Raw genomic sequence first — 57,671 nt, forward strand, 5'->3', positions numbered from 1 at the left:
ATCCACGTTCACGGGACCGCCACCACCGCCGGCGAACACGTCCCCGGCCTGGTTGATGTCACTGCCACCACCGGCACCGCCGTTGTGCTGATCGGTGATCCGACCGTCCACGTTCACGGGACCGCCACCACCACCGGCGAACACGTCCCCGGCCTGGTTGATGTCGCTACCGCCACCGGCACCGCCGAGGCCGCCGTTGTGCTGGTCGACGATCCGACCATCCACGTTCACGGGACCGCCACCACCACTGGCGAACACATCGCCGGCCTGGTTGATGTCGCTACCGCCACCGGTACCGCCGTTGTGCTGGTCGACGATCCGACCATCCACGTTGACGGGTCCGCGACCGCCGCCGGCGAACACGTCCCCGGCCTGGTTGATGTCGCTGCCGCCGCCGGTACCGCCGTTGTGCTGGTCGGTGATGCGGCCGTCCACGTTGACCCCACGGCCACCTTCACCGGCGAACACGTCGCCGGCCTGGTTGATGTCGCTGCCGCCGCCGGTACCGCCGTTGTGCTGATCGGTGATGCGGCCGTCAACGTTCACGGGTCCGCCACCGCCGCCGGCGAACACATCGCCGGCCTGGTTGATGTCGCTACCGCCGCCGGTACCGCCGTTGTGCTGGTCGACGATCCGACCATCCACGTTCACCGGTCCGCGACCGCCGCCGGCGAACACGTCCCCGGCCTGGTTGATGTCGCTACCCCCGCCGTCGCCACCGTTGTGCTGGTCGACGATCCGACCGTCCACGTTGACCCCACGGCCACCTTCACCGGCGAACACGTCGCCGGCCTGGTTGATGTCGCTACCGCCACCGGCACCGCCGTTGTGCTGATCGACGATGCGCCCGTCGACGTTCACGGGCCCGTCCTGCTCGGTCATGTTCACTCCTTCGTCCCGGATCGGGCCGGGGCATCGCCCGCTGGTGCGCGGTGCGCTCAACCGACCGGAGCTCCTCCGGGCGGCGGGCCGATCTGTTCGTCCCGAGGAGAAGTGTTGGCGCTACGCCGCGGCGAGTCCTGAGTAGCGGACTACTCGGCTTCGGGCCCGCGTACGTCGCGCACTACTCGGAGAGGTCCTTCATTCCCCCGGTGACCACGGTTCCCAGGTCACGACGCCCACTCAGACCGAGCTTGCTGTAGACGACATGCAGCACGTTGTCCACGGTGCGCACCGAGACGACGAGCTGCTCCGCGATCGCGCGGCTGGTCATGCCGGAGGCGGCGAGGGCGGCGATCTCGTGCTCGCGGCGTGTCAGTTCGGACGGGGAGTCGAGGTCGGCGATCGCGGGCGTCCGCGCGCCCTCGCACTTCTGGGCCCACTGCCGGGCGCGCAGGGCGCTCGCGTTCCCGGCGCCGCGTCCCCCGTGGGCGCGGTGGAAGGTGCTCGCCTGCGCAGCGGCCTCCGCGGCGAAGAGGTGTGCTCCGAGGCCGGCGAAGCGATCGGCCACGTCGTCCAGCGCGGCGGCGTCGCCGGCGGCGTAGGCCCGGGCGTGGTCGACGAAGGTGCCGGAGATCAGGCCGTCCGCCTCGGCCGCGGCCGACTCGAGACGAGCCGAGACGGGCACCGTCGTCCCCAGGCGCACCGCCGTGTGCAGCGCCACGAGATGGACCGGCAGCAGGCCGTCGCGCTCGGCGTGGTCGGCGGCGGCGAGACAGGCACGCTCGGCCTCCGCGATCCGGCCGCCCGCGACCGCCGTCCAGACCGGCGCGAGCCCGGCCCACGGCGCGTAGGCGTTGCCGCCCTCGCTGAGCACCCGTTGCAGCTGGCGCGAGGCGTTGGGAACGACCTCGAGATCATTGGTGACCACCGCAGATTGGATGATCTCGGACCACAGCACCGCGAGCAGCGGGAGCTCGTCGGGGCGCGTTCCCGCCGTGGCGTCGCGCAGCCAGCGCAGGGAGGTACGCATCGTGCCCCGCAGCCCCGCCGTGACACCGAGCCAGCCGGCGTAGAGGGCCTTCGCGGTCGACTGCCCGTCCGCGACGGCACGCCGGTACCCCTGCTGGGCGAGGCGCTCGGCCTCGTCGAGTCGACCGGTGAAGACGTGTGCCTCGCAGCGGCCCGCGTCCAGCTGCAGGTGCGCCCACTCGGCCGTGAGCACGAGCGGGGACGGCGAGGCCTCGATCGCCTCGTCGGCCCGGTCCGCGACGCGCGCGGTCACGTCGTAGCGGCCGGTCCGCCGCAGGGCGGCCGTCGCGACGGCGAGCGCCTGGAGCCTGGTGGCGTCGACGACGCCGTCGGGTCGGCGCACGGTCTCAGCGAGCTCCAGCGTCTGCTTCGCGCCGTCGTACGGGGCGGACAGGGCCGCCTCGAGCGTCGCGAGCTCCGGCGTGCTCGACGCGAGCTCGGGCCCGAGGTCCCGCAGCACGGTGGTGGCCCGCGCCGGTCGTCCCAGACCCCAGTACAGATTCGTCACGCGCGTGACGGCCAGCTGGGTGCGATGGTCCGGTTCGTCCTCGCGGAACCATAGGCCGGCGAACAGCTCCTCCGCCTCGGCCGAGCGCCCCAGACCGATCAGCACCTGCCCGAGCACCACCGAGGCCGCGTAACCGCCGCCCTGCTCGACCGCGGCGCGCGCCAACCGTTCGGCCGCGCCGTAGTCGACCTTCATCGTGCTCTCGGCGGCCACCCGCAGCATCTCGGCGTCGGTGGGCAGGCCGGCGGCGAGACGCCAGGTCACGGCGCGGAGCCGATCACCGGACCGACGGACGCCCGCGGCCTCGAGGGACTCGGCGAGCTGTCGGTAGATGGTCTTCTCACGACGGGGCGAGGTGCGCTGGCGCAGCACCTCGCCGTAGAGCGGGTGGGCCAGCCGGAGCTCGACCCGCCGATCCAGACGCTCCGAGACGATGAGCCCCTTCCGCTCCACGGCGGCCAGGGCGTCGGCGTCCACGATCCGCTCAGGGGTGTCCACCCCGAGGGGCTCGCCGAACGCCAGCAGCTCGAGGACGGCTTGCTCGTCCACCTCGAGGGACCCCATGCGGGCGTCGATGAGCTCGGTCAACCGGGGCGAGGGCACCAGCGGTCCGTTCCACCGCCAGACGTCGTCGTCGACGGCGAGGGCGCCGCTGGCGAACCCACCCTCGACCAGCTCGCGCAGGAACAGCATGTTCCCCAGGCTGAGCTCCCAGAGGTGGTGGAGGGTGGCACCGTCGACCTGCCCGCCGAGCACCTGACGAACGAGGTCGTCCGACTGTCCGCGCGCGAGACCGTGGATGTCGATGCGCTCGGCGAGACCTTCCTTCCACAGCGCGAAGATCGGATCGGGGACCGTCACCCCGGTTCGCGCGGTCACCACGACGGTCGCCGCACCCGTGACGGCCAGCTGATGGACGAGCGCCGCCGACGTCGCGTCGAGCAGGTGGGCGTCGTCGACCCCGAGGAGGAGGCGTCGGCCGCCGGCCTGCTCGACGAGGTGGCGTGCCGCCTTCGGCAGGAGATGGCCGGCGTGCGAGCCGGGCCCGTCCCAGTTGGCGAGCAGCTGGCCCATCGCGCCGAGCGGGATGCCGGACGCGGAGCGGGTCGCCATGACCCACCGCACCGCCGCACCCCCGGCCTCGGCCCGGTCGGCGACGGCACGAGCGAGCCTCGTCTTGCCGACGCCGGCCGGCCCGACGAGGACGACACCGGTCAGGTGCGCGTCGTCGAGCGCCTTGCGGACCGCCGCCAGTTCGCGCTCGCGCCCGACGAACGGCCAATGACGAGCCATCCTGCTCCCCTCACGTGCCGTGGCCGGGAGCGCGACACGCCGGCCTGCGGTGCCGAGCCGGAAGCCGGTACGACCGGTTCCGAACAACCTGCGGGACTCACCGTGGCCCTCCGGGAAGTGGGAGTCGACAGTAGTCGACTACGCAAAAATGCTCATGGCGCCCGGAAAAGGGTCCAGCGCTGGGGCAATTGATACGATTAGTCCGAATTATCGCTTTTCCGCACCGGGCGCGAGGGCCGAGTAGTGCCGCGTCCCGAACCGAGTAGCGATTACTCAGGTGGTGCGCGGAGCACGCTCCGACAATGGACGGGCAGCCGCCTGCGGCCTCGGGAGGACCCATGCTCCGCTCGCCCATCGTCACACTGGTCGCTGTCGTCGTCCTCGGAATCGTGCTGATCGGCGTGGACATGGCCGTGCAGCGCCCGGCCCCCGCCCCCGCGGCAGCGGCCCCGCTGCCGGCCGCCGCGGCGGCCACCGCCCCGGCTCCGCCTCCCGCCACGTTCCCGGCCCGAGCGCGCTACGTCGGCGACGTGACCTCGGAAGGCGACACCATCCCCATCGCGGTCACGGTGGCCGATGGTCACGCCAAGGCCTACGTCTGCGACGGGCAGCACGTGGAGGCCTGGCTGCAGGGCACCGCGAGCGCCGACTCGCTCGACGCCTCCGGCCGGAAGGGCAACCACCTCACCGGCCACCTCGAGGGCGACCGGCTCACCGGCACCGTCCATCTCGTCGGGCGCCCGGACGCACCGTTCACGGCTTCCCCCTCGAGCGGCTCCCGGGCAGGGATCTACTGGCAGAGCAGCTCGGGTCGCACCACCGGCTGGATCGTGCGCGGCGACGGCGGCCAGGTCGGGCTGAGCCACGACGGGAGCGGAGCCGTCGCCCCGCCGCCTCCGCTGCCGGCCGAGGGTCCGCTCCCGGCCGGCGTGGCCCCGGTCGAGGGCACGACCGACGTGCTCTCGGCGTCGTGAGCACCCAGGACCGGGGAGCGCCCGCATGAGCAGCACGGAACGCGGCCGGGCGGAGACCCCCATCGACGACGGCGACGCCGACACCGGTCCGATCGGCCCGTTCCCCGTCGCGCGCGCCACCGGACGATCCCCGATCCCGGCGCTCGCTGTCCCCGTCCTCGGCGGGTTCGCCCTCGCGGTGCTTCTCGGCGTGTACGGCCGGCTGCATGAGCCGGGTGCGGTGGCGGTCGACATCGCCGGCTTCTCCGGACCCGCCTACGTCAAAGCGTGGCTGACGACGGTCGCGACCCTCCTCGCCGTCGTCCAACTGGTGTCGGCGCTGAACATGTACGGCCGGATCGGGCACGCGTCCCCGTCGTGGGTGCCCGCCGTGCACCGCTGGACGGGGCGGCTGGCCGTCCTGGTGACGGTGCCGGTGGTCGTCCACTGCCTCTACGCCTTCGGGTTCGAGTACGACAGCCCCCGGGTGCTCGTGCACTCGCTCGCCGGCTGCCTGTTCTACGGCGCCTTCGCCACGAAGATGCTCAGCCTGCCTCGACGCGACCTGCCGGGGTGGACGCTCCCGGTCGTCGGTGGGGTCGTCTTCTCGGCCCTGGTGGCCCTGTGGCTGACGGCCGCTCTCTGGCTGTTCACGACCCGGGGGCTGCACCTGTGACGGGCACCCCGGAGCTCGGCAGACGGACGGTCCTCCTCGTCGGCTGTGTCGGGCTGGCCACGTGCGGCCTGGCGGCCTGCGCCGAGTACAGCTCCGGCGGACCCACGAGCACCGCACCGCCCCCGGCCGGGCCGACCGGCGTCACCGTGGCCTCGGTCCCGGTCGGAGGCGGCGTGGTCCTGGACGACCGTGGCGTCGTCGTCACCCAGCCCGTCGCCGGGACGTTCGCCGCCTTCGGCACGACGTGCCCCCACCAGGGCTGCTCGGTGAACGCCGTCGCGGACGGCACGATCAACTGCCCCTGCCACGGCAGCCGGTTCCACATCGCCGACGGCAGCGTCGCGCAGGGACCCGCCGAGCGGGGTCTCACGCCGCGGGAGGTCCGGGTGGCCGACGGCCGGGTGGACGTGCCCTGACCTCGACGGGACGCTAGCGGGAGACGGCCCCCGACCGCGATCCGGTCGCCGACGCCGCGGCGAGATCCTGGTAGTCCTCCCGGCGCGACAGCGTCGCCGGCACCCGCGGTGGGCGCACCAGCGCGACCACGACGAACGCGAGCAGTGAGGCCCCCAGCCCGAGGAAGGTCGGGTAGCCGTCGAAGTCCTTGGTGATCAGCGAGTTGGGGATGTAGAGCAGCGTGTTGTCCGAGCCGAAGATCGTCGGCGTCAGCACGAACAACGTCAGCCGCACCGCCAGCCCGACGACGATGGCCGCCACCGCGGCCGCCCGGGTCGCCCGCGTCGGCCACCAGTGGCCCATCACGAACGGCACGAGGAGGCAGGCCAGCAGCAGGTCGAAGGCCAGGGTCAGCAGGATCCCGGTCTGCGGCACCCGCAGGGCGATGAGGATCGAGATCAGGACCATCGGCAGCATCGTCCACCGGACGGCGCGCAGCAGCGGGTCGGTCCCGCTCGGGCCCGTGCCGATGCTCGGGTCCCGCATGCCCCGGATGTTGCGCACCGCCACCGACGCCGTCCCGAGGATGACCCCGTTCGCCGTCGAGCACGAGGCGGCGACGATCGCGGAGAGCACCAGGATCGCGAGCCAGGCGGGCGCGAACTGCCCGAGCAGCGTGAACAGGATCGGCGTCTGGGCGTCCGGCCCGAGCACCGATCCCACCGCGACCGCGACGAGCGCGTAGCAGACCCCGACGGCGGCGGTGAGGACGGCGCCGGTGAGGCAGGCGTTGCGGGCCGTCGCGGGCGAGCGCGCGGAGAAGATCCGTTGCATGAAGTCGATGGCCACGATGTCGCCGATGCCCAGCGAGATCAGGGTCGCCCAGTTGATCGGGGCACCCCCGGCGGCGGTGGTGAGCTGCTCGAAGTCGAACGGCCCGGTGCCGGGGGCCGCAGAGAGACCGAAGTGCAGCCCGGTCCAGATCAGCAGCGAGACCGACCCGATCGCGGTGATCACCATCTGGACCAGCGCGGTGTAGGCGTCGGAGAACATGCCGCCGGTGATCGTGTACGCGAGGACGACCGCGACGATGATCAGCACTCCGACCGTGTAGCTCGTGCCGAGGAAGCGCTCGAACAGGTAGCCGCCCGCCACGAGGTTGCCGGCCAGCAGGATGGCGAACCCCGCGATCATGAGGATCGACGCGGTGACCTCGACGCCCCGTCCGTAGATCTGCCGGTAGAAGTCGGGCAGCGTGAACAGGCCCATCCGGTTCATCCGGGCGGCGAACAGCAGGCCGGTCAGCAGCAGGCACAGCGAGAGGCCCAGCGGCAGGCTCGCCCCGGCCCAGAACCCGAGCGAGAAGCTCAGGTCCATGTTGCCGAGCGTGGCGTTCGAGTCCACGGCCTGACCCATGAGCCCGGCCGCGGAGAGCGGCAGGATGAGCGACCGCCCGGCGACGAGGAAGTTGGTCGAGTCGCCGTCGACGCGGCGCGCGAAGAAGAGTCCGACGGCGACGACGAGGATCACGCCGACCGCGACACCGATGATGATCATGAGGTGGCCTTCCTCGGCAGATGACCCGAGCGCACCAGGCACCCGAGGGCGTCGACGATCACGCGGGTCGCCATGAGTGAGGTGATCTCGGCGTTGTCGTAGGGCGGCGAGCACTCCACGATCTCGATGCCGGCCAGCGGCGCCGCGTCGCAGAGCAACTGGATGAACTTCAGGACCTCGCGGGGCAGGAACCCGCCGGGTTCCGGCCAGCCGGTGCCGGGGACGAACGCCGCGTCGAGACAGTCGATGTCGAACGAGAGCCAGACGGCGTCGGCGCCGTCCCACGCCACCTCGAGAGCGCGCTGGGCGGCCGCCTCGATCCCCATCTCGACGCAGTCCGTGACCGTCATGATCGTCGTTCCGCGGTCGCGCCCGACCTCGACGCCGGGGCGGGGGGCCTGCCAGCCGCCGATGCCGATTTGGACGAGGTTCTCGGGCGGCACGTTCGGCAGGTCCGTGGCGTGGAACCACGGGGTGGTGTGCATCCGCTCGTCGAGGTCGGTCTCCTGGGTGTCGACGTGGCGGTCGAAATGGATGATCCCGAGCTTGCCGTCGCCCAGGTTCTCGGCGACGCCGCGGCTGGTCGGGTAGCCGATGGAGTGGTCGCCGCCGAGCACCACGGGGAAGGCACCGGACGCGTAGACGTGGCTGACGGCCTTCGTGATCTGGTCGAAGGTCTTCTCGATGTTGGCCGGGATCGTGAAGATGTCCCCGAGGTCGCACATGGTGATCGACTCGCGGAGGTCGACACCCAGCTCGAACGAGTACGTCCCGTAGAGCAGCGAGATGTCCCGGATGCCCTTCGGCCCGAACCTCGTGCCGGGCCGGTAGGTGGTGCCGCCGTCGAACGGGGCGCCGAGGATCGCGACGTCGTACTCGCCGCAGCGGCGGACGTCCTCGACGTACGGGGACTTCATGAACGTCGGGATGCCGGCGAAGTGCGGCAGCTCGCCGCGGGAGAACGTCGGGATGGTGCGGTCGACGATCGAGTCGGCCGCCGGGAGGCCCAGCTCCAGGCCGCGGGCGATCTCGGCCTCGTGGGCGGCGTGGGGCAGGGTGCGCTCGATCTCCACGGCCCGGGCGGCCTCGGGGCCGTGGCGGGGCGCCTTGCGCGGTGGGCCGGCGTGCGGCACGGGCAGGTCGGGGCGAATGCGCATGGGCGGTCTCCGGGGACGATCCGACTGGTCGTCTCCCGGGCTTTTGTCCCGCCGTGGAGCGCGGACTCCGTCCGCGCCTGCCCCTCTCGGTCGCGGACCGCCTCGATCTCGAGGCGCGGAACCCTAGGGGCGCCCCACGGCGTCGTGGGTCGCGTACAAGTGCACGCCGGTCCGATGACCGGCGTGACACCTCGGGGTCACGGCCTCGTTGCGGCCCATGACGTCCGTGTTTCGGCGCTAGACCTCGGTCTTGAGGATGCAGATCGCCAGGTGGGCGGCCTCCACGGCCTCCCGGGTCTCGGCGGCGGCCGCGGCATCGGCGCCCACGGCGACCCGGGCGCTGTCGGCGGCCTGCTCGACCTCGAGCACACCGTCGCGCTCGGCGCCGTCGGTCGCGGCGCAGGCCTTGGCGGCCTTGGTGTCGAACTCGCGCACGACGGCGACGGTGACGGCGGAGGCGCGGCGGTCGCCCTGCGCCGCCGCGAGGGCCTCGGCACTGCGGGCGCGGACCTCGTCGAGGCGCGCGCGGATGTCGACGGTGGTGAGCACGAGATCTCCTCGGGTGGTGGTCCGCAACCGTGTCCGTCGAGTACAGGACACCCGGGACGCCCCGGACAGATCGGGAACTACGTACATCCCGACGGCGTCCGCGTCACCACCGGGTTCCGCGGGCTCGCCGCGACCTCGCCGGGCTCGGTACCGGGGACGAAGAGCCGCCAGTCCCCGCTGACCATCGTCGGCCGGTCGATCACGCGGGCGCCGTCGGCGTAGTAGGTCGCGCCGAGCACCATCCGCGCCCGCGTGGTGGCGTTGGCGCCCGCGGTGTGGAAGCACAGGGTCGAGTGGAAGCTGACGTCGCCGAGCGCGAAGGGCTCGTCGTGCACCTTCACCCCGGCGACGCGGAGGGCCTCGGAGACGCGACGGTCGTAGGACGTGCCGACCTTGTCGAACGGCAGATCGGCGACGAGTCGCCAGGTGTCCATGCCGCGGGCGAACGACAGCGGGCCCATCGCGGCGGGCACCGGTTGCAGCGGCATCCACGTCGAGATCACGTCGTGGGAGTCCAGGGGGAAGTGGTGGGCGTCGTGGTGCCAGGGCGTGCGTCCCGCGCCGGGCTCCTTGCACAGCGCGCTGTCGTGATAGAGCCGGAGGATCTCGACCTCGAGCAGCGCCGCGGCGATACCGGCGACGCGCGGAGACAGCACCGCGGCCCGCACCAGCGGGTCGTCGAGCCAGAGCATCTCCCGGGCCCGCAGGCCCGCGGCGGCTCCGGGCCCACCGAGCAGGTCGGCCAGACGTCGGCGCAGCGCCTCCGCCGCGCCCGGGGAGACGACGCGGGGCAGCACGACGAAGCCGTCGGCCGCGAACGCCTCGACCGCGCCCGACGGGAGCTCGTAGGGGACCCCGAGCTCCGCCACGACGGCGTCGTCGTCGGGCAGCGGGCCCGGATCGGGGACCGGGACCTCCATGAGGCCGACCGCCTCGTCGGGGTTCTCGGCGAGGGACATGTACCAGTCCCACCACTGCTCGTTGTCGCCGTCCCAGGCGGGGGCCACGTCGTCGGCCCCACCGACGGCCGTGGCGGCGCTGAGGTGGCGGTTCACGCGGCGACCTCCCACGTGATCACGTCGACGACCTGCGAGAACCGGTACCCGTCGCCGTCGAGGCAGCCCGCCAGGTACGCCCCGACCGCCCCCTCGGACTCCATCCGCTCCAGGGACACCGAGTCGTCGAAGACGCAGCGCTGCAGGAAGCCCTCGACCACGGCGCGGTCGGCGTGCCCGACCTCGTAGCGCAGCGTCGCGACCGCCGGGACGACGCTGGCCGACGCGAGGGCCTCCCGGACCTGCCCCGCGCCGGTGAAGGGCACCGCGGCGGGGGCGAACGTCGTCCGGAAGGCCCCGGCGAAGCGCAGGTAGTGCGACGCGGCCGTCGCGTGGACGATCGCGCCGAAACCGCCCGGGCGCAGCGCGGCGACCATCCGGGCGGTTGCGGCGCCGATCTCGTCGGGCGGGATCGCGTAGAGGGCGTGCGTGGCCCAGGCGACGTCGAAGCCACCGACCCCGGTGGGCAGATCCTGGATGCGGGCCTCGTGCTCCGCGCGCACGCCGAAGGGCGCGTCCAGCACGGAGCGGGCCTCGGCGATCGAGAACGGCGAGGGGTCGAGCAGGTCGATCTCGACCCGGGTCCCGCCCACGGCGTCGGCGAGTCCCCGCCGGGTGAGCTCGGCCGGGAACTTGCCGCTGCCGCAGGCGACGTCGAGGACCCGCACGCGACCCTCGGCGGCGTGGCCACGCAGGTCCGCCGCCCAGTCGCGGGCGGCCACCATCTGCCGGTAGTCCTCGATCGCGAGGGCGTAGAACGCCTCCATGCCCGCCCGGCCGTCCTCCGCCCAGTGGGCGAGGCTGCGCTGCTCGGTCGTGCCCTGCTGGGACATGGTGCGGTCCTCCGTGCCCGGCCGCGACGGCCGGCGTGCTGGCGAGGGCACCGGGGTCCGGGGTGCGCACCCGCCGGTCGGACCTGGGGACGGGGCCGGCTCGGACGGGACTCGCCACGACACAACCACGCGCCGTCCCGCCCGGCAGGATGGGAAGCCGGGCGTCGATCAGGCCGATGCGTCCCGGCGGGCCACGCGATCTCCCCGGAGGCGACGGATCAGGGGCTCGATCACTGCGTCGGCGAGCAGGATGAAGAACGCCCACGGCCCGACCGACGGGATGGCCAGCACCACCACCAGGGCGATGACGATCGTCGTCGTGGAGGCCAGCGAGCCGACGACGAAGCTCTCGGGCACGCCGTCGTCGTTCCCGTCCGCCACCGCGGTGCGCCGCATCATGACCGTCATCGTGGTGAGCGAGGCACTGCACACCAGGAGCACGGCGAGGTAGAAGGGCACGACGAACATGCGGGTGTTGAACGACGCGATCATCTCGGTGGGGAACGGCAGCACGGCGATCGTGAGCACCCACAGCAGGTTCAGCTGCACCAGCGCACGCGTGAGGCGGTGCTCGAAGCCGAAGAGCCGGTGGTGCGCGGTCCAGAACCGGGCGATCACCGCGAAGCTCAGCAGGAAGCTGCCGATCGGCGCGAGGTTGTTCGTGATCACCGCCTTGGCGGGTTCCCCGGCCCGGGCCGCCTCTGGGACGATGTCGACCAACGGCAGCACCAGCAGCGTGAGCGCGATCGCGACGGCGGCGTCGGTGAAGGCGATCATGCGGTCGGAGGAGGGCAGCCGGTCGTCGTCCCGCCGCAGGATCGACGTCACAGAGCGCCCGCCACGTGGCCGGTCTCGTTGACCGAGCGCACCCGCACCCGGCCGCCCCGGGAGACGAGCACGCGGGAGAGCCCGGCGTGGTCGAGCGGGAACGTCAGCGGGCGGTCGAGCCCGAGCTGGAGCGCCAGGTAGGTGTTGATCACCCCGGCGTGGCAGACGACGAGGACCGACTCGCGCCCGGCGTCGCGGTGACGCCCGACGATCCGCCCGAACGCCCCCCGCACCCGCGCGGTGAAGGCCTCGGCGTCGACGAAGTCCGGGAGGTACCCCTCGGTGATCCGCTGCCAGTCGGGGTCGTCGGAGCCCAGCCGCGCGTGGACCGGCTGGTAGGAGGGCCTGCCCACGTCGAACTCGGCGAGGTCGGGGTCGACGACGGGGTCGAGCCCGAGGGCCCCGGCCGCGGGCGCCGCGGTCTGCTGCGCGCGGCGCATGCCCGAGACGACCACCTCGACGACCTTCTCGCCGGTGAGGTCCGCCGCCCAGGCGCCGAGCGCCTCGGCCTGGGTGTGGCCCTGCGGGGAGAGCTCGGGATCGGCCCCGCCCGCCTGGGCGGACACCGCCAGGGGCTCGCCGTGCCGGACGAGGAGGAGCTGCATCGTCGGCGCGCTCAGCTCGCCGGGACCGACGCGCCGTGCCCGGCCGCGGTGAGGCCCTCACGGATGCGGCGTGCGGCGTCGTCCATCTCCGCCGGGTCGGGGTCGGTGGCGGCCTTCGAGAAGTCGAACGCCTCCAGGCCCCACGCGGGGTGGACGTGGACGTGCAGGTGCGGCACCTCGAAGCCCGCGATCATGAGCGCGACCCGCGGCGGTGCCCAGAGATCGCGGACCACGGTCCCGATCGTGCGGGCCGTCGCCATTGCGTGCTCGAAGAGCCCGGTTGGCGCATCGATCCACTGGTCAACCTCCTCGCGGGGCACCACGAGGGTGTGCCCCGGACCGAGTGGGTTGATCGAGAGGAACCCCACCACCTGGTCGTCGGACCAGACGAAACGCCCGGGGATCTCGCCGTTGATGATCTTGGTGAACACCGTCGCCACGCGCGCAGCCTAACGACCCGGGGCGGTCGGTGCGGACACGGAGCGCAGCGGACCGGACCGTCGACGGGGGCCGGTAGCGTGTGCGTCCGCTGGACCGCAGTGCAGACAGGAGAATCGATGCAGCCCTGGCCGGGCACGTCCTACCCCCTCGGCGCCACGTACGACGGCGCCGGGACGAACTTTGCCCTGTTCAGCGAGGTGGCGTCCGCGGTCACGCTCTGCCTCTTCGACGCGGACGGTAGCGAGCACCCTGTCGCCCTCCCCGAGCGCGACGGCTTCGTCTGGCACGGCTACCTGCCCGGCGTGGTGCCCGGTCAGCGCTACGGCTACCGGGTCGACGGCCCCCTCGAGCCCGAGCAGGGCCTGCGCTGCAACCCGCACAAGCTGCTCATCGACCCCTACGCCAAGGCGGTCGACGGCTCGCTGGGCACCGGCTACGCGTGGGACGAGGCGCTGTTCGGCTACCACTTCGCCGACGCCGACGAGGTCAACCACGACGACTCGGCGCAGCACCTGCCCAAGGCCGTCGTCGTGAACCCGTACTTCGACTGGCACGACGACCGCCCGCCCCGCACGCCGTACCACGAGACCGTGATCTACGAGGCCCACGTCAAGGGCCTGACCTATCGCCACCCCGACATCCCCGAGGAGATGCGCGGCACCTACTCGGCGGTGGCGCACCCGGCGACGGTCTCGCACCTGCAGCGGCTCGGGGTCACCGCGATCGAGCTCATGCCGGTGCACCAGTTCGTGCACGACGACGCCCTGATCGAGCGCGGTCTGCGCAACTACTGGGGCTACAACACGATCGCGTTCCTCTCCCCGCACTTCGGATACGCGAGCCCCGGCCCGACCGGCGCCCCGGCGCCAGGCGCGCAGGTGCAGGAGTTCAAGGCGATGGTGCGGGACCTGCACGCCGCGGGCATCGAGGTGATCCTCGACGTCGTCTACAACCACACGGCCGAGGGCAATCACCAGGGCCCCACGCTGTCCATGCGCGGCATCGACAACCAGGCCTACTACCGCCTCGTCGAGGATGACCAGCGGTACTACATGGACTACACCGGCACCGGGAACTCGCTCAACGTCCGGCAGCCCCACACGCTGCAGCTGATCATGGACTCGCTGCGGTACTGGGTCACCGAGATGCACGTCGACGGCTTCCGCTTCGACCTCGCCTCCACGCTGGCGCGGGAGTTCTACGACGTCGACCGGCTGTCCACCTTCTTCGACCTCGTCCAGCAGGACCCGGTGATCTCGCAGGTCAAGCTCATCGCGGAGCCGTGGGACGTCGGCCCCGGCGGGTACCAGGTCGGGAACTTCCCACCCGGGTGGACCGAGTGGAACGGCAAGTACCGCGACACCGTCCGCGACTTCTGGCGCGGCACCCCCGGGACGCTGGGCGAGTTCGGCTCGCGCCTCACCGGATCGAGCGACCTCTACCAGGACGACGGGCGCCGGCCGTACGCATCGATCAACTTCGTCACCGCGCACGACGGGTTCACCCTCGCCGACCTCGTCTCGTACAACGAGAAGCACAACGAGGCCAACGGCGAGGGCGGCCAGGACGGCGCCGACGACAACAACTCCTGGAACTGCGGCGTCGAGGGCCCCACCGACGACGAGGCCGTGGCGGCCCTGCGCCTGCGGCAGCGCCGGAACTTCCTCGCGACGCTGTTCCTCTCCCAGGGCGTGCCGATGCTGTTGCACGGCGACGAGCTGGGCCGCACCCAGGGCGGCAACAACAACGGGTACTGCCAGGACTCCGAGATCTCCTGGATGGAGTGGACCCCGGAGAAGGCCGACTCGGAGCTGATGAGCTACACCTGCGCGGTGGCGGCGCTGCGCGCGGCCCATCCCGTCTTCCGCCGACGCCGCTTCTTCAACGGCCGCACGATCCGGCCTGCGGCCCCGGCCCAGCTCGGCGCCGACGACGACTACCAGCGCGACATCGCCTGGTTCACGTCCTCCGGTGAGGAGATGGGCGACGAGGACTGGGAGGGCAGTGCGGCCTCGGTCGTGACCGTCTTCCTCAACGGCGAGGGCATCGCCGAGTCCGACCAGCGCGGCCAGCGGGTGGTGGACGACTCGTTCCTCCTGATCTTCAACGCCCACTACGAGGACGTCCAGGTGACGCTGCCCGGCGCAGGCCTGCCCGACCGCTGGGGGACGGTGATCGACACGGTCACCGGCACCGTCGTCGTCGGGACCGCCCGGACCTCCGCCGTCACCACGGTGGACGAGCTCCCGGAGAGCCTCGAGACCGTCGGCGGAGGCGACACGCTGTCCGTCACGGCCCGTTCGATGCGCCTCCTGCAGCGCACGGACGCGGCGTCGTGATCCCCGCCTCCACCTACCGGCTGCAGCTCTCCCCCGCCCAGGACCTCGGGGCGGCCGCGGAGCTGGTGCCGTACCTGTCCGACCTCGGGGTCGGCGCGCTCTACTGCTCGCCGCTGCTCCAGCCGGCGCCGGGGTCGACGCACGGGTACGACGTCGTCGACCCGACGCACGTCAACGACGAGCTCGGCGGGGAGCCCGCGCGGGCCGCGCTCGTCGCGGCGCTGCGCGAGGCCGGGATGCGCGCCCTGCTCGACCTGGTTCCCAACCACATGGGCGTCGCCGTGCCCGCGGCCAACCCGTCGTGGTGGTCGCTGCTGCGGGACGGGCGCGGATCGCCGTACGCGTCCTGGTACGACGTCGACCTCTCGGTGCCCGTCCTGATCCCGGTGCTCGGCTCGCCCGAGGACGTCTCCGAGCTGTCGCTGTCCGACGACCGCAGCGAGCTGCGCTACTACGAGCACCGCTTCCCGGTGGCGCCCGGGACCGCCGCGACCGGATCGGCCGCCGAGGTGCACGAGCGGCAGCACTACCGCCTCGTCGGATGGCGGCGCGGCAACGCCGAGCTCACCTACCGGCGGTTCTTCGACGTGTCCGACCTCGCCGCCGTGCGGGTCGACGATCCCGAGGTCTTCGACGCCACCCACGCCGAGGTGCTCCGCTGGGTCGCGGCCGACCCCGACGTGATCAGCGGGCTGCGCATCGACCACCCGGACGGGCTGACCGCACCCGGTGCCTATCTGCGGCGGCTGCGCGCCCGGCTGGCCGAGGCCGGCCTGGGCGAGGAGGCGTGGCTGCTCGTCGAGAAGATCTTCTCGCAGCGCGACGACGGGACGGCGGAGGCCCTGCCCGCGTCCTGGCCCGCGGACGGCACCACCGGCTACGACGCCCTGCGCGAGGTGTGCGGGCTCTTCGTGGATCGGCGCGGGGAGTCGCTCATCGAGCAGGTGGCGGCCGAGCACACCGGGGTCCGCGAACGGCTCTCGGTGGCCGAGCACACCGCGAAGCGGCTGGTCACCGACGAGATCCTGGTGGCCGAGGTGCGGCGGATCGCGGCCCTCGTCCCCGGTGGGGATCCGGCGCAGGAGAGCTCGACCATCGATGCCGTCTCCGAACTGCTGGGCGCCTACCCGGTGTACCGCTCCTATCTGCCCGAGGGCCGGTCCGACCTCGAGCGGGCGGTCGACACCGCGTGCGCGGCACGGCCCGACCTCGCGGACGCGGTGCGGCGGATCCGGGCGGCGATGCTGGCCGAGCCGGACGGCGAGCTCGCGCTCCGGGTCGAGCAGACCAGCGGCATGGTCACCGCCAAGGGCGTCGAGGACACCACGTTCTACCGCTGGAACCGGTTCGTCGCGCTCAACGAGGTCGGCGGGGCACCGGACCGCTTCGGGGTGACGCCCGCGGAGTTCCACGCCGCGTGCGCCCGGCGCGACGCGTCGTCGCCCGGAGCGATGACCACGCTGTCCACGCACGACACCAAGCGCTCCGAGGACGTGCGGGCCCGTCTCGCGGTGCTCTCGGAGCTCACCGCGGAGTGGGGCGCCTTCCTGCGCAAGCTCTCCGCCCGCCATCCGCTGCCGTCGCCGTCGCTGGAGCTGCTGGCCTGGCAGTCCGTGGTGGGCGCGTGGCCGCTCTCGGCGGAGCGGCTCGGCGACTACCTCACGAAGGCGGCCAAGGAGGCCAAGCTCGTCACCTCGCACGTCGACCCCGTCACGGAGGTCGACGAGGCGATCGCCGCGTGGCCGGCGGCGGTGCTCGGCTCCGCGGAGACGGTGGCGGACGTCGAGGCGTTCGTCCGGCTGATCGACCGCTTCGGCCGCTCCAACGCCCTGGGTCAGAAGCTGTTGCAGCTCGCCGGGCCCGGGATCCCGGACGTCTACCAGGGCACCGAGCTCTTCGAGTACTCGCTGGTCGACCCGGACAACCGTCGTCCCGTCGACTTCGCCCGCCGTCGCGACCTGCTGGCCCGGGTCGACGGGGGCTGGCTTCCCGGTCCGGTCGCGGCGACCGACGATCCCGGGTCCGACGACGTCCGCGCGACGAAGCTGCTCGTCACCGCGGCCGCACTGCGCCTGCGGCGGTTCCGGCCCGAGCTGTTCTGGGGCTACGTGCCGGTGCCCGTGTCCGGCCCGGCCGCCGAGCATGCCGTGGCGTTCGCGCGCGGGGGCCCCGCCGGCCGGGAGCGGATGGTGGCCGTGGCGACGCGGCTGCCGGTGGGGCTCGAGGCCGACGGGGGCTGGCGGGACACGGTGCTCCCGCTGCCCGGTGCGGCCTCCGACTGGACCGACATGATCACGGGTACGCCGGTCGAGGGGTCGGCGCCGCGGTTGTCCGAGCTGCTCGCCCGCTACCCGGTGGCGCTGCTCGTGCGTCCGGCCTGATCCGGGTCAGCGGCGCGAGGACCGGGGTTCCAACGGCACGACGCCTCGCTGGGAGCGCCCGGCAGGCGGCATGACCTCGGTGGCTGCCTCGAGGGAATCCTCGCCCGGAGCCCGGTGCCGCCCGCCCGGGCCCGGGCCCGCCGGAGCGGCGACCGGCGCCGGCGCCATGACCTCGGTCGCCGCATCGGGACCGTCCGGTCGGGCGGACGGCCGCGCGATGGGCAGCTCTCCCGTCACCTGGCGGATGGCCTCCTCGGTGACCTTCCCCCGCTCGGCGACCGGCATCGAGCCGCGACGCCGGTCGCGGAGGCGGTACACCAGCGCCACGATGATCGCGATCATCGAGACCAGCGGGATCACCAGCGTCCACCAGGTGGTGCCCCGGGGGATCACGTTGAGCACCGCGTGGACCACGGCCACCGGCCAGCACAGGTACGACGTCCAGTGCACCCAGATCCACACCCGTCGTGAGATCCGCTGCCGGAGCATCGACGTCACGGTGATCGCGATCAGCAGGTCGGTGGCGACGGTGCCGAGCGCGGCGGCGATCGGGTTGAACGGCGCGATCCCGGGCACGAAGACATCGATCACCCGGAGGTGGACGTAGTCGGTGACGATCACCGTGATCACGTGCAGCGCGATGAAGACGAGGCTGATCAGCGACAGGTTGCGGTGCAGCGCCACGAGGACGAAGCGGGGCAGCCCGAGCTCGGCGTTCTTGACCACCGAGGTGTTGTGCAGGATGCCGAGCACCATGACGAGGCTGAACAGCAGCAGGGCCATCGCCCCGAGGGCGCGGGAGAGGAACCAGAGCTGGAGCACGGCGTCAGCGGGTGAACGGCTGGTAGAACAGCGGTCCCTGCTGCGGGCGGACGTACTGGTACTCGAGCGGGGTCACGCGCGGGACGTCGGGAGCGGACGCCGTCGCGGAGATCGCGGCCTGCAGCCCCACCGTGAGGGCCGCGGCGATGGCGGTGATCCACGCGGTCGTCTCGACGATGAGCCGCTTGTTGGTCTCGTGCGCCGCCCGCTTCTTCGCCCCCCGCGCGGACGGGGCAGCCACCGAACCCTCGACCACCACGTCACCTCCCGGCACACCGGTTCCACTCGTCGTCCAGTCTGACGGATGAAGCCGGCGTGACGTTGCCGGGGCGCAGCGCACCTACCCCAGGAGCGTCCGATCCGCGGCCGACAACCGGTCGGCCGCGGTCTTGCGCTGGTGCCAGTAGGGGTAGAGCAGCGGCTGCGCGGACACCTCGTCGAGCCGCGCGACCTCGTCGTCGGAGAGCGTCAGATCCGCGGCGGCGAGGTTGTCGACCAGCTGGTTCTCATTGCGCGCGCCGACCACGAGCGACGACACGCCGGGCTTGGCGAGCAACCAGGCCAGCGACACCTGGGCCGCCGAGACGCCGTGGGCCTCGCCGATCCCGACGGCGGTCTCGACGATGTCGTAGAGCTTCTCCTGGTCGCGCACCGGCGGCTCGTCCCACTCGGTGAGGTGGCGCGAGGTCTGCGGGGCGTCCTGGCCGCGGCGGAACTTGCCCGAGAGCAGCCCACCCGCCAGCGGCGACCAGACGAGCACCCCGAGACCCTGGTCGATCGTCGCCGGGATCAGCTCGTACTCGGCCTCGCGGGCCTGCAGCGTGTAGTGGATCTGTTGGGAGACGAACCGCTGCGTCTCGGTCAGCGCCGAGACCCCGAGCGCCTTCATCAGGTGCCAGGCCGAGTAGTTGGAGCAGCCGATGTAGCGGATCTTGCCCTTGCGGACGAGGGTGTCCAGCGCCTCGAGGGTTTCCTCGAGCGGCGTGACGCCGTCCCAGGCGTGCACCTGGTAGAGGTCGATGTGGTCCACGCCGAGGCGACGCAACGAGTCCTCGCACCCGCGCACGATGTGCTCGCGGGAGAGCCCGGCGTCGTTCGGGCCGTTCCCCATCGGCATCCGGACCTTGGTCGCGAGCAGGACGTCGTCGCGGCGGCCCTTCACGGCCTCGCCGACGATCTGCTCCGACGCGCCCTGCGAGTAGACGTCGGCGGTGTCGATCAGGTTGACCCCGCGCTCCAGGCAGACGTCGATGAGGCCTCGCGCTTCGTCGATGTCGGTGGTGCCGACGTTCGCGAAGCCTCCCTGGCCGCCGAAGGTCATCGTCCCCATGGTCATCGTCGAGACCTTCAGTCCCGACCGGCCGAGCTGGCGGTACTCCATGCACAGCGGGTGCCCACTGCACCGGCGCCCGGAACGGCGACCCTCAGGCCTGGCCGGACACCCGGGGCGTGCTCGTCATCCCGCTGAGGGCCAGCACCCGAGCCGCGGGACCGGTCTCGGGCAGCACCAGCTCGGCGCCGCGCTCGGCCGACTCGAGCAACAGGCCGACCCCGGCGCTCGCGAGGTACCCGACCCCGGTCACGTCGAGCGTCCACCGCCCACCCGGAGCGTGGCTCTCGAGAAGACGCCGCGCCTCCTCGGCGCCTGCGAGGTCGAGGTCGCCCGAGAGTCGGACGACCTGGGCGTCCGGACCGGTGTCGATCTCCACGTGCACCGGGTGCTCGACCGACACCTCCTGCTGTCCCCCCACCGACTCCGCGGAACCGGGCCGCCCCGGGGGGATCGTGAACGTGACCGCCGTGCCCGTGGAGCCGCCCTCGACGACGACGTCCGTGGCGAGCGCGCGGATGAGCATCAGGCCGCGCCCCCGGTGGCCCGGGTCCGGGGCGGCGCGACGCCACACGCCGCGGTCGCACACCCCGACCGCCACGCCGCCGTCGGCGCGGAACGCGAGCCGCACCACGACCTCGGACCCCTCCGGCGGGACCGCACCGTAGGCGTGCTCGACGGCGTTGGTGGCGGCCTCCCCGACGGCGAGCTGCAGGTCCGCGAGGACGTCCTCGTCGACACCCGCCTCGCCCGCCCACGCCCCCACCTTCCGCCGCAGCGGTCCGAGCCGGGCCGGGTCGGCGGCCAGGCGGACCTGCATCGGAGCCGGGGCCAGCCGGACGACCACGACCGCGACGTCGTCGATCGCCTCGGCGGGGGCGAGCCCGTCGAGCAGCGCGGACGCCATCGCCTCGGGACTCCGGTCCTCGCACGCCGCGGCGACGTCGACCAGCCGGTCCAGGCCCTCGTCGAGGGACTCGCGGCGCCGCTCCACGAGGCCGTCCGTGTAGAGCACGAGGGAGGTCCCGGGCGTGATCGTGGTGGTGCCCTCGGTGCGCGACTGCGGATGGGTGTGGGCGAGGCCGAGCAGCGGACCGTGCCCCGCGCGGTCGGTGAGCAGGGACGGCCTCCTCCCGTCCGCGGGGGCGAGCAGCGCGGGCAGGTGCCCCGCCCGGGACCAGCGCACGTCGCCGGTCACGGTGTCCACGAGCAGGCACACCGCCGTCGACGCCCGTGCCCCCGGGACCCGGGCGACCAGCCCGTCGAGCAGGTCGAGGGCGGGCCCCGGCCCGTGCCCGGCGAGCAGGTAGCCGGACAGCGCCGTGCGCAGCTGCCCCATGATCGCGGCCGCGGCGGTGCCCTGACCGACGACGTCGCCGACGACGACGGCGACATGGGTGTCGTCGACCTCGACCACGTCGTACCAGTCACCGCCCGCCGACGTGCCGACCGCGCCGGGCACGTAGCGGACCGCGATCGGTAGACGCTCGACCTCGGGAAGCGCCTGGGGCAGCAGGGACCGCTGCAGGGTCTGGGCGATCTCGTGCTCGGCGCGGTAGAGCCGGGCGCGGTCGAGGGCCACTCCGCAGGGTTCCGTCAGCGCCTGCAGCGTCGTCCGCTCGCCGTCGTCGAGGCGCCCGCGGCCGGAGAAGCCCACGCCCAGCGCCCCGATGACGCGGCCCGCGGCGATCAGGGGGAGCGAGACCACCTTGGTCAGCCCCCGCGCCCGCAGCAGCGCCACGAGTGACGCGTCCTGCTCGTCGGGCGATTCCCCGGGCTCGGGCTCGTGGACCCAAACCGCGTGCCCGACCTGGACGGCCCGGGTCAGGATGGAATCCACGTCGACCCGCCGGTCCTCCCCGTCGGTCCTCGGGTCGGTCTCCGGTGGGCGGCGTACGAGGGCCGACAACCGGCGCGTGGCCTCGTCGTACTCGAAGACGCCGCACTGCAGCGCCGGCCCCAGTAGCGCCACCACGTGGGTCACGGCCACCTCGGCCACCTCGGACGGGGTCGCCGCCGCCGAGAAGCCGGCCGTGGCGTGGTGCACGAGGGCGAGACGCTGGCCCGCGACGCGCTCCTCGGTCCGCAGCAGAGCGTTGTCGAGCGCGGGTAGCGTCCGGATGACGACCTCGTCGGCCAACGTCCGGTCGTCGGACGACCACGGCTCCGACGACGGGTCGCGCACGAGCTCCAGCACCGCGACCGTCCGCCCCCGGACCACCAGGGGACGTCGGATCCGGTGGGTGCCGTCCTCCCGGCCGGCGCCGGGCCCGGGCTCGGTGACGCTCACGTGGTCGCCCAGCCGGGCGGCGCGCAGGACCCGGACCAGCTCGGCCAACCGGTCCGGGACGGTGTCGGAGGCCTCCATCGCCTCGCCGACCTCGGCGAGCAGTTTCGCCCGGTCCGCGTCCCGCAGCCGGACGTGCACGTCGACGCAGCTCCCGATCCAGCCGGTGGCGGGCCCACCGCCGTCCGGGGCGTCGGTCGCGGCGGACGGCACCGGGACGGCCTGCTCGACGACGCGGTGATAGGTGCCGTCGGCGTGCCGCAGGCGGTAGTCGACCTCCCATCCGACGCCCTTCGCACGCCCCCGTTCGGCGGCGTCGCGGTAGGCCGCGCGGTCCTCGGGGTGGATGCCGTCGAGCCAGCCGTGGCCCAGCTCGGCGGCGGGATCGAGCCCGGTGAATCGCGTCCATCCGGCGTTGAGGAACAGCCGGGACTCGTCCGGCCCGGCCACCCAGATCATCACCGGCGCCAGGTCGGCCACCGCGCTGAAGCGGGCCTCCGCCTCGCGGCGGGCGCGGCCGAGCTGCAGGTGGGCGGCGACCCTCGCCTTGAGCTCCGCGCCGGAGAACGGCTTGACCAGGTAGTCGTCGGCCTGCGCGGCCAGCCCCTCGACGGCGGCCTCCTCGTCTGCGCGCGCGGAGAGCAGCAGCACCGGGATCCGCGCGGTGCGGGGGTCCGCCCGCAGCGCGGCGAGCAGTTCGAGCCCGCCGCGGCGCGGCATGACGACGTCGGTGACGACCATGTCCGGCGGGTCGGCCAGGGCCGACGTCAGCGCCGCCTCGCCGTCGGCGACCGGGGTGACGGTGCACCGCGGCGCGAGCAGCCGGGTGACGTAGGCGCGCATGTCGGCGTTGTCGTCGGCGACGAGCACCCGGCCGACCGTCTCGCCGTCGTGGGGCGCCTCGGGCCCGGGTGCCGCCCCGACGGCGTACGCGACATCGTCGGGGATCCATCGCGACGCTTCGTCCATCAGTGCCCGCGTCCGCGCCCCGGGTTCGGCGGGCGGGGCGGACGGTTCCGGGGCGTCCACCGCCACCGGCAGGACGACCGTGAACGTGGTGCCCACGCCGGGCTCGCTCGTCACGGTGGCCTCGCCGCCGTGGCGGACCGCGATCTCGTGGACGAGGGCGAGCCCGATGCCGCTGCCCTCCGCCGAGCGGGCCCAGACGCCGTCGACCCGGTGGAAGCGGTCGAACAGGCGGGGCAGCTCCTGCGCCGCGATCCCGACGCCGGTGTCGGACACCGTGAGCACGGCCCGGTCCCCGTCCCGGCGCAGGCGCACCTCGACCCGGCCCTCGCGGGTGTACTTCAGGGCGTTGACGACGAGGTTGAGCACGATGCGCTCCCAGCCGTCACGGTCGATACCGACCGGCACGCCGTCCGGCGGGGCGTCGACGGTGTACTCCAGGCCGGCCCGCTCCATCGCCGACGCCACCATGCCGGCGACCTCGCCGGTCATCCGCCCGAGCTCGACCACGTCGACGTGCTGGTCCACCCCGCCCGCCTGCAGCCGGGAGACCTCGAGCAGGTCGTTGACGACGCGCCCCAGCCGGCGGGTGTTGCGGGCGACGACCTCGAGCTCGGCCCGCCAGCGCACCGGATCGACGTCGTCGTCGGCGAGCAGGTCGTCGACCGGCCCCGCCACCAGCGTCAACGGGGTGCGGAGCTCGTGGCTGACGTCGGCGAAGAACCGCCGACGCTCCCGGTCGAGCTCGGCGAGACCATCCGCGCGCCGCTGATCGGCCTCGGCCGCCCGCGCGTCGATGACCCCGGCGGTGACCTGACCCGCGACGAGGTCGACGAAGTCCCGGTAGTGCTCGTCGAAGGCCAGGTGGCGCGACAGACCCACCACCAGCAGCCCGACCGGCCCGCCGTCGTGGCCGGAGGTCGTCGCCGGGGAGAGCGGGACGACGGCGACGCGGTCGCACCCCTCGGGCACGGCGGGCACCGCGTCCGGCGCGAGAGGCAGCACGGTCGTCGTGAGGACGGCCCCCGGCGAGGGCCAGGCGGCTGCGGTCACGCCGAGCTCGACGGTCGGGGGTGCGGCGGGCCGGTCCGGGCGCACCCCGACCGCCGCGGCGAGGCGCGCGGTCGGCGGACCCGTGGCGGAGTCGAGCAGGTACACCAGACCGAAGGGCAGGTCCCTGCCGTTGCCGCCGAGCACGTCGCGGGCGGCGCCGGCCACCTCCTCGATCGACCGTGCGGAGTTCATGGCCGTGGCGAGGTCGCGCAGGAAGGCCATGCGGCGCTGGGCCAGGACCCGCTCGGTGGTCTCCGCGACGACGCAGAGCAGGCCCTGGACCCTGCCGTCCTCGTCGTGGAGCGGGCTGTAGGAGAACGTGTGGTAAGTCTCCTCGGGCCAGCCGTCGCGCTCGAGGAACAGCAGCAGGTCCTCGTCCCAGGTGGACTCGCCGACCTCGAGCACCGCGCGGATCTGAGGGGTGACCGCCTCCCGGACCTCGGCCCAGACCTCGTCGAACGGCCGCCCCAGCGCCCACGGGTGCTTCCGCCGCAGGGTGACCTGCCGGTAGGCGTCGTTGTAGAACATCGTCAGCTCGGGGCCCCACGCCATCCACATGGCGAAGCGCGAGGTCAGCAGCACGCGCACCACGTCGCGCAGCGCCGCCGGCCACCCCGACGGCGGGCCCAGGGGGGTCGCCGCCCAGTCCACGGCCGCCATGTCCCGGGCGACACCGTCCCGGCCCGCGAGCACGGGGTCCACGCCCTCCGGGGGCGGCGGATCTCCCGTCTGCGACATCGAGCTTCCGTTCGGCCGTCGGCTGCTCGCTCCACGAGCGAGGCAGACGCTACCCGGCCCCGTCCCGCCCCCGCCCGGCCACGTCCCGCCGTCGCGCGTTCGCGGGCGCGGGTCGCCGCCGGGATGATCCGGGGCATGACGGTGGCGGGCTCGGGCGGGCTGGGCACGGACGGGACGTTCGCGGTGTGGGCGCCCGCGGCGGGCGCGGTGGCGGTGGTCGTCGACGGGACGGCGCACCCGATGGCGCACGGCGATCAGGGGTGGTGGGAGGCCCGCGTCGACGGCGCCGGTCACGGCACCGACTACGCCTACGCCCTCGACGGCGCCGACCCGCTGCCCGATCCGCGCTCGCGGTGGCAGCCCGACGGGGTGCACGCGGCCTCGCGGGTGTGGGATCCGGCGACGGCGCCCGCACCCGACGACACCGGCTGGACCGGCCGGGGGCTGCCGGGCGCGGTGATCTACGAACTGCACGTGGGGACGTTCACCCCCGGCGGCACCTTCGACTCCGCCGTCGAGCGCCTCGACCACCTCGTGGAGCTGGGCATCACCCACGTCGAGGTGCTCCCGGTGAACGCGTTCGACGGCACGCGCGGCTGGGGCTACGACGGCGTGCTCTGGTTCGCGGTCACCGAGAACTATGGCGGCCCGGACGGGTTCCGGCGCTTCGTCGCGGCCTGCCACGACCGGGGTCTCGCGGTCGTCCTCGACGCCGTCTACAACCACCTCGGCCCGTCCGGGGCCTACCTCGACCGGTTCGGGCCCTACTTCCTCGGCACGAACGTCTGGGGGCCCTCGCTCAACCTCGACGGCGCCGGGTCGGACACCGTGCGCGCCTACATCCTCGAGAACCTCGCGATGTGGTTCGGCGACTTCGGCGTGGACGCGCTGCGCCTCGACGCCGTCCACGCGCTGCGGGACTCCCGCGCGACGCACCTGCTCGAGGACATGGCGATGACCGCCGACGGACTGGCGGCGACGCTCGGACGGCCGTGCACGCTCATCGCCGAGTCCGACCTCAACGACCCGCGACTGGTGAGCCCGCGAGCGGCGGGCGGTTATGGGCTCGACGCGCAGTGGTGCGACGACGTCCATCACGCCCTGCACGCGAACCTGACCGGCGAGACCCAGGGCTACTACGTCGACTTCGGAGAGCTCGACGCCCTCGCGCGGGTGCTGCGGGAGGCCTTCGTGCACGCCGGGACCTGGTCGACCTTCCGCGGCCGCACGCACGGGCGGCCGGTCGACCTCGCCCGGACACCCGGGTACCGCTTCCTCGCCTACCTGCAGGACCACGACCAGGTCGGCAACCGCGCCGCGGGCGACCGGCTCTCCGCGTCCCTGTCCCCCGGCCTGCTCGCGTGCGGCGCCGCGCTGGTCCTCTGCTCCCCGTTCACGCCGATGCTGTTCATGGGTGAGGAGTGGGGCGCGTCGACGCCGTGGGCGTTCTTCGTGGGGTTCGACGACCCCGCGCTCGCGGAGGCGGTGCGGACCGGGCGGGCCCAGGAGTTCGCCGAGCACGGGTGGGGGGCGGCCGAGGTGCCCGACCCGACCGACGTGCGGACCTTCGAGCGGTCCCGGCTCGACTGGTCCGAGCCCGAGGAGGGGCAGCATGCGTGGCTGCTGGAGGTGTACCGGTCGCTCATCGCGCTGCGCCGCACCGAGCCGGAGCTCGCCGATCCGCGGCTCGACCGGGTGCACTGCGACGCCGATCCGAGTTCACGGACGCTGGTCCTGCACCGGGGTAACCTCCGCCTGGTGGTCAACCTCGCCGCCGCGGAGCGCACGGTCGTGGTGGACGGCGCCCACGAATGCCTCGCCGCGCCGCTCGGGGCCGGCGTCTCGGAGGGTGCGGTGACCCTGGCGCCGGAGTCGTTCGCCCTCGTCCGCGTCGGGTGAGGGGCGTCGTGGTCGACGTGCTGCGCCGGGTCGCGCCCCGGCTGCGCGGCCGCCGGGTGCTCGTCCCGTTGGCGATCGGGGTCGCCGCGGCGGTCGCCGTCACCCTGCTCGTCGTCGGGACCGCGACGTCGGCGCCGGTGGCCGGGCCTCCGACCTTCGCCCCGACCATCGGTCCCCCGCCCACCGACCACCCGATCGTCGTGCTCGGCGCGTCGATCTCGGCCGGGACCGGCAGCTCCCCGGAGCAGGCGTGGCCCGCGCTGGTCGGACGGTGCCTCGGGCAGCGGGTGCTCGTCGGCGCCGTCCCCGGCGCCGGTTACCTCACCCCCGGGCGCGGCGAGCGCGGACCGGTCGCCCGGCTGCTCCGCGGGGCCGACCTCGCCCGCCTGCACCCGTCGCTGGTGGTGCTGCAGGCCGGTCACAACGACATCGGCGCGCCGGCGCCGAAGCTCCGGGCGGCGGTGACGACAGCCGTCGAGGCCGTCGGCCGGGAGGTTCCCGGGACGCCCCTGGCCCTGATCACGGTTTTCGCCCACGTGGGGGTCCCGACCGCCGAGGCCCGCGCCACCGACGCCACCATCGTCGACGCGGCACGGCGCGCGGACCCGCGGGTCGTCGTGCTCGACCCGCTCGCCGAGGGCTGGTCGTTCCCCCGGGTCGGGGACGGGCTGCACCCCACCGCGGTCGGTCAGCGGCTCCTCGCCGGCCACGTGCTGGGCGGCCTCGCCCGGGCAGGCGTCGCGGGGCCGGGGACGTGCGCCGAGGCGGCACCCGCCCACCCACCCGCGCGCCTGACCCCGTCCTGACACCCCGCACAGTTCCCTCCCAGGGTCGGGGAGCACCCTGATCGGGATGGGACCCACGGTGGGGACGACGGCCGGGCCCGCCCCCGCCTCCGACCGCCGCCACCTGCACGAGGTCGATCTCTTCCGGCTGCTGACCTTCGCGTCCGTCATCGGCGTGCACGTGCTCTCGGCCGCGACGACCCCCGACGACGTCCCTTCCGGCGGCGGGCAGCTGCTCCTGCACTTCACCCGCGAGGCCTTCTTCACCCTCACCGGGTTCGTGCTGATGTTCCAGGCGCTGCGCCGGCCGCAGCACCCGCTGCCGTTCTGGCGCAAGCGGATCCCGCTGGTGCTCACGCCCTACCTCACGTGGACCGTCCTCTACTCGCTGCTCGCGATCTGGACGTCGGCCCCGGGCACCCCGGAGCCGACGGTCTCGCGGGAGCTGCTGACGATGGCGACGAACGCCGTCGAGGGCACCGCCTGGTACCACCTGTACTTCCTGCTCGTCACGCTGCAGCTCTACCTGGTCTTCCCCGCGCTGGTGGCCGGACTGCGCCGCCTGGGCCGGACCGGGCACCTCGTCGTGCTCGGGGTCGCGCTGGTCCTCCAGATCGCGGTGTGCGTCCTGCTCACCGCTCCACCCGCGAACGGGTTCGGGACGTTCCTGATCGCGCACGGCTACGTCCTGCTGCCCTCCTACCTGCTCTACCCCGTCGTCGGCGCGCTCGCGGCGCTGCACCTCGACCAGGTGCAGGCCCTCGTGCTGCGGTTCCGGTGGGCGATCGCGGGGCTCGTCGTCGTGGCGATCGCCACCGCCGAGGTCTGGTACCTGGTGACGGTCGGGCACGGGACGGCGCCGTCGGTGGCCTCGGCGGTGTTCCAGCCGACGACGATCGCCTGGTTCCTCGTCGCCGTCCTGGGGCTGTACACGCTCAGCCTGGTCGTGACCGCGGGCTGGCGGCCCGGGGGTCCCGCCCGCCGCGCCCTGGCCTACGCCTCGGACCGGTCGTTCGGGATCTTCCTGGCGCACCCGCTCGTCCTCGCCGGCCTGCTCTCGATCGCGGGCGGGTGGGTGGACGCCGTAGGATCCGGGCTGACCCTGGCCGCGCTCTACCTGGGCACCGTCCTCGGGTCGGTCCTGCTGGCGGACGTGCTGCGGCGGGTGCCCGCGAGCGCGGCCCTCACCGGCCGCCCCCGGCTACGTCGCGGGGACTAGCGGGTGAGCGCCGCGCGGGCCTGGTCCAGGGCGGCGGGGTCGACCAGACTCGTTGTGTCCCCGGGCTCGCGGCCGGAGGCGAGGTCGAGCAGCAGCCGTCGCATGATCTTGCCCGAGCGCGTCTTGGGCAGCACCGAGACGACGTGCACCGCGCTCGGGCGCGCGACCGGCCCGAGGACGCGGCCCACGTGGGCGCGCAGGTCGGCGGTGAGGTCGTCGGGACCGTCGTCCTCCCCGCGCAGCACGACGAACGCGACGATCGCCTGACCCGTCGTCGGGTCCGGGGAGCCGATGACGCCCGCCTCGCCGACCCGGGGGTGGCTGATCAGCGCCGACTCGAGCTCGATGCTCGACAGGCGGTGACCGGAGACGTTCATGACGTCGTCCACCCGGCCCTGCAGCCAGACGTACCCGTCGGCGTCGACGCGGGCGCCGTCGCCCGCCGTGTACCACCGCTGGGCGCGGAACTTCTCGAAGTAGGACTCCACGTAGCGGTCCGGTTCGCCCCACACGGTGCGGGCCTGCGCGGGCCACGGCCGGTCGACGACGAGCAGGCCGCCCTCGTCGGGTTCGCACGTCCGCCCTGATTCGTCGACGACGGTCACGCTGATCCCGGGCAGGGCATGCGTCGCCGAGCCGGGCTTCAGCGGAGTCACGCCGGGGAGCGGCGCCACCATCGCCGCGCCGGTCTCGGACTGCCACCAGGTGTCGACGATCGGGCAACGCCCGCCGCCGACGTGGGTGTGCAGCCAGCGCCACGCCTCCGGGTTGATCGCCTCGCCGACGGACCCGAGCAGCCGGAGCCGGGACAGGTCGTGCCCGGAGAGGATCTCCTCGCCCCACGTCATGAAGGTGCGGACGAGCGTCGGCGCCGTGTAGTAGACGGTGACCCCGTACTTGGCGAGGATCTCGAAGTGGCGCCCCCGGTGCGGGGTGTCCGGGGTGCCCTCGTAGAGCACCTGGGTCACGCCGTTGGCCAGTGGCCCGTAGACCTCGTAGGTGTGCGCGGTGACCCAGGCGAGGTCGGCCTGGCACCAGTAGACGTCGTCGAGCCGGTGGTCGAAGCACGCCCATGCGGTCCAGGCGGTCTGGGTGAGGTAGCCGCCCATGGTGTGGACGAGGCCCTTGGGCTTCCCGGTGGTGCCCGAGGTGTAGATGAGGAACAGCGGCGTCTCGGCGTCGAAGGCCCGGGCCTCGTGGTGGGTGGGCTGGGCCCCGACGACCTCGTGCCACCAGACGTCGCGGCCCTCGGTCCACGGGACGTCCTGACCGGTGCGGCGTACCACGAGCACGTGCTCGACGTGGTCGAGGCCCTCGACCGCGACGTCGGCGTTCTCCTTCACCGCGACGGCCTTGCCGCGGCGGTACTGCCCGTCCGTGGTGACGACGAGCCTGGCGCGTCCGTCGGTGACCCGGTAGCGCAGTGCCTCGGCCGAGAACCCGCCGAAGACCATGCTGTGCAGGGCCCCGATGCGGGCACAGGCGAGCATCACGACGACGGTCTCGACCAGCACCGGCAGGTACACGACGACGACGTCGCCCTGCCCGACGCCCAGAGCGGTCAGGGCGTGGGCCGTCTGCGCCACCTGCTGCGCCAGGTCGGCGTAGGTGAGTCGGCGCTCGTCGCCGGGCTCGCCCTCCCAGAGCAGCGCCGGCTTGTCGGCGAGCCCGTTCGCGACGTGGCGGTCGACGCAGTTGTGCGCGACGTCGAGCCTGCCGTCGGCGAACCAGGTGACGAACGGGTGCTCGCGGCCGTCGTAGCCCTGCGTGGGCTCGCGCTCCCAGTCCAGATCGCGGGCCCGGGCGAGCCAGAACGCGTCGAGGTCGGCGTCCGCCTCGGCGCGCAGCCGCTCGGCGTAGGCGGCCGTGACGTTGGCGTGCGCCGCGAGGTCGGCGGGCGGGGCGAAGAGGTCGTCGCTCACGGGGCCGAGGGTGCCCGCCCCGTGTCAGCGATGCGGCATCGCTGACGCCCGACGTCCGTAGCGTCACATTCTCGCCCGGCGCGTCCCCTCAACAGCCCGACGTGATGCCCTGCCGCACCCAGAGCGAGCCGGCCGGGGTCGTCGCCACCGGCCGGAAGGTGGCGGACAGGGCCCGCCCCGTGGGCGCCCAGCCCGCGTCGGTCGGATCGGGAGTGCCGACGACCAGCACGCTGTCGAGAGGGAAGCCCGAGCGCACGGCCGCGAGGAGGTCGACCTCCGGCGGAGCGGTCTCGAGAGCGTCCTGGCTCGGGGCCAGTGCAGGTACCGCGCGGGCCCGGTCCGTATAGGCCCACACGTAGTAGGACGCCGTGCCGGAGACGTTGCCGAGGTCCAGCAGGCCGGCGTCGTCGGCGACGTAGCCGACGAACGACGTGTCCGGGCGCAGCGTGACCGCGCGCTCGTGACCGTCGTCGGCGTTCAGCTGCACGATCGTCCCGCCCCGTGGGGCGCACGCCGCCGTCGACCGGACCTCCGCCAGGCGCTCCCCCTCGGCGGTCAGCGGCCCGACCCGGGCCGCCCCGAGCCCGACGGTCACCAGTGCCGCGGCCACCGTCGTCACCGTCACCAGCACCACCCCGGCCCGGCCGACCCGGGTGCGTCGCTCCCCCCGCACCGCGAAGGTCCCGCGCGGACCGACCTGTGCCCCGACCCAGGCGGTCAGCAGGACCGGGGGCAGAACGGCGAGGCGGGTGGCAGTGAGGCTGACCGATCCGATCGTCTCCGGCGTCACGACGGCGAGCGCCCCGAGCACGGCGGCGGCGGCGAGCACTCCGTCGGCCGGGAGCAGCAGCGGCGCCCCGCGTGTCCTCCACCGCCGTAGCCGCACCGCGAGCGCGAGCACGACCACCACGAGCAGCAGGACCGTCAGCGGCCGGATGATCTGGTACTCCCACCGGGACCAGCTCGCGACGGCCTTCGTCAGGTCCGCCGCCCGGGCCCCACCGCCGAACCAACCGCTCGCGACGCCGCCGTCGCTGCCGCCCGTCAGGGCGAACGCGCCCGTGAGGAGGGCGACGGCGAGCAGGCCCGACCCGCCGACGGACGCGGCCTGCCGCAGGCCGCCGCGAACGAGGAGGACGAGGGCCACGGCAACGGCCGCGGACAGCGCCGGGATCAGGTGCGTGAACCAGGTGAGCACCAGCAGCGACGCGATCACGGCCCTCGGCCGCCGCAGGTCGGCCAGGGCCGCGGCGACCGTCACCACGGCCAGGACCGTCGCTGCGGCGAACCCGAGGAGACCGGCCATCAGCGCGACGTTGGCCGCGAAGGGCAGGGCGAGAGTCGCGGTCCACAGTGGTGCCCCGACCGCGCGCGCCAGCCCGAGGACCGCCGCCGAGAACCCGAGGACCAGCAGGATCGCCACGCCCCGCACGACGACGTCGCCGTCGAGCCAGGTCGCCAGGCCGAACGTGAGTACCTCGACGAGGAGGTTGGGTGCGACGACGACCTTCCACGTCAGCAGATCGGTCCAGCGACCGGCCGCCAGACCCCGGACCGCCGCCGCCGACGAGAGGTGCAGTCCGCCGTCCATGAGGACCAACTGGCGGGGCGCACACAGCACCCCGACGACGACGGCCGTGACCGCCGCGTGCACCAGCAGCCACCACCGCGCACTGACAGCGGGACGGGACTCGCGGGGCGAGACCGGCTCCGCCGGCTCGCGCATCGCAGGGATGCCAACGGTCGGCGCATCGACCGTCGCCGTTGGTGGTATTCCGTTCGCCCGCACTGCGCCCCCCGCGTTTCCCGGCGCTACCGACCGCCGGACGCCGTGGAGGTCGCTCCCGATCAGCGGAGCGTTACCGGCCGCTCGTCAGTCGGGCGGGCCGTCGATCAGCTCGTCGAGCGTGACGAACAGCGGCTCGCCCCGTTCGGCGGCCCGTGCGCTGGCCTGCCGCGCCGACGCCGCGATCCGGGCGAGCTCGTCGGCGGCGACGACCCGCGTCTGGACGACCTCGCCGTCGTCGTTCGTCAGCGTGACCGCCACGAGGCCGGTCTCGGGCTCCTCGGAGAACTCCAGGCCCATGCGCCCGACCCTAGCGACCCCTGCCCTCTCGACGCAGCGCCGCCGACATCCGCTCCAGGGCGTCCTCGAGCACCGGGCGGGCCGTCGCGAGGTTCAGCCGCATCCCGCCCGGGCCCGCACAGGCCGCGCCGTCGGTCATGACGACGCCTGCCTCGCGGGAGAAGAACGCCGACGGCGGCTCGTCGAGCCCCAGACCGGTCGCGTCCAGCCAGGCCAGGTAGGTCCCCTCGGGCACGGTGACCCCGATCCCGGGCAGATCCGCCTCCCGCAGCAGCGCGCGGTTCCCGTCGAGGTAGGCGAGCACGTCGTCGAGCCAGTCCCGGCCGTCGGTGTAGGCGGCCGTCGAGGCGAGCACGCCCGGCGTCGCGGTGCCGTGCTCGGCGAGATAACCGACCTCGGTCCAGCGCGCGGCATCGGCGTCGTTCGAGAGGATCAGTTGCCCGCATTTGAGCCCGGGCAGGTTCCAGGCCTTCGACGCCGAGGTCGCGGTCACGGCGTGCGCCGCCGCGAGCTCCGACGACGCCGCGTAGGGCCGGTGGACGCGGCCGTCGAAGGTCAGCGGCGCGTGGATCTCGTCGGCGAACACCCGCGCGCCGTGCCGCTCCACGACCGCGGTCACCGCGGCCAGCTCGACCTCGGTGAGCACCCGGCCCGTGGGGTTGTGCGGGTTCGTCAGCACCAGCAGCTTCGCGCCCGACCTGGCGAACGCCGCGTCCAGCGCGTCCACGTCGAGCGACCAGCCGCCGTCGTCGTGCCCCATCGGCACCCGCACCAGCTCGCGCCCGAGCATCCCGGGGACGGTGAGGAAAGGCATGTACGCCGGGGTCGGGAGCAGGACCGCCGTCCCGGGCGGGGTGAAGTGCTCGACGACGGACGTCAGCGCGGTGAGCACGTCGGGCAGCGGCCGGACCCGGGCCGGGTCGATCACCCACCCGAACCGGTCGGCCCAGAACGAGGCGCACGCGGCGGCCATGTCGGCCACCCACCCGTCGGAGAGGTAGCCGAACCGATTGCCGTCGGCGCACGCGCGCACCGCCTCGGCGACCGGGGGTGCCGGTGGGAAGTCCATCTCCGCGACGAACGCCCCGATCAGCCCGCGGCCGCGTGCGTCGGTCCCGGGCGTGGACCACTTCCAGCTGCCGCCCGCGCGCATGGCGTCGGCGGTCAGCGAGTCGAAGGGATGCGCCATGCCCCCATGATCGCCGACTAGCGGCTGTCCTCGCCCAGCTTGTGCACACGGAGCAGGTTCGTCTTGCCTGCGGTGCCGGGCGGCGAGCCGGAGACGATGACGACCAGCTCGCCCGGCGCGAATCGCCCGATCGCGAGGATCGACTCGTCGACCTGCTGGATCATCGCGTCGGTCGTCTCCGCCCACGGGACGAGGAACGTCTCCACTCCCCACGACAGCGAGAGCTGGGACCGGATCTCGGGCAGTGGTGTGAACGCGAGCACCGGCAGCCGGGTGTGCAGCCGCGCCAGCCGCCGCACGGTGTCCCCGGAGCGGGTGAACGCCACCAGCGCGCGGGCGTTGAGCCGCTCACCGATGTCGCGGGCGGCCGTGGTCACCACGCCCCGCTGGGTGCGCGGCACGTGCTGGATCGCGGGCACCGCCGCCGTGCCGCTCTCGACGGCCTCGACGATGCGCGACATCGTCTGCACCGTCTCGATCGGATAGTCGCCGACCGAGGTCTCCCCGGAGAGCATCACCGCGTCCGCGCCGTCGAGCACGGCGTTCGCGACGTCGCTCGCCTCGGCCCGCGTCGGCCGGAAGTTGTGGATCATCGACTCGAGCATCTGGGTCGCGACGATCACCGGCTTGGCGTTCTCGCGCGCGATCTGCACCGCGCGCTTCTGCACCAGCGGGACGTCCTCGAGCGCCAGCTCCACGCCGAGGTCGCCACGCGCCACCATGATCGCGTCGAAGGCGAGCACGATCGCCTCGAGCGCGTCGACCGCCTCGGGCTTCTCGATCTTGGCGATCACCGGCAGGTGGGCGTCGTACTCATTCATGATCTTGTGCACGAGCTCGGCGTCGGCGGGCGACCGGACGAACGAGAGCGCGATCATGTCGACGCGCAGGCCGAGCGCGAAGCGCAGGTCCGCCTCGTCCTTCTCGCTCATCGCGGGCACCGAGACGATGGTGCCGGGCAGCGAGATTCCCTTGTGGTCGGAGACGCGTCCGCCCTCGACCACGCGGCACACCACGTCGCGGCCCTCGATGTCGGTGACCTCGACCGCGACGTTGCCGTCGTCGATGAGCAGCGACTCCCCCGGCCGGACGTCGTCGGCGAGGCCGGAGTAGGTCGTCGAGACGCGGTCGTGGGTGCCCTCGACGTCGTCGGTGGTGATGCGGACGATCTCCCCCGTCGCCCACATCTGCGGCCCGCCCGCGAACGTCCCGAGCCGGATCTTCGGGCCCTGCAGGTCGGCGAGGATGCCGACGGCCCGCCCCTCGGCGTCCGCGGCCGCGCGCACGCGCTCGTAGACGAGCTGGTGCTGCGCGTGCTCCCCGTGCGAGAAGTTGAGCCGGGCGATGTCCATCCCGGCCCGGACGAGGGCATGGATCCGCTCCGGGGACGACGTCGACGGGCCCAGGGTGCAGACGATCTTGGCGCGACGGCTCACGACCCCATCGTACGGCGGACTGCACCGATCCAGAAGGGTCGGGACACACCTCGGCGTTCTCCTGGTCCGTGCCCGCACCCGGCCTTTCCGGCCCGACGGCGGGTGCCCGGCCCGGCCCGACCGGTGGGTCGGAGGGCCCGACTACGGTGACCGCCGTGGCGGCCCGGCACGACGACACGGATGCCACCCCCGCGCGCCCCGACGACGCCTCCCCGCGCCCCGACGACGCCTCCCCACGCCCCGAGGACGCGTCCACGCTCCCCGACCGGTCCCCGCAGCGCGACGCCGACCTCCCCGGCCCCTGGACGGTCCCGCACGGACTCGACGTCGCCGCGGGGCTCGCCTGGCGGCTGCTGCTGATCGCCGCCGCCGCGTCCGTCGTCATCTACCTCGCGGGCACGTTCTCGGTGGTCCTCATCCCGGTGGTGCTGGCGCTCATCGCCGCCTCCCTGCTGGCCCCCGAGGCGCACCTGATGAGCAACCGGGTGCGGTGGATGCCGCACACGCTCGCGACGGCGATCGTGGTCATCGGGGGCCTGGCGGTGGTCGGCGGGGTCTTCACCGGGGTGGTGTTCGCGTTCATCTCCGGTCTCCCGGAGCTCACCAGCCAGCTGACGAACAGCCTCTCCGAGATCCAGAACTGGGTGCGCACCGGACCGGTCGGGCTGAACAACCAGCAGTTCACCGCGATCGGCGACCAGGTCCTCACGAGCGTCCAGCAGAGCCAGGCCACGATCGCGACCAGCGCGCTCGGCGCCGTGAGCACCGTCGGCGAACTGTTCACCGAGGGCCTGCTCGCGCTGTTCACCGTGATCTTCCTCGTCCACGACGGCGGGATGATCTGGCGGTTCCTGCTCCAGGCCGTCCCGCGCCGCGCGCGCCCCCGCGCCGACCTCGCCGGGCGCCGCGCCTTCGCCTCGCTGGTCGGCTACACCCGCGCGATCGTCGTCGTCGCGTTCATCGACGCGGTGACGGCCGGTCTCGGGCTGTGGGCGATCGGGGTGCCGCTGGCCGTGCCCCTCGCGGCGCTGATCTTCTTCGGGGCGTTCGTCCCGACGGTCGGCGCGGTGGTCTCGGGAGCCGTCGCCGCCCTGGTCGCCCTGGTCAGCGGCGGGGTCACCGACATGTTGCTCGTCATCGCGTTGCTGCTCGCGGTGCAGAACCTCGAGGGCTACGTCCTGCAGCCGCTCTTCCTCGGCAAGTCGATCAAGCTGCATCCGCTGGCGGTCGTCCTGCCCATCGCCTGCGGACTCGTCGTCGCCGGAATCCCGGGCGCGCTGCTCGCCGTCCCGTTGGTGACGGTGATCGACACCGGCGTCCGCTCGCTCACCCGGCGCGCCGACGCCGGCGTCGACCCGGCGTCGGTCAACCCGCTCGACCCGCGCTCGGCCCGGCCCGAGTTCGCCGACCCGCCCCTCCCGATGGCGCCGGCGGACGACTGACCGGCGTCAGCTCGCCGAGGTGACCCGGTACACGTCGTAGACGCCCTCGACGTTGCGCACCACGCGCAGCACGTACCCGAGGTGCTTCGGGTCGCCCATCTCGAAGCTGAACCGGCTCACGGCCACGCGGTCGCGGCTCGTGGTCACCGACGCCGACAGGATGTTGACCTTCTCGTCGGCGAGCGCCTTCGTGATGTCGGAGAGCAGGCGGTGCCGGTCGAGTGCCTCCACCTGGATCGCGACGAGGAAGACCGCCGTCGACGACGACGCCCAGCTCACGTCGACCAGGCGCTCCGGCTCGGAGCGCAGGTCGTCGGCGTTCGTGCAGTCGGTGCGGTGCACGCTGACGCCGCCGCCCCGGGTCACGAAGCCGAGGATCTCGTCGCCGGGAACCGGCGTGCAGCAGCGCGCGAGCTTGATCCACAGGTCGGACGAGTCGCCCCCGCCCGCCTCGTCCCCCATGCCGTTGACGACGACCCCGACGTCGCCGGTACCCCGGCGCCGCTGGACCGTCGAGGGCGTGGCGCGGTCGGCGAGCTCGTCCTCGTTCTGCTCCACCCCGCCCAGCAGCGCGACGAGGCGCTGGACGACGTGCCGGGCGCTGACGTGGTGCTCGCCGACGGCGGCGTAGAGCGCGGAGACGTCCGCGTAGCGCAGCTCGCGGGCCAGCGCGCCCATCGAGTCGGCACTGACCAGACGCTGCAGCGGCAGTCCGGTGCGGCGGGCCTCCCGGGTGATGGAGTCCTTGCCGCCCTCGATCGCCTCCTCGCGACGCTCCTTGGCGAACCACTGCTTGATCTTCTGCTTCGCCCGGGGCGAGGAGACGAAGCCCAGCCAGTCGCGCGACGGCCCGGCGCCCTCGGCCTTCGAGGTGAAGATCTCGACGACCTCGCCGTTCTCGAGCTGGCGCTCGAGCGCGACGAGCCGGCCGTTGACCCGCGACCCGATGCACTTGTTGCCGACCTCGGTGTGCACCGCGTAGGCGAAGTCCACCGGCGTCGACCCGTGCGGCAGCGTGATCACATCGCCCTTGGGCGTGAACACGAAGATCTCGCGGGTGGCGAGGTCGTAGCGCAGCGATTCGAGGAACTCGCCCGGGTCCGCGGCCTCGCGCTGCCAGTCGAGGAGCTGGCGCATCCACGCCATCTCGTCGAGCTCGAGCGAGCCGTTGCCGTTCGACCCCTTCGTTTCCTTGTACCGCCAGTGCGCCGCGATCCCGTACTCCGCGGTGCGGTGCATCTCGTGGGTACGGATCTGCATCTCGAGCGGCTGCCCGTCCGGGCCGATCACCGTGGTGTGCAGCGACTGGTAGACCCCGAAGCGGGGCTGGGCGATGTAGTCCTTGAAGCGGCCCGGCATCGGCTGCCACAGCGCGTGGACCATGCCCATCGCCGCGTAGCAGTCGCGGACGTCCTCGACGAGGATCCGCACGCCCACCAGGTCGTGGATGTCGTCGAAGTCCCGACCCTTGACGATCATCTTCTGGTAGATCGAGTAGTAGTGCTTCGGTCGGCCGAGCACCTCGGCCTTGACCCGCGCGGCCTCGAGCTGGCCGGACACCTCGTCGATCACGGTGCGCAGGTAGGTGTCCCGGCTGGGGGCGCGATCTGCGACGAGGCGGACGATCTCGTCGTAGCGCTTGGGGTGCAGGATCGCGAACGCGAGGTCCTCGAGCTCCCACTTGACCGTCGACATCCCGAGCCGGTGGGCCAGCGGCGCGAGCACCTCGAGGGTCTCGCGGGCCTTCTTGGCCTGCTTCTCCGGCTTGAGGAAGCGCATCGTGCGCATGTTGTGCAGCCGGTCGGAGAGCTTGATGACCAGGACGCGCGGGTCGCGGGCCATCGCGACCACCATCTTGCGGATGGTCTCCGCCTCGGCCGCCGCCCCGAGCTGGACCTTGTCGAGCTTGGTGACGCCGTCGACGAGGTGCGCGACCTCGGCGCCGAAGTCGGTGGAGAGCGTCTCCAGGGAGTACGCGGTGTCCTCGACGGTGTCGTGCAGCAACGCCGCGATCAGCGTCGTCGTGTCCATGCCGAGCTCGGCGAGGATGGTGGCGACGGCGAGCGGGTGGGTGATGTACGGGTCGCCCGACTTCCGCATCTGGCCCTCGTGGAAGGCCTCCGCCGTGTCGTAGGCGTGCTGCAGGCTCGAGAGGTCGGCGCTCGGGTGCAGCTCGCGGTGCACCGTGGCGAGCGGCTCCAGGACCGGCTTGACCGGCCCGGTGCGCTGTGCGGTGATCCGGCGGGCGATGCGGGCGCGGACCCGGCGCGTCGCCGAGCGCGGCCGGGTGCTCTGGGTGCCGGTGGCCTCGGCCGTGGTGGTCGCGCTCGGCTCCAGGCGCTGGGCCTCGCGCGGCTCACCGGATCCCAGCGTCGGCTCGCCGTCGGAACCGGCGGCACCGTCCGCGTCGGCACGCTCGGCCGTGCCGGTGGCCGGCCCCAGGTCCTGGCTCACTCCAGAGCACCTCCGCTGGTCGCGCGCCTCGCGTCTCGTCGCGGGACCCGGAACAGGTCCGGATCCGGAATCCTCCCAGCTTAGGTCACCTGTGGTGCCGGCGTCGGCCCACGCGTCGTCGGACGGGACGAGAGGTCATCATCCGTCGCCCGCCCGCGACGATCACGCGCCGGGCCGGGCCGGCCGTCGGTGAACGGTCGCTCACAGCGGGACGGTGGCCGTCGGGCGGGCCGGTTCCAGGACGACGTGGTGCTCCGGGCCGGCCGAGGCCCGCCCGGCGTGCGGGGCGAAGCCCGCGGCCGCGATGACGACCAGCCACGGCCCGGCGCCTCCGCCGACCGCCACGGCGAAGCTCCCGCCCGCCGTGCCCTCCGCGCGGACCCGGCCGAGCTGGCGGCCATGCGGGTCGACCGCCGTCACGACCGCGTCGAGACCGCGTCCCCGGGCGTCGGTCACCCGGCCTCGGACGGCGACGTCGGACGCGCCGCCCGGGGCTTCCGACGAGGCGGCCCCCGACGCGGTCGATGCGTCCCCCGACGGGAGGGCAGGCGGGCCCGTCGGGTCGATCTCGTGCAGGGCGATCAGGGCGCCGTGCAGCGCGGACAGCTCCGCGAGCAGCGTCTCGGCGGCGTCCCGGTCGGTGTCCGGGCGGTCCGCGTGGGCGCCGGGACCGCGCCCCTCGGCGAGCGCGTCGACGAGGCCCTGGACCGCGCTCATCGCGCCCTGCACCGTCTCGTGGCGGTGGGTCCGGGAGTCCTCCACCGCGTGGATCACGGCGCGCACCCGGGCGGCGCAGCGCACCCACGCCGAGAGCCGGCCGCCGACCGCCTCGCGGCGCGACCCGGAGCCCGGGACGACCCGCAGCGAGAGCGGCACGCCGATGAGGGCGAGCTGGTGGACGGCGGCGTCCAGGGAGCGGGCGCGGGCGTGCAGATCGACCGGCTCGCCGTCGTGCCCGTCACTGCCCGGGCCGCCGTGCAGGACCGCGGCCACGTCCACCGTCGCGGCCCGCAGCTCCTCGGCCAGGCGCGTGCGGGCCGCCTCCTCGGCGCACTTGGCCGACGTGGGCAGGAACGACACCGCGACGACGCCGCCGACGACGGCCCCCAGGGCGGTCTCGCCGACCCGCAGCGCGAGCAGGCCGTCGCTGTAGGTCCCGAGCAGCTCGTAGAGCTCCGCGATGAGGATGGTGATCGCGAACGCGAGCGAGGTGTAGGAGACCCGGAACAGATAGAACCCGACGAAGATCGCCAGGAGGATGACGACCAGCGACACCACCGTCGACGATCCGAGCAGGGGCACCACGACGAGGGCCACGACGACCCCGACGACGGTCCCGACGGTGCGCTGGATCGCCTTGCGGATCGTCTCCGCGGCGGTGGCGGTACCGGTGAAGGCGAGGAAGCAGGCGAGCACCGCCCAGTACCAGCGCTGACCCGAGAGCGCGTCGCCCAGTGCGATCGACAGCGCCCCGGCCAGCGAGATCTGCAGCGCCTGCCGGGTGGTGAGCAGCAGTTTCGCGGCACCCTCGGGAGCCACCATCGGCCCGACGGTCACCGCGCTGCCGGGCAGGAAACCGGCGAACAGCTCAGCGGCCGGCGTGAAGGTCGACGCCGTGCCGGGGGGCCCGTCGCCCTGGTCCCGGCTGTCCCGGGCTCCGCCCCGGCGGTCCTCGTCGAGGACCGTCCCGAGCGCGCGCAGCGCGTCGTCCACCGCCTCGGCCGCGGCCGACGGGACGGCGTCGGGCGCGGCGTCCAGGACGCGGGAGACGGCCGCCTCCGTCCGCAGCACCGCGGCCCGCACCCGGCGGGCGTTGCCGAGGTCGGCGACCGAGTGCGGGACGGCGAGCTGCCCGTCGATCAGGACCGCGACCTCGTCGACCCGCAACAGCGCACGGTCCGGGGTGCCGATCCGGCCGGTCCAGCGCTGCCACGGCGATCGCGCGGCCGGGTCCCGGTGCTCGGCCGAGGCGATCCGCGCCCGCGCGCCGAACGCGTCGACCATGCGCCGCATCCGTCGGGCGGGGCGTTGCGGCGCCGCCACCAGCCCGATGATCAGCAGCAGGACCGTCGTGGTCCCGACGGCGACGAGGACGACCGGTAGCTGCGCGAAGGAGAGCTGCAGGAACAGGGCGATGAAGTAGCCCATCCAGATGACCATGCCGCAGGCGAACGCGCGCGGCCCGAAGCGCCGGACCCACACCACGACGAACATGACCACGACGAACAGCGACAGCGACAGCACCCGGTGCTTGTCCACCAGCGTGCTCAGCGTGATCCCGGCGATCAGCGCCACCGGTAGACAGATCTGGGTGATGGCGCGACCGAGCGTGGTCGGGTCCGAGGCGGTGAACGTCGTCATCATCGTGAGGACGGCGCCGAGGACCAGGACGATCATCGCGGCGGTGCCCTGCAGGCCGAGGGCGCGGGCGACGAGGGCCGCCACGCCGAGCGAGACGGCGAGCGAGACAGCCGCCCGCGTCGCGAGCGCGATCCGGACGTTGCCGGGGTCGGAGGCGAGAAGCCGGTCACGCCACGAGGTGCGGGCGACGACGACGCCGCGCTCCTCCGGTGCCGCGCGCCGCGGCGCGGGCGGGGGTGCGGCCTCGACGCGGTCGGTGTGTGCGGTGGGATCCGTGCCCGGACGTCGTCCGGTCGACGCGATCGTCATCGTCCTCCTCTGGCTCGCCGCCGACGATGTTAGCTGTGCGAACCATCGATCGGGCGATGAACCGGTTCCGGGGGGCGAGATGTGGCGGATTCCGCAGTCCCGCGCACCGGGGTGGCGGAGCGGGTGGGCCGGCCCCGCCCCGCCGACCCGGTGTCAGGCGTTGCAGGTGAAGCTGACCGACGCGCCCCGGACCGGGTCGAGGTTGGTCACCCGGATCGCCGGGGGCGCACTGACGTAGCCCCACGGAACGGTCACGGGGACCCCGGACCCGCCTGCGCTCAACGGGACACCGGTCCAGGTCTCCTTCTTCGCGGCGTCGTACCCCCGGACGGCGATCGTCACCGCCGCGGGCCCGGCGTCGGTGAGCTTGTAGGTCTGCTGGTAACCGGGCGAGCCGAACGTGCTGGTACCCGCGTTGATCTGGTGGTTCCGCTCCTGCGGGAGCGCGAGACCCGAACCACTGCAGAACGCGGAGGCCGAGGCGGTCCCGCCTCCGACGCTGAACACGGTCGCGGCAAGCGCCAGGACGGCGGCCGTGGTCAGGGTGCGCACATGGAGTCCGATGGCGATGCCCGGTGTCATGGCCGGACCATAGTCAGATCTTCACGGGGCAGGGTGCGGCTTTCCGAATCCCGTGGCAGGTCGTGCGGCGGGGGTCAGCGCGCGAGCACGGCGTGCAGGGGACGGCCGGCGAGGCGGCCGCGACCGTCGAGGTCGGGCAGCTCGAGGACGACCGCCAACGAGGCGATCGTGGCCCCGCACTCCTCGACGAGCCCGCATGCGGCCTCGGCGGTGCCGCCGGTGGCGAGGACGTCGTCGATCAGCAGCGCCCGCGCTCCCGGCGCGAGGACGTTCGCCGGGAGCTCGAGCGTGGCCGAGCCGTACTCGAGCTGGTAGGAGCGCGACGCCGCGACCGCGGGCAGCTTCCCCTGTTTGCGCACCGGGACGATGCCGAGCCCGAGCTCCTGGGCGACGGCCGCCCCGAGCAGGAACCCGCGGGCCTCGATCCCGACGACGACGTCGGCGGCCCCGTCCGCGAGCGAGGCCCCGAGCAGCCGCGTGGTCGCGGCCAGCCCGCGCGCGTCCGCGAGGACCGTCGTGAGGTCCCAGAACCGGATACCCGGCTTCGGGAAGTCGGGGACCGCGCGCAGCAGGTCCGCGACGAGCGCGCGGTCCGCGTCGGGGTCGGCGGTGTCGGCGACCCCGACAGGGCTCACCGGCGCCGCTTCCCGCTCGGACGCCCGGATTTCCCGGCCGGTCGCGCGCCGGGGCGCGGGGAGGCACCGGAGGTCCGGTCGGAGGTCGGCGCGGGCCGGGTGGACGGGCCGGCAGCGGGCCCGCCCGCTGCGGCGGCGACCGCGCGGGTGTCGAGGACGTCCGTGGACTCGCCCGTCGTCGCCCGGTCGTCCGCACCGCCCGGGGCCGGGGAGCGGCGGGCGTTCTTCTCCCGCCGCGCGGCCACGCGCTGCGCCTGCTGGATCCATACGCGGTCGCGCATCGCCAGGTCGACGACGATCGGCGTCGCGAGCAGCACCGAGGATGCCGCCCCGATGATCGTCCCCACGAGCTGGACGAGTGCGAGGTCGCCCAACACACCGACGCCGAGCAGGATGACGCCGACGAGGAACAGCCCGATGAGCGGCAGCGCGGCGATGAGCGAGGTGTTGAGCGAGCGCATCAGGGTCTGGTTGACCGCGAGGTTCGCCGCCTCCGCGTAGGTGCGGCGCGTGAGGCCCTTCAGCCCGCGGGTGTTCTCCCGGACCTTGTCGAAGACGACCACCGTGTCGTAGAGGGAGAACCCGAGGATCGTGAGCAGGCCGATCACGGTCGCGGGCGAGACCTCGAAGCCGACGAGCGAGTAGACGCCGGCCGTGACCACGATGTCGTTGATCAGCGCGATGATCGCCGCGATCGCCATCCGGCGTTCGAAGTAGAACGCCAGGTAGGCGGTGACCAGCACGAGGAACACGGCCAGCGCGATGAGCGCCTGGCGGGTGATCTCCCCGCCCCAGCTCGCGCTGACGGCGCTGTCGCTGATCGCCTCCTGGTCGGGCTTGCCGTCGGCGCCGATCGGCTGGAACTGCGTGAACAGCGCCTGGTTGAGCGCGAACTGCTGGCCCTGGTCCAGGCGCTCGGCCTTGATGAGCACGGTCGCCGAGTCGCCCCGACCCGCCAGCTGGACCGACTCGGCCGGGTGTCCGACCGCCTGGTCGAAGGTCTGCTCGACCTGGCTGATCTCGGCGACGCCGGTGGCGCCGCGGGCCGGGAACTGGACCGAGGTCCCGCCCTCGAAGTCGATCGAGAAGTTGAACCCGCGCAGGACCATCGACAACAGGCAGACCAGGACGATCGCGGCGAACACCGCGTAGAACGTGCGCGACCGGCCCACGATGTCGATGCCGCCGTTGCCCTCGTAAAGCACGTCGAGGCGGCTGCGGCGGCCCCGCGCGGCACGGCGCCCCGCCGGGGCGGCGTCGTCCGGGGCGTCCGTCGCGGCGTCGGTCTCGTCGTCGACGTCGCCGGGCGCCAGGTCGTCCTCGAGGTCCTCGGGCTCGGGCGCGTCCCGTCGGCCCTGCGGGCGTCCGGCGCGACGGGTGGGGCGGGTCATCGGGTACCTCCGCGGCCGGAGCCGCTGCGCTGCGACCGGTCGCCGTTCGCGGCGGGCCGGCGGGTCTGGCCGGGACGGGCGCCGGGGCGGGGCGCGGTGCCCGTCCCGCCGCCCCTGCCGCCGGGACCGGGTCTGGTGGTCTGCGAGGCGACGTTGCCGAGACCGGACCAGGCCGGGCTCGCGAACAGCTTCGAGTTCGACGCCAGCGAGAGCAGTGGATGGGTCACCAGGAACACCACGAGGAGGTCGAGGATCGTCGACATCCCGAGTGTGAACGCGAAGCCGCGGACCTGGCCGACGGCCAGGGCGTAGAGCACCACCGCGGCGAGGAAGCTCACGGCGTCGCCGGAGAGGATCGTGCGTCTGGCCCGGGTCCAGCCGCGTGGGACGGCGGACCGGAAGCTGCGGCCCTCCCGCATCTCGTCCTTGATCCGCTCGAAGAAGATCACGAACGAGTCCGCGGTGATGCCGATCGCCACGATGAAGCCCGCGACGCCCGAGAGGTCGAGCGTGAACCCGATGCCGCGGCCGAGCAGGACGAGCACCGCGTAGACGATCAGGCCCGACAGGATCAGCGACAGGATCGTCAGGACGCCCAGAGCGCGGTAGTAGAACAACGAGTAGACGAACACCAGGGCCAGGCCGATGACGCCGGCGATGAGCCCGGCCTGCAGGGACGCGAGGCCCAGGGTGGCCGAGATCGTCTGCGCGTCGGAGGTGTCGAACGACAGCGGGAGCGACCCGTACTTGAGGACGTTCGCCAGGTCGGTCGCCGACTGCTGGTTGAAGTTGCCGCTGATCTGGGAGGTCCCGGCGAGCTGGGGAGCATCGATCCTCGGCGGGGAGACCACCTGGGAGTCGAGTGTGAAGGCCACCGACTTGCCGACGTTGGCCGCGGTGTACTGCCCCCAGATTCCGGCGCCCGTCGACTTGAAGTCCACGTTGATCACGAAGCCGACGCCCTGCTGGTTGGGCGCGGCCGCCGCGTTCGCGATCTCGGTCCCGGACAGGATCGAGGGCCCGAGCACGTACTTGGCGGAGCCGTCGCGGTCGCAGGCGACCAGCGGACGCGTCGGGTCGTCGTACCCACGCAGCGGGTCCTCGGCGGCGCAGTTCAGCTGCTGCAGAGCCTGCACCTGCACGGCCTGGTCGTCGCTCTGGCGGGTCTGCTTCGCGGCGGCGATCGCCGCGGCCAGGCGCGGGTCCTGCGAGGTCCCGCCGCCCGCCGGGGTGCCACCACCGCCGGGGGTCGGCGCGGCCGGGGTCGGCGCGGGCGGGGTCGGCGCCTGGGCGGGCAGCCGCACGCTCTGGCCCGCGGGAGCCTGTCCGGGTGTCCCGCCCCCGGCACCGGTACCGCCGGCCTGACCGGGCTGGGTCTGACCGGGCTGGGTCTGACCGGGCTGGGCCTGGCCCGGCGGGGGTGTGGAGGCGACCGGGCCCGCGACGACCGGGCGGAAGTAGAGCCGGGCCGTCTGCCCGAGGCTGCGCGCCTGGTCACCGGCCTGCCCCGGCACCGTGATGACGAGATTGTTGCCGTTCTGCACGACCTCCGCGCCCGAGACGCCGAGCCCGTTCACGCGCTGCTCGATGATCTGCCGCGCCAGGTTGAGCTGGTCCGGCGTCGGCGCGGCGCCGGTCTCGGTGCGGGCGGTCAGCGTGACCTGGGTCCCGCCCTGCAGATCGATCCCGAGCTTCGGGGTCGGCGAGCCGTCCCCCGTGAGGAAGACCAGCCCGTAGAGGACCACGACGATCGCCGCGAACACGGCGAGGTAGCGGCCGGGCTGGAACCGGACGGTCGGAGGGGCCACGCTGCGTACTCCAGGGTCGGGCGAAGGTCGGGTCCTCGGAGGAGGTCCTCGCCACAGACACCGCAGACTGCACGGGGCGACGGAGCCACGACGCCGGAGCCGCTCTGGACACCGGAGTCGCCGGAGCCACGCCCGCGGGATGCGGCGGACGGCGTGCGCCGAGGACCAGTTCGCAGGGTAGGCCGCCCCCGCGAGGCCGATCGCACCCGGCCCGTCACGCTCCGTCCCGCGGCATGCGGTAGGGCGGCATGCCGTGGGGCGGCCCGACGTCGGGGCGCCCTGTGGCACGCGGGAGAACCCCACGCCGCGGACGGTCGACGCGGCGCGAGGCACCGGTCGGCCGAGTGCGCGGCGCGGGGTCCCGCGTCAGGACGAGGGGCGCGTGTCCCCGGGGGTGTTCGAGCTGGACGAGACGCCGTTGGTGGTCGGGGCGGCGGTCGGGTCGGAGAACCCGGCGGTGCCGCCCGAGGACGCCCGCGGGGTGTCCTGCGGCTCCGGGGTCGACGCGGTGCTCGTGGAGCCGTTCGAGGAGGTGTGCTCCGGCGGGTCGCCGGGGAGGTCCTCGTGGCCGCCGAGCTCCTCGACGATCGCGGTGTCCACGTCGGTGGAGAGCTTCTCGCGGACAGCGGCACGCAGCCACGTGGTGATCACGTCGGGGGCGATCTCCAGGTCGATGGTCTTCTCGTCGTCGGTGTCGACGACGGTGCCGCTGATCCCGGAGGTCATCACGACGACGTCACCGACCGAGATCGCGTTCTGCAGGCTCTCCTGCTGCTGCGCCTGCTTCTTCCGCTGCCGGCTCGAGAAGAAGATCATGCCGATCATGAAGATGATCAGCAGAGGGAAGAGGAAGTCCATCTCGCTCCGTTCGGATCCGTGCGGTGCGACCGACCGCACTACCCGCGATCCGTCGTACGTGCTCAGGTCGAGTCTGCCAGCTCACCCGAAGAGCGTGGGCGCACCCTGCCCGTCGTCTTCGTCCGGAACGTCCCGATCCGGCGGTTTCTCCCCCAGATGGCGCCATGCCGCGGGGGTCGCGACACGTCCGCGTGGCGTACGCGCGAGCATCCCCGCCCGCACCAGGTAGGGCTCGCAGACCTCCTCCACGGTGCCCGGTTCCTCGCCGACGGCGACCGCGAGCGTGGACACCCCGACCGGTCCACCCCCGAACGACCGCACCAGCGCGGCGAGCACGGCGCGGTCGAGCCGGTCCAGACCGAGCTCGTCGACGTCGTAGACCGCGAGTGCCGCCCTCGCGACCTCCCGGGTGACCGATCCGTCCGCGCGCACCTCGGCGTAGTCGCGCACCCGACGCAGCAGGCGGTTGGCGATGCGCGGCGTGCCCCGGGAGCGGAAGGCGATCTCCCGGCCGCCGTCGGGCTGCAGGTCGACCTCGAGGATCTGGGCGCTGCGAGCGACCACGAGTTCGAGGTCCTCGGGCTCGTAGAACTCCATGTGCCCGGTGAAGCCGAACCGGTCCCGCAGCGGCCCGGTGAGCGACCCCGCCCGCGTGGTGGCCCCGACCAGCGTGAACGGCGCGACGTCGAGCGGGATGGACGTGGCGCCCGGCCCCTTGCCGACGATGATGTCGACCCGGAAGTCCTCCATCGCGAGGTAGAGCATCTCCTCGGCCGGGCGCGCCATGCGGTGGATCTCGTCGATGAACAGCACGTCGCCCTCGACGAGGTTCGACAGCATCGCGGCGAGATCCCCCGCCCGCTCGAGCGCCGGACCGCTGGTGATGCGCACGCCGCTGCCGAGCTCGTTCCCGATGATCATCGCGAGGCTCGTCTTGCCCAGCCCGGGCGGCCCGGAGAGCAGTACGTGGTCCGGCGGACTCCCCCGGCGCAGCGCTCCCTGCAGCACCAGGTCGAGCTGCTCGCGGACCCGCGGCTGACCGATGAACTCCGCCAGCCGCGCCGGGCGCAGGCGGTTCTCCAGATCCGACTCGCCCGCCTCGCGCGTGGCCGCGAGCGCCCGTTCCAGGTCGGCCGAGAGCTCGTCGCCGCCGGTCACGGCGCCTCCTCCCCCGTCATCGGGCGGGTCCCAGCCGGTGCAGGGCGGCGCGGAGGACCGCCGAGGAGCCCGCACCGTCCCCGAGGTCGCCCACGGTCTCGTCCACCGCCTTCTCGGCGGGCTTGGGGGCGAAACCGAGCCCCACGAGCGCCTCGACGACCTGGTCGCGCATCGTGCCGCTCGCGACGACCGACGGCATGGCCGCGTCCTCGAGGTCCGCCCCGACCCCGTCCGGCGGCGCCACCTTGTCCCGCAGCTCCACGACCAGCCGCTCGGCACCCTTGCGGCCGATGCCCGGCACGCTCATGAGGGTCGTCAGGTTGCCGTCGGCGAGGGCCCGGCTCAGCGAGGAGGGGTCGAGCACCGCGAGCGTCGAGAGCGCGAGCCGCGGCCCGACGCCGGTGACGGTCTGGAGCAGGCCGAACAGCTCCCGCTCGGCGGCGTCCGCGAAGCCGAAGAGGGTCAGCGAGTCCTCGCGCACCACCAGCGCGGTCTCCAGGCGGGCGCTCTGGCCGCGCCGCAGCCCGGCGAGCGTGGTCGGCGTGGCCTGCACCGCCATGCCCACGCCGCCGACCTCGACCACCGCGTGATCCAGCCCGACCGAGAGCACCTCTCCACGCACGGACGAGATCACGACGCACCTCCCTGACGGTGTCCCCGACGAACACCTGTTCGAGCGGCGACGCTACCGCGAGCGTCCGACGGTCTCCCCCGTGCCACGCCGACCACACGCGGCCCGCCCCGATCGCGCGTCAGCGGCGCGGGGCACGGGCGGGCCGGACGGTCTTCCCGGCCGTGGTCGGTCCCTCGGCCTGCCGGGCGGCCGTCTGCGCCGCGGCCTGGGCGGCGGCCTTCGTGGTCGCCGCCCTCGAGGCCCTCCGTGCGGCGGCGAGGCGGGCGGAGTGGGTGCGGGCCACCTCCGCGGCGCGCGCCTCGGCCTCGGCCATCCGAGCGGCCATCGGAGCCCGCCAGCAGTGGCACACCGCGAGGGCGAGCGCGTCGGCCGCGTCCGCGGGGCGGGGCGCGGACTCCAGCGCCAGCACCCGCCGCACCATCGCGGTCACCTGCGCCTTGTCGGCCCGCCCGGACCCGGTGACCGCGGCCTTGACCTCGGACGGCGTGTGGAAGGCGACCGGGAGCCCCGCCCGTCCCGCGACCAGGGCCACCACCCCGCCCGCCTGCGCGGTCCCGATCACCGAGCGGACGTTGTGCTGGCTGAACACCCGCTCGACCGCGACGACGTCGGGCCGGTGCTCGGCGATCCACTCCTCGATCGCGTCGGCGATCGCGGCGAGGCGGGCGGCGACCTCGTCGTCGGGCGGGGTGCGCACCACGTCGACGGCGACGGCCCGGACCACACGTCCGCCTGCGCCCTCGACGACCCCGAGTCCGCACCGCGTGAGCCCCGGGTCCACTCCCAGCACGCGCATGGCGGGCACGCTACCGACCGGTCCGGCCGCTGCCGGACGGCGACGCGCCACCACCTCCCCCGACGTGGTGAGCTGATCGTCATGAGCACCCCGCACCCGGCCGAGGAGCCTCGGCCCCCGTTCCCGCCGTTCGACGCCGAGTCCGCCGCGAAGAAGGTCCGCGCGGCGGAGAACGCCTGGAACACGCACGACCCGGAGAAGGTGTCACTGGCCTACACCGTCGACACCGTCTGGCGGAACCGCGACCGGTGGGTCACCGGCCGGGAGGAGGTCGTCGCCTTCCTCGCCGCGAAGTGGGAGCGCGAACGGGAGTACGCGCTGCGCAAGGCACTGTGGACCTTCGCGGGGAACCGGATCGCCGTGCGCTTCCAGTACGAGTGCCAGGACGCCGACGGGCAGTGGTGGTGCTGCTACGGCAACGAGAACTGGGAGTTCGCGGAGAACGGGCTGATGCGCCGCCGCGAGGCCAGCATCAACGACCTGCGCATCGACGCCTCGGAACGCCGCATCCACGGGACGCGCGCCGAGGGCGACGAGTCCGAGATCCCGATCTGAGGAAGCTCCACCCGGGCGGGCTCAGCGCAGCGCCCACTCGGGAACCTCCCGCGCCCGCTCCGACCGCGCCGCGACCGGGCCGGGGTCCCCGTGCCGGAACGTCACGCTGATCCGCGGACCCGCGCCCGGATCCTTGGGCACCGTGTGCTGCCACTCGTGCTGGCACCGCCCGCCCATCACCAGCAGGTCCCCGCCGCACAGCGTGAGCCACCGCGTGCCGCCGCCGGCGAGCGCCCGCAGCCCGAAACGGCGCGGCGCGCCGAGCGAGACGATGGCGACCACCGGTTCGGGATGGACGAACCGCACCCGGTCGCCGTGCCAGGCCACCGAGTCGGCCCCGTCGCGATAGAAGTTCGCCGAGACCCGGTCGAACGGCTCGGAGTACCGCTCCACCAGGGCCGCCGCGAGATGCTCGGCCGGAGACGGCGCCTCGGCCAGCGCCCAGCCACACGTGAGCCTCGGCTCGACGATCTGCTGGGTGAACATCCGCCTGCGCCGCTGGTTCCATGGCACCGCGCCGACCAGCTCCGAGAACCAGCCGTCCGAGCGGGGCAACCAGCCGGGCACGACATCAACCCACGATCGCTCGTCGAGGTGCGTTCGGTGCGCCCCCGTCCAGGAGACCTCCCCCGCCACGGCGGGCGCGGCGCCGGACTCGTCGGGCACCGCGTCGAACAGGGAGGGGGTGAACACGGCCGTCATGAGATAGAGTCGAACACATGTTCGAAGATGCGGCAAGTCCCGCCGTCCGGAAGCCCTGCAGGTGGATGCCCGCCCGCCCCGGACGGGTACCGCTGCGGACATGAGCGCCAGGCACGCCGTCATCCACGGCCGGGTCCAGGGAGTCTTCTACCGCGCGAGCGCCGAGCAGGAGGCGACGCGGCTCGGGGTCGCGGGCTGGGTGCGCAACCTGCCCGACGGCACGGTCGAGCTCGTCGTCGAGGGCGACGACGCGGCGGTGGAGCGGATGCTGGAGTGGGCGGGCCGCGGCCCGAGCCACGCGCAGGTCACCCACGTCGACGTCGCGGACCGGACCGAGGAGGGCCACACCGGATTCGGACAGCGCTGAGGGCCTGCGCCGACCCGGAGCCGGCCGGACTGTGAGCGGCGAGGCACGGATACCACGGTTGCCCGGCGCCACTGATCGGGAAGCCGCCTCTCGAGCGGGTCGACGGCGACCCGGAGACACCACCCGAGAGGGGAACGCCATGAGCGACGCGGACAAGGTCGAGAACAAGAGCGAGGAGCTCAAGGGCAAGGTCAAGGAGACCGCGGGCAACGCGGTCGGCAACGAGTCCCTCGAGGCCGAGGGCAAGGCCGACCAGACCAAGAGCTCCGTCAAGCAGGCGGGCGAGAAGGTCAAGGACGCTTTCAAGTCCTGACCGTCCCCGTGCACACGACGGCGCCCGCAGCCCTCAGGGCGCGGGCGCCGTCGTCGTTGCGGCCCGTTCACCTCGGGTGCGCACCGGGGCCGAGCGGATGTCACACCCCGATGCCGGCGCGAGCCGCTCAGGTCTGTTCGGGTGACGCGAGTCCGGACCCACCCACACCGGATGAGCGTCCCGGTTACCGTCCGCACGTGCCCGACCCGGACCCTGCCGCACCGCCGACGGACGTCGTCGTCCTCGGCGCGGGCATCGCCGGGCTCACCTGTGCTCTCGGCCTCGCCGAGGCGGGTCACCGGGTCCGGGTCTGGTCCGCGGACGATCCGACGGCGACCACCTCGGCGCACGCTGGTGGCGTCTGGAAACCGACGTACCAGGCTCCGCTCGCGGGGTCCCTCGCGTGGGCGGCCCGCTCCCTCGAGGAGTACCTCCGGCTGGCGGCGCGGCCCGGGACCGGGGTGCGCATGGTCGACGCCGTCACCGTCGGGGAGGTTCCCGACCTCGACACCCTGCCCGCACAGCTCCGCCTGCTGCCCGACCTGAGCCCCGACCCGCCGGCCCGGCTCCCGACGGGATTCGACCGGGGACTGCGCCACCGGTCCCCCGTCGTCGACGTGCCGATCCATCTCGGGTGGCTCGTGGAACGGCTCACCGAGCTGGGCGGGAAGATCGAGACCCGCCGGGTCGAGTCGCTCGACGAGCCGCTCGAGCAGGCGTCCGTGGTCTTGGTCGCCGCCGGGCTGGGTTCTCGGGAGCTCGCGGAGGACCCGTCCGTGCGGCCGCTGTTCTCGCAGTACGTGGTCACCGACAACCCGGGGATCACCCAGGTCCTCGTCGAGATCTCCGATGCGCGCCGCTGGACCTCGATCATCCCGCAGGCCGACCGGGTCCACCTCGGTGGTGTGCGTGTTCCGGGGCGCACCGACCGGGCCCCGGATCGGGAGGAGGCCCGCGAGATCCTGCACCGCTGCCGCGAGGCGGAACCCCGGCTGCACGACGCCCGGGTACTGCGCATCGACACCGGCATCCTGCCGGCCCGCCCGACGACCCGGGTCGAGGCCGAACGCCGCGGGGCCGGGCTCGTCGTGCACAACTACGGACACGGCGGCAGCGGGCTCTCGCTGTGCTGGGGCACCGCCCACGAGGTCGTCCGGCTCGTCGCCGAGCGCGGTCCCGCCGCGGACCACGCCCGCACCTGAACGCTCAGAAGGGTCTGCGGGCGATGCCCGGGACCCGCGCCGGGAGCACCAGCTCACCCCGGGCGCGCCGGGCGGCGTCCCGCAGCACCCCCACCAGGCGATCGCCGTTGCGTCGCCCCGAGATCGGGTCGAGCCGGTCGTGGACCAGCGGGTTCGGGTGGGGCGCGCGGGAGACCGTCGCGCCGCCCAGCTGCCAGGGGACCCGGCCGCGACGGGTCAGGGCCTCCCAGGCCTTCGCCGCGGGCGCACCGAGCAGCACGACCTCCCGGGGCGGCGCGCCGAGCAGGTCGAGGAACTCGCCCAGCCGCGGCGTCGCACGCACCGCCTCTCCCGTGAGTCGCCGCGGCTCGTGGGTGGGATTGGAGATCCACCACGGCACCAGGTGCCAGTGCAGGGTGATCTCGTGCTCCAGCCCGGCCCGGTCGGCGGCGCGGTAGAGGTTCGCCGAGGTCGCGTCGTTGGCGTAGCGGCTGACGAACCCGCAGCCGTCCTCGGCATCGCCCGCGGGCTCGTGGAGCAGCAGCAGGACCCGGGCGCCCTCGCCCGCGGCGGTCGGATCGACGTACGGGACGTTCTCGAGGGTCGTGTCGCGGAGACGGTCGACCCAGCGGTTGAGCCTGCCCGCCGGGCCGTCGTGACGCCGGGCCCACCAGTAGGCGTGCCGTTCGGGCGCGAGCTCGCGGCTGAACAGCTCACCCCGCCGCTGGGCCAGCCGGTTCCAGACGACGTCCGGTGTCCGGGCGCCGACGTCCCCCGTCCGTGCCACGGTCTCCAGCCTAGGTGCGCGATGATGGTGGTGTGCTGTTCGCCCAGCGCTTCGCCGAGCCGATCGCGCGCGGCGAGGTCGACCTGACGTTCCGGCGCTGGAAGCGCCCCCTGGTGCGCCCCGGCCGCCCCTACCGGACGCTCGTCGGCCGCCTCGAGGTCGACGAGGTGGCTGAGGTCGAGCCCGATCCCCGCAGCGCACTGGCGGCGACCCCGCCGTCGTCGTCGGACGCCGACGAGATCGCCGGGAAGCTCGACGCCACGGACCGGCGCAGCAGCCACGGCCCCTGGGTGTGGGCGACGCTGCGGGCGATCGCCGTGGACCCCGGTCGTCGTGCCCCCGACCTCGCCGCCGCCTTCGGACGCGAGACCGCGCCCTTCAAGGTCGACGTCCGCAAGCTCAGGGCGCTGGGACTGACCCTCTCGCTCCCGGTCGGCTACGAGCTCTCCCCGCGCGGGCAGGCCGTGCTCGCGAGCCGGGACCGCCGCCGTGGCCGATGACCTCGTCGTCCGCCTCCACGGCGGGCCCGACCGCGACGGCGAGATCGACGCCGACGGTCTCGTGGCGCTGGTCGGGGCGTTGCAGCTGCTGATGACGCGCGTCGCCCGCCACCTGGTCGAGCAGGCCCGCCCCGGGCGCAGCGCAGGCGTGGTGGAGCGCGCCGCACGCCTGCGGCTGGTGGGCCTCGACGCGGGGACGACGGTGCTGCGCTTCGCGGTGGGTGAGGACGACGTGCTCGGTGAGGGGCTGGAGCACGAGATCACCGACGCGGTGTTCGAGCTGGTCCGCGGTCTCTGGAACGAGGCGCCGCCGGTCTGGACCACACCGCTGCTCGGGGACGCGTGCGTCGACCTGCTCGACGCCCTGGCCCGCACCTCTCGCACGACCACGCTCGGCGGGAGCCGATTCCGCGACGCGAGCTTCCGGCCGGGCGATCTCTCGCGCCTCCCGTGGCCGCGCGCCGACCCGCCCCGCAGCTACGGCGCCGCGCAGACCGTGCGGGGCACGCTCGACCGCGTCGACCTGCGGCGCGGCATCGTGCGGGTGCTCGACGACGCGGGCCGGGACGTCGTGGTGGAGGGGGTCGTGCCCGACTCCGACCCGGCGCTGTTCGGCTCCGACCCCGACCCGGCGGCCGTCGCGCGGCTGCTCGGGCAGGAGGTCGTCGTGACAGGGCCCGCCAGTCGCGGGCCCGGGGGGCTGCGGCTGCGGGGCGCGACGATCCGGCGCGCCTGAGACGGGAACCGATCCGCCTCCGGGGCCCTCCAAGGGAGTGCAGGCACCCGTGAGGAGGAGGGGTTCGTGACGAGGAACCGCTATGTCGTCGGCGCGGACCCGGTGTGAGGCGGCCGGCGCGGAGGCCGGGTCCCCGACGACGCCCGGTCCGGGTCGCGGGGAGCCCGGAGCGTGACGACCGGCGCCGATGGGAGACCGGGCTCCCCGCCGCCCGCGAGGCCACCCGCCTGACCGACCGCCCCGACGGCGAGCTGGCGGTCCAATTGCCTCCGCCGTTCCTGGAGAGCGGCTCCCTGCCACGGCTCGTGGTGGGCGAGGAGATCGAGGTCGCGCCCGCGATCTTCGTCGCCGCGGTGACCCCGTCCGGAGCCGGCCCCGTGGGGTGGGTGGTCGACGACCTCGGGATCGTCGACGCGGTGGGCACGGTGCTCACCTCCCTGCCCGGCGGGACGGACGACGGCGCCACCGGGCCGGTGAGCGTGCTCGACGCGGGAGGGCGGCTGTTCCCGCTGTACTGGTCGACGACGCCACCGCTCGAGGGCCGTACCGGCATCGGGGGCGCCCTCTACCTCGACCCGGACCTCGCGGCAGGCACCGAGCACGGTGAGGTGGTCGCGCTGTGCCGCGAGCGCTACCGCGTCACGGCGCTCTTCCGGGCCTCGCGCGGCGGGTGGGCGCCGGGGCCGCCCGTCGAGATCTACGAGGTGCCCGACCCACCGCCCGCCGACGCCGTCCTCGTGGCCCGCCTGCTCCCGGTGCGACCCCGCGACACGGGGACGTTTCCGCTGGTCGATTGACGCGTCGGCTACGGGATCGTCCCTATCCTGGCGCCCGTGCAGGTGGTCGCGATCGTGCCGGCGTGGATGCTGGCGGACGGGGCGTACGTCGGGCTGGCCGTGGGCCAGCGGGTCACGACCGGCCTGGCGCTCGCCGTGATCGACGCGACCGTGGCGCCCTCGGCCGCGGTCGGCCTCGAGCAGTCCGACGACCAGCCCGGCTTCACGACGCTGACCGGCCGCGTCGAGTGCCCGCAGAACGCCGACGGGTCGCGGGCAGGCACCGTGCTGTGCACCGGATCGTGGGCCGTGGTGCCGTTCGCGGCCACCCCGCTCAGCGTGGGTGAACGGGTCGTCGCCTCCGGCTGGCTCACCGCCGAGCCCTACCTCTGGGCGGCCGAGGGCGCCCTGGCCCACGCGGTCCCCGCGGGCAGGCAGGCGTGGCGGGTCGCCCGGGTCCGCCGCGTCGAGGAGGCCGACCCGTGCAGTATCGAGCGCCTCCCCGACGAGGCGGACGTGGACCCGGATGCGGCCTATCTGCTGGAGCTCTCGGCCGCCACGTGATCGAGGCGCTCTGAGGATCCCCGGCACCGCCCGACGAGCGAGTCACCGTGACTCGGTTCGATGTCTCGGCGTCGGGGCCCACGGGGACGTCGGCGGCGGAACGAGCCCCGCTCAGCGGGTGCGGCGGGCGCGCTTGTCGGCGTACATGGCGGCGTCGGCCACCGCGACGGCCTCGGCGAAGCCGCTGGCGACACCGACGTGGGCGAGGCCCGCCGAGCACGGGGTCCCCGCCGCGTCCAGGGCCTCCTGCAGGCGGGCCACGAGCGGTACGGCGTCCTCGGGACCCACGGTCGCGACCATGGCGAACTCGTCGCCGCCGAGCCGCGCGAGCGGATCGCCACGACGGGTCACCGAGCGCAGTGTCTCGGCGGTGCGTCGCAGGTAGACGTCCCCGGCGTCGTGACCCTCGGTGTCGTTGACCCGCTTGAGCCCGTCGAGGTCCATCATCACCACGCAGGCCGGGTCGCCGAAGCGACGGAACCGTTCCTCCTCGCGGGCGAGCCAGCGCTCCCAGCCGCGGCGGTTCAGCAGGCCGGTCAGGGCGTCCGTCTCGGCGTCGGAGACCGCGAGCTCGAGCTGACGCGCCGATTGCACCGCGTTGGAGTCGGCCTCCAGGACGCTGGAGAGCAGGCTCGAGAGCAGGTCGAGCAACGTCTCGTGGGTGACGAACCCGGCGTCGAGGGGCTCGGAGTTGATCCCGATGACGGTGCCGAAGAGGTCGCCGTCGGGGTAGAGGATCGGGGTGCCGACGTAGGCCGCGACCGGCATGCCGTTCTCGGCGGCGGAGGCGATCACGTCGCACAGCGCGGGTTCGGCGCCGGTGTCGGGCACCACGCGCGGGGTCTCCCCGGAGACCATCGTCCGGCAGATCGACATCGTCCACTTGCCCTCGACGCCGGGCACCAGCCCGTAGCCGTGGTCGTCGCTCACGAGGACGGTCTGCCGCTCCCCCGCCACGCGCGTCACGGCCCAGGCGCCCATCGGCAGCGCCCCGGCGAGGTAGTCGACCACCATGTAGCAGGCCTGGTCGAACGCGCGCGGAGGTGTGAGCTCCGCGGTCACGGTGCTGGTCATGTCGCTCTCGGCCCCCTCAGCCCGGGTGCCCGCGCCCCCTCGCGCGCGTCCCGTGACCGCCCATTCTGGAGCGCCGGGCGCGACACCGGACCGGGAGGGGTCACCCGTCGCAGATGCAGCAACGGGTACGGCCTGCCGTCGGCGTCGGTCTCCGACCTGCCGATCTCGACGAAGCCCCGGCGCGCGTACCAGGCCCGCGCCGACGGGTTCTGCTCGTTGACGTCCACGGTCAGCAGCGGGTGATGGGCCGCCGCGTCGTCGAGCAGGGCGGAGCCCGCCCCGCGCCCGTGCACCTCGGGGTCGACGAAGAGCATGTCCACCTCGCCTCCGCTCCCGCCGAGGAAGCCCACCGGCCCGTCGGGGCCCGTCGCCACCCGCACCGCCGCCCGGGCGATCTCCGCCCGCGACCGGGGCTCGAGCTCCTCGACCGCACCCGCCGGCAGGAAGTCGTGGGTCGCCTCGACCGCGCGGCGC

The 57,671-nt window shown here is 73.7% G+C and carries 49 protein-coding genes, 1 pseudogene and 1 riboswitch (1 of these 51 running past the window's edge); of the genes and pseudogenes, 17 read left to right on the forward strand and 33 right to left on the reverse strand.

From position 1 onward, the window contains the following. Both VGI02_RS20105 and VGI02_RS20110 read right to left on the reverse strand, forming a co-directional pair. Positions 1-882 (reverse strand): annotated as a pseudogene (locus VGI02_RS20105) (hypothetical protein); the annotation flags it as partial. Positions 883-1,063: 181 nt separating this feature from the next. Further along, positions 1,064-3,712, reverse strand: coding sequence for a helix-turn-helix transcriptional regulator (locus VGI02_RS20110; protein ID WP_331630129.1), 2,649 nt, complete (start codon positions 3,710-3,712; stop codon positions 1,064-1,066). A gap of 338 nt (positions 3,713-4,050) precedes the next feature. Between VGI02_RS20110 and VGI02_RS20115 the strand changes: the two genes are divergently transcribed. The 3 genes from VGI02_RS20115 to VGI02_RS20125 are packed head-to-tail and all read left to right on the forward strand — an operon-like array spanning position 4,051 to position 5,757. Further along, complete coding sequence (locus tag VGI02_RS20115; RefSeq protein ID WP_331630131.1) at positions 4,051-4,686, forward strand: hypothetical protein; 636 nt, start codon at positions 4,051-4,053, stop codon at positions 4,684-4,686. 25 nt (positions 4,687-4,711) lie between these two features. Further along, positions 4,712-5,341 carry a DUF6529 family protein gene (locus VGI02_RS20120; protein WP_331630134.1) on the forward strand — a complete coding sequence of 210 codons (630 nt, stop codon included), beginning with the start codon at positions 4,712-4,714 and terminating at the stop codon, positions 5,339-5,341. Next, complete coding sequence (locus VGI02_RS20125; protein ID WP_331630136.1) at positions 5,338-5,757, forward strand: Rieske (2Fe-2S) protein; 420 nt, start codon at positions 5,338-5,340, stop codon at positions 5,755-5,757. The genes VGI02_RS20120 and VGI02_RS20125 overlap by 4 nt, the downstream gene beginning before the upstream one ends. Positions 5,758-5,770: 13 nt before the next feature. Here VGI02_RS20125 and VGI02_RS20130 read toward each other — a convergent pair whose 3' ends face one another. The 8 genes from VGI02_RS20130 to VGI02_RS20165 form a co-directional block, all read right to left on the reverse strand. Then, positions 5,771-7,294, reverse strand: a complete 1,524-nt coding sequence (locus tag VGI02_RS20130) for a sodium:solute symporter family transporter (protein ID WP_331630138.1) — start codon at positions 7,292-7,294, stop codon at positions 5,771-5,773. Continuing rightward, on the reverse strand, positions 7,291-8,451 hold the full coding sequence (locus VGI02_RS20135) for an agmatinase family protein (RefSeq protein ID WP_331630140.1): 1,161 nt from the start codon (positions 8,449-8,451) through the stop codon (positions 7,291-7,293). Before VGI02_RS20135 ends, VGI02_RS20130 begins: the two co-directional genes overlap by 4 nt. 30 nt (positions 8,452-8,481) lie before the next feature. Further along, a riboswitch (guanidine-I (ykkC/yxkD leader) is annotated at positions 8,482-8,589 on the reverse strand. 99 nt (positions 8,590-8,688) lie between these two features. Further along, positions 8,689-9,000 carry a hypothetical protein gene (locus VGI02_RS20140; protein ID WP_331630142.1) on the reverse strand — a complete coding sequence of 104 codons (312 nt, stop codon included), beginning with the start codon at positions 8,998-9,000 and terminating at the stop codon, positions 8,689-8,691. Between the two features lie 77 nt (positions 9,001-9,077). Beyond that, the gene (locus VGI02_RS20145) at positions 9,078-10,055 is read right to left on the reverse strand and encodes a phytanoyl-CoA dioxygenase family protein (protein WP_331630144.1); all 978 of its coding nucleotides are present in this window, start codon (positions 10,053-10,055) and stop codon (positions 9,078-9,080) included. After that, complete coding sequence (locus VGI02_RS20150; protein ID WP_331630146.1) at positions 10,052-10,888, reverse strand: class I SAM-dependent methyltransferase; 837 nt, start codon at positions 10,886-10,888, stop codon at positions 10,052-10,054. The genes VGI02_RS20145 and VGI02_RS20150 overlap by 4 nt, the downstream gene beginning before the upstream one ends. A gap of 168 nt (positions 10,889-11,056) precedes the next feature. Beyond that, the gene (locus VGI02_RS20155) at positions 11,057-11,716 is read right to left on the reverse strand and encodes a TMEM175 family protein (protein ID WP_331630148.1); all 660 of its coding nucleotides are present in this window, start codon (positions 11,714-11,716) and stop codon (positions 11,057-11,059) included. Next, positions 11,713-12,321 carry a histidine phosphatase family protein gene (locus tag VGI02_RS20160; RefSeq protein WP_331630150.1) on the reverse strand — a complete coding sequence of 203 codons (609 nt, stop codon included), beginning with the start codon at positions 12,319-12,321 and terminating at the stop codon, positions 11,713-11,715. Before VGI02_RS20160 ends, VGI02_RS20155 begins: the two co-directional genes overlap by 4 nt. 11 nt (positions 12,322-12,332) lie before the next feature. Beyond that, positions 12,333-12,761 carry an HIT family protein gene (locus VGI02_RS20165; protein WP_331630152.1) on the reverse strand — a complete coding sequence of 143 codons (429 nt, stop codon included), beginning with the start codon at positions 12,759-12,761 and terminating at the stop codon, positions 12,333-12,335. A gap of 117 nt (positions 12,762-12,878) precedes the next feature. Between VGI02_RS20165 and glgX the strand changes: the two genes are divergently transcribed. Both glgX and treY read left to right on the forward strand, forming a co-directional pair. Then, positions 12,879-15,101 carry a glycogen debranching protein GlgX gene (gene glgX / locus VGI02_RS20170; RefSeq protein ID WP_331630154.1) on the forward strand — a complete coding sequence of 741 codons (2,223 nt, stop codon included), beginning with the start codon at positions 12,879-12,881 and terminating at the stop codon, positions 15,099-15,101. Continuing rightward, positions 15,098-17,482, forward strand: coding sequence for a malto-oligosyltrehalose synthase (treY, locus tag VGI02_RS20175; RefSeq protein ID WP_331630156.1), 2,385 nt, complete (start codon positions 15,098-15,100; stop codon positions 17,480-17,482). The genes glgX and treY overlap by 4 nt, the downstream gene beginning before the upstream one ends. Positions 17,483-17,488: 6 nt before the next feature. Here the strand turns inward: treY and VGI02_RS20180 are convergent, their stop codons facing one another. The 4 genes from VGI02_RS20180 to VGI02_RS20195 all read right to left on the reverse strand — a co-directional run bounded on the left by VGI02_RS20180 (position 17,489) and on the right by VGI02_RS20195 (position 24,678). Further along, on the reverse strand, positions 17,489-18,304 hold the full coding sequence (locus tag VGI02_RS20180) for a ferric reductase-like transmembrane domain-containing protein (protein ID WP_331630158.1): 816 nt from the start codon (positions 18,302-18,304) through the stop codon (positions 17,489-17,491). 4 nt (positions 18,305-18,308) lie between these two features. Next, positions 18,309-18,563 (reverse strand): hypothetical protein, encoded by a 255-nt coding sequence (locus VGI02_RS20185; protein ID WP_331630160.1) that lies wholly within the window; start codon positions 18,561-18,563, stop codon positions 18,309-18,311. A gap of 81 nt (positions 18,564-18,644) precedes the next feature. Next, on the reverse strand, positions 18,645-19,685 hold the full coding sequence (locus VGI02_RS20190; RefSeq protein ID WP_331630162.1) for an aldo/keto reductase: 1,041 nt from the start codon (positions 19,683-19,685) through the stop codon (positions 18,645-18,647). A 43-nt stretch (positions 19,686-19,728) separates the two neighbouring features. After that, the gene (locus tag VGI02_RS20195) at positions 19,729-24,678 is read right to left on the reverse strand and encodes a SpoIIE family protein phosphatase (protein WP_331630164.1); all 4,950 of its coding nucleotides are present in this window, start codon (positions 24,676-24,678) and stop codon (positions 19,729-19,731) included. 135 nt (positions 24,679-24,813) lie between these two features. Between VGI02_RS20195 and treZ the strand changes: the two genes are divergently transcribed. Genes treZ through VGI02_RS20210 form a run of 3 tightly spaced genes read left to right on the forward strand, consistent with a single transcriptional unit; the run spans position 24,814 to position 28,581 of the window. Continuing rightward, entirely contained in the window at positions 24,814-26,577 is a 1,764-nt protein-coding gene (gene treZ / locus VGI02_RS20200; protein ID WP_331630166.1) for a malto-oligosyltrehalose trehalohydrolase, read from the forward strand. A gap of 8 nt (positions 26,578-26,585) precedes the next feature. Continuing rightward, a complete protein-coding gene (locus VGI02_RS20205) occupies positions 26,586-27,383 on the forward strand; it encodes an SGNH/GDSL hydrolase family protein (protein ID WP_331630168.1) in 798 nt (265 codons plus the stop codon). A gap of 46 nt (positions 27,384-27,429) precedes the next feature. After that, a complete protein-coding gene (locus VGI02_RS20210) occupies positions 27,430-28,581 on the forward strand; it encodes an acyltransferase (RefSeq protein WP_331630170.1) in 1,152 nt (383 codons plus the stop codon). Here the strand turns inward: VGI02_RS20210 and acs are convergent. The 5 genes from acs to pyk form a co-directional block, all read right to left on the reverse strand. Next, entirely contained in the window at positions 28,578-30,503 is a 1,926-nt protein-coding gene (gene acs, locus VGI02_RS20215) for an acetate--CoA ligase (protein ID WP_331630172.1), read from the reverse strand. The two genes, VGI02_RS20210 and acs, sit on opposite strands and share 4 nt — an antisense overlap. Before the next feature lie 88 nt (positions 30,504-30,591). Next, positions 30,592-32,229 carry a hypothetical protein gene (locus tag VGI02_RS20220; RefSeq protein ID WP_331630173.1) on the reverse strand — a complete coding sequence of 546 codons (1,638 nt, stop codon included), beginning with the start codon at positions 32,227-32,229 and terminating at the stop codon, positions 30,592-30,594. 147 nt (positions 32,230-32,376) lie between these two features. Beyond that, a complete protein-coding gene (locus tag VGI02_RS20225; protein WP_331630174.1) occupies positions 32,377-32,589 on the reverse strand; it encodes a hypothetical protein in 213 nt (70 codons plus the stop codon). 10 nt (positions 32,590-32,599) lie between these two features. Next, entirely contained in the window at positions 32,600-33,778 is a 1,179-nt protein-coding gene (locus VGI02_RS20230; protein WP_331630176.1) for a MalY/PatB family protein, read from the reverse strand. Positions 33,779-33,795: 17 nt separating this feature from the next. After that, positions 33,796-35,214, reverse strand: a complete 1,419-nt coding sequence (pyk, locus tag VGI02_RS20235) for a pyruvate kinase (RefSeq protein WP_331630178.1) — start codon at positions 35,212-35,214, stop codon at positions 33,796-33,798. A gap of 155 nt (positions 35,215-35,369) precedes the next feature. On the opposite strand from pyk, the gene VGI02_RS20240 reads away from it, so the two are divergent. Beyond that, positions 35,370-36,656, forward strand: coding sequence for an AI-2E family transporter (locus VGI02_RS20240; RefSeq protein WP_331630180.1), 1,287 nt, complete (start codon positions 35,370-35,372; stop codon positions 36,654-36,656). Positions 36,657-36,662: 6 nt separating this feature from the next. On the opposite strand, the gene VGI02_RS20245 is transcribed toward VGI02_RS20240, so the two are convergent. The 10 genes from VGI02_RS20245 to ruvC all read right to left on the reverse strand — a co-directional run bounded on the left by VGI02_RS20245 (position 36,663) and on the right by ruvC (position 49,642). Continuing rightward, positions 36,663-38,993, reverse strand: coding sequence for a RelA/SpoT family protein (locus VGI02_RS20245; protein WP_331630224.1), 2,331 nt, complete (start codon positions 38,991-38,993; stop codon positions 36,663-36,665). 318 nt (positions 38,994-39,311) lie between these two features. Next, positions 39,312-41,780, reverse strand: a complete 2,469-nt coding sequence (locus tag VGI02_RS20250; protein ID WP_331630182.1) for an FUSC family protein — start codon at positions 41,778-41,780, stop codon at positions 39,312-39,314. Positions 41,781-41,933: 153 nt separating this feature from the next. Beyond that, the gene (locus VGI02_RS20255; protein WP_331630184.1) at positions 41,934-42,362 is read right to left on the reverse strand and encodes a hypothetical protein; all 429 of its coding nucleotides are present in this window, start codon (positions 42,360-42,362) and stop codon (positions 41,934-41,936) included. A 74-nt stretch (positions 42,363-42,436) separates the two neighbouring features. Continuing rightward, complete coding sequence (locus tag VGI02_RS20260) at positions 42,437-42,997, reverse strand: adenine phosphoribosyltransferase (RefSeq protein WP_331630186.1); 561 nt, start codon at positions 42,995-42,997, stop codon at positions 42,437-42,439. Then, on the reverse strand, positions 42,994-44,388 hold the full coding sequence (secF, locus tag VGI02_RS20265) for a protein translocase subunit SecF (protein WP_331630189.1): 1,395 nt from the start codon (positions 44,386-44,388) through the stop codon (positions 42,994-42,996). Before secF ends, VGI02_RS20260 begins: the two co-directional genes overlap by 4 nt. Continuing rightward, positions 44,385-46,196 carry a protein translocase subunit SecD gene (gene secD, locus VGI02_RS20270; protein WP_331630191.1) on the reverse strand — a complete coding sequence of 604 codons (1,812 nt, stop codon included), beginning with the start codon at positions 46,194-46,196 and terminating at the stop codon, positions 44,385-44,387. Before secD ends, secF begins: the two co-directional genes overlap by 4 nt. 366 nt (positions 46,197-46,562) lie before the next feature. Next, a complete protein-coding gene (gene yajC / locus VGI02_RS20275) occupies positions 46,563-47,054 on the reverse strand; it encodes a preprotein translocase subunit YajC (RefSeq protein ID WP_331630193.1) in 492 nt (163 codons plus the stop codon). 81 nt (positions 47,055-47,135) lie between these two features. Next, positions 47,136-48,182, reverse strand: a complete 1,047-nt coding sequence (ruvB, locus tag VGI02_RS20280; protein ID WP_331630226.1) for a Holliday junction branch migration DNA helicase RuvB — start codon at positions 48,180-48,182, stop codon at positions 47,136-47,138. A 46-nt stretch (positions 48,183-48,228) separates the two neighbouring features. After that, entirely contained in the window at positions 48,229-48,846 is a 618-nt protein-coding gene (gene ruvA, locus VGI02_RS20285; protein WP_331630195.1) for a Holliday junction branch migration protein RuvA, read from the reverse strand. A gap of 118 nt (positions 48,847-48,964) precedes the next feature. Beyond that, on the reverse strand, positions 48,965-49,642 hold the full coding sequence (gene ruvC / locus VGI02_RS20290) for a crossover junction endodeoxyribonuclease RuvC (protein ID WP_331630197.1): 678 nt from the start codon (positions 49,640-49,642) through the stop codon (positions 48,965-48,967). Positions 49,643-49,723: 81 nt separating this feature from the next. On the opposite strand from ruvC, the gene VGI02_RS20295 reads away from it, so the two are divergent. Continuing rightward, positions 49,724-50,197: a nuclear transport factor 2 family protein gene (locus VGI02_RS20295; RefSeq protein ID WP_331630199.1), complete on the forward strand. Its 474-nt coding sequence runs from the start codon at positions 49,724-49,726 to the stop codon at positions 50,195-50,197. A 21-nt stretch (positions 50,198-50,218) separates the two neighbouring features. Here the strand turns inward: VGI02_RS20295 and VGI02_RS20300 are convergent, their stop codons facing one another. Beyond that, positions 50,219-50,890: an alpha-ketoglutarate-dependent dioxygenase AlkB gene (locus tag VGI02_RS20300; RefSeq protein ID WP_414638328.1), complete on the reverse strand. Its 672-nt coding sequence runs from the start codon at positions 50,888-50,890 to the stop codon at positions 50,219-50,221. Positions 50,891-50,999: 109 nt separating this feature from the next. Between VGI02_RS20300 and VGI02_RS20305 the strand changes: the two genes are divergently transcribed. The 3 genes from VGI02_RS20305 to VGI02_RS20315 all read left to right on the forward strand — a co-directional run bounded on the left by VGI02_RS20305 (position 51,000) and on the right by VGI02_RS20315 (position 52,781). Then, complete coding sequence (locus VGI02_RS20305) at positions 51,000-51,266, forward strand: acylphosphatase (RefSeq protein WP_331630203.1); 267 nt, start codon at positions 51,000-51,002, stop codon at positions 51,264-51,266. 139 nt (positions 51,267-51,405) lie between these two features. Next, a complete protein-coding gene (locus tag VGI02_RS20310; RefSeq protein ID WP_331630205.1) occupies positions 51,406-51,579 on the forward strand; it encodes a CsbD family protein in 174 nt (57 codons plus the stop codon). A gap of 197 nt (positions 51,580-51,776) precedes the next feature. Next, positions 51,777-52,781 carry an FAD-dependent oxidoreductase gene (locus tag VGI02_RS20315; protein ID WP_331630207.1) on the forward strand — a complete coding sequence of 335 codons (1,005 nt, stop codon included), beginning with the start codon at positions 51,777-51,779 and terminating at the stop codon, positions 52,779-52,781. A gap of 4 nt (positions 52,782-52,785) precedes the next feature. Here VGI02_RS20315 and VGI02_RS20320 read toward each other — a convergent pair whose 3' ends face one another. Next, entirely contained in the window at positions 52,786-53,547 is a 762-nt protein-coding gene (locus tag VGI02_RS20320) for a uracil-DNA glycosylase family protein (protein ID WP_331630209.1), read from the reverse strand. Positions 53,548-53,579: 32 nt separating this feature from the next. On the opposite strand from VGI02_RS20320, the gene VGI02_RS20325 reads away from it, so the two are divergent. From VGI02_RS20325 to VGI02_RS20340, 4 genes are all read left to right on the forward strand, one after another. Further along, the gene (locus tag VGI02_RS20325) at positions 53,580-54,047 is read left to right on the forward strand and encodes a hypothetical protein (protein ID WP_331630211.1); all 468 of its coding nucleotides are present in this window, start codon (positions 53,580-53,582) and stop codon (positions 54,045-54,047) included. Beyond that, complete coding sequence (locus tag VGI02_RS20330; protein WP_331630213.1) at positions 54,037-54,783, forward strand: hypothetical protein; 747 nt, start codon at positions 54,037-54,039, stop codon at positions 54,781-54,783. The genes VGI02_RS20325 and VGI02_RS20330 overlap by 11 nt, the downstream gene beginning before the upstream one ends. Positions 54,784-54,887: 104 nt before the next feature. After that, on the forward strand, positions 54,888-55,580 hold the full coding sequence (locus VGI02_RS20335; protein ID WP_331630215.1) for a hypothetical protein: 693 nt from the start codon (positions 54,888-54,890) through the stop codon (positions 55,578-55,580). A 36-nt stretch (positions 55,581-55,616) separates the two neighbouring features. After that, complete coding sequence (locus VGI02_RS20340; RefSeq protein ID WP_331630217.1) at positions 55,617-56,123, forward strand: hypothetical protein; 507 nt, start codon at positions 55,617-55,619, stop codon at positions 56,121-56,123. A gap of 111 nt (positions 56,124-56,234) precedes the next feature. Here the strand turns inward: VGI02_RS20340 and VGI02_RS20345 are convergent, their stop codons facing one another. Together VGI02_RS20345 and VGI02_RS20350 are read right to left on the reverse strand one after the other, a co-directional pair. Continuing rightward, positions 56,235-57,197, reverse strand: coding sequence for a GGDEF domain-containing protein (locus tag VGI02_RS20345; protein ID WP_331630218.1), 963 nt, complete (start codon positions 57,195-57,197; stop codon positions 56,235-56,237). Further along, positions 57,194-57,671: the 3' portion of an acetyltransferase gene (locus VGI02_RS20350; protein WP_331630220.1), read on the reverse strand. 59 nt of this gene lie beyond the right edge of the window; only the last 478 of its 537 coding nucleotides appear in the window; the start codon falls outside the window, past its right edge; its stop codon occupies positions 57,194-57,196. Before VGI02_RS20350 ends, VGI02_RS20345 begins: the two co-directional genes overlap by 4 nt.

It is taken from the genome of Actinomycetospora sp. (genome assembly GCF_036497245.1).
Taxonomy (GTDB): domain Bacteria; phylum Actinomycetota; class Actinomycetes; order Mycobacteriales; family Pseudonocardiaceae; genus Actinomycetospora.

Coding starts and splice junctions, on each gene's coding strand:
- VGI02_RS20135 (WP_331630140.1), bottom strand. CDS start 8,451: ATGCGCATTCGCCCCGACCTGCCCGTGCCGCACGCCGGCCCACCGCGC.
- VGI02_RS20255 (WP_331630184.1), bottom strand. CDS start 42,362: ATGACACCGGGCATCGCCATCGGACTCCATGTGCGCACCCTGACCACG.
- VGI02_RS20210 (WP_331630170.1), top strand. CDS start 27,430: ATGGGACCCACGGTGGGGACGACGGCCGGGCCCGCCCCCGCCTCCGAC.
- treZ (WP_331630166.1), top strand. CDS start 24,814: ATGACGGTGGCGGGCTCGGGCGGGCTGGGCACGGACGGGACGTTCGCG.
- VGI02_RS20130 (WP_331630138.1), bottom strand. CDS start 7,294: ATGATCATCATCGGTGTCGCGGTCGGCGTGATCCTCGTCGTCGCCGTC.
- VGI02_RS20160 (WP_331630150.1), bottom strand. CDS start 12,321: ATGCAGCTCCTCCTCGTCCGGCACGGCGAGCCCCTGGCGGTGTCCGCC.
- VGI02_RS20250 (WP_331630182.1), bottom strand. CDS start 41,780: ATGACGATCGCGTCGACCGGACGACGTCCGGGCACGGATCCCACCGCA.
- VGI02_RS20305 (WP_331630203.1), top strand. CDS start 51,000: ATGAGCGCCAGGCACGCCGTCATCCACGGCCGGGTCCAGGGAGTCTTC.
- VGI02_RS20115 (WP_331630131.1), top strand. CDS start 4,051: ATGCTCCGCTCGCCCATCGTCACACTGGTCGCTGTCGTCGTCCTCGGA.
- ruvC (WP_331630197.1), bottom strand. CDS start 49,642: ATGCGCGTGCTGGGAGTGGACCCGGGGCTCACGCGGTGCGGACTCGGG.
- VGI02_RS20230 (WP_331630176.1), bottom strand. CDS start 33,778: ATGGCGCATCCCTTCGACTCGCTGACCGCCGACGCCATGCGCGCGGGC.
- VGI02_RS20110 (WP_331630129.1), bottom strand. CDS start 3,712: ATGGCTCGTCATTGGCCGTTCGTCGGGCGCGAGCGCGAACTGGCGGCG.
- VGI02_RS20120 (WP_331630134.1), top strand. CDS start 4,712: ATGAGCAGCACGGAACGCGGCCGGGCGGAGACCCCCATCGACGACGGC.
- VGI02_RS20150 (WP_331630146.1), bottom strand. CDS start 10,888: ATGTCCCAGCAGGGCACGACCGAGCAGCGCAGCCTCGCCCACTGGGCG.
- VGI02_RS20295 (WP_331630199.1), top strand. CDS start 49,724: ATGAGCACCCCGCACCCGGCCGAGGAGCCTCGGCCCCCGTTCCCGCCG.
- VGI02_RS20225 (WP_331630174.1), bottom strand. CDS start 32,589: ATGGGCCTGGAGTTCTCCGAGGAGCCCGAGACCGGCCTCGTGGCGGTC.
- yajC (WP_331630193.1), bottom strand. CDS start 47,054: ATGGACTTCCTCTTCCCTCTGCTGATCATCTTCATGATCGGCATGATC.
- secF (WP_331630189.1), bottom strand. CDS start 44,388: ATGACCCGCCCCACCCGTCGCGCCGGACGCCCGCAGGGCCGACGGGAC.
- VGI02_RS20310 (WP_331630205.1), top strand. CDS start 51,406: ATGAGCGACGCGGACAAGGTCGAGAACAAGAGCGAGGAGCTCAAGGGC.
- VGI02_RS20345 (WP_331630218.1), bottom strand. CDS start 57,197: ATGACCAGCACCGTGACCGCGGAGCTCACACCTCCGCGCGCGTTCGAC.
- VGI02_RS20190 (WP_331630162.1), bottom strand. CDS start 19,685: ATGGAGTACCGCCAGCTCGGCCGGTCGGGACTGAAGGTCTCGACGATG.
- glgX (WP_331630154.1), top strand. CDS start 12,879: ATGCAGCCCTGGCCGGGCACGTCCTACCCCCTCGGCGCCACGTACGAC.
- VGI02_RS20220 (WP_331630173.1), bottom strand. CDS start 32,229: ATGCGCGAGCCGGCGGAGCCGGTCTCGCCCCGCGAGTCCCGTCCCGCT.
- VGI02_RS20195 (WP_331630164.1), bottom strand. CDS start 24,678: ATGTCGCAGACGGGAGATCCGCCGCCCCCGGAGGGCGTGGACCCCGTG.